General features: G+C 71.8%; 59 protein-coding genes (1 of these 59 running past the window's edge). 25 read left to right on the top strand and 34 right to left on the bottom strand.

The window, feature by feature from the left end:
• Positions 1–65: 65 nt before the first annotated feature.
• The 6 genes from BIV03_RS14465 to BIV03_RS14490 form a co-directional block, all read right to left on the bottom strand.
• A complete protein-coding gene (locus BIV03_RS14465) occupies positions 66–737 on the bottom strand; it encodes a response regulator transcription factor (protein WP_070416359.1) in 672 nt (223 codons plus the stop codon).
• A 114-nt stretch (positions 738–851) separates the two neighbouring features.
• Positions 852–2,174 carry a hypothetical protein gene (locus BIV03_RS14470; RefSeq protein WP_083294960.1) on the bottom strand — a complete coding sequence of 441 codons (1,323 nt, stop codon included), beginning with the start codon at positions 2,172–2,174 and terminating at the stop codon, positions 852–854.
• A complete protein-coding gene (locus BIV03_RS14475) occupies positions 2,171–3,328 on the bottom strand; it encodes a sensor histidine kinase (RefSeq protein ID WP_071296181.1) in 1,158 nt (385 codons plus the stop codon). Before BIV03_RS14475 ends, BIV03_RS14470 begins: the two co-directional genes overlap by 4 nt.
• Positions 3,329–3,476: 148 nt before the next feature.
• On the bottom strand, positions 3,477–4,679 hold the full coding sequence (locus BIV03_RS14480) for a homoserine O-acetyltransferase (RefSeq protein WP_071296182.1): 1,203 nt from the start codon (positions 4,677–4,679) through the stop codon (positions 3,477–3,479).
• A 359-nt stretch (positions 4,680–5,038) separates the two neighbouring features.
• On the bottom strand, positions 5,039–6,370 hold the full coding sequence (locus BIV03_RS14485; RefSeq protein ID WP_071296183.1) for a bifunctional o-acetylhomoserine/o-acetylserine sulfhydrylase: 1,332 nt from the start codon (positions 6,368–6,370) through the stop codon (positions 5,039–5,041).
• A 272-nt stretch (positions 6,371–6,642) separates the two neighbouring features.
• Positions 6,643–7,728, bottom strand: coding sequence for an acyltransferase family protein (locus tag BIV03_RS14490; protein ID WP_071296184.1), 1,086 nt, complete (start codon positions 7,726–7,728; stop codon positions 6,643–6,645).
• An 80-nt stretch (positions 7,729–7,808) separates the two neighbouring features.
• Here BIV03_RS14490 and BIV03_RS14495 point away from each other — a divergent pair, with 80 nt between their 5' ends.
• The 5 genes from BIV03_RS14495 to BIV03_RS14515 all read left to right on the top strand — a co-directional run bounded on the left by BIV03_RS14495 (position 7,809) and on the right by BIV03_RS14515 (position 11,247).
• Positions 7,809–8,585: an SDR family oxidoreductase gene (locus BIV03_RS14495; protein ID WP_071296185.1), complete on the top strand. Its 777-nt coding sequence runs from the start codon at positions 7,809–7,811 to the stop codon at positions 8,583–8,585.
• Positions 8,586–8,696: 111 nt separating this feature from the next.
• Positions 8,697–9,230 carry a phosphoribosyltransferase gene (locus tag BIV03_RS14500; RefSeq protein ID WP_175473674.1) on the top strand — a complete coding sequence of 178 codons (534 nt, stop codon included), beginning with the start codon at positions 8,697–8,699 and terminating at the stop codon, positions 9,228–9,230.
• Positions 9,227–9,946 carry a Type 1 glutamine amidotransferase-like domain-containing protein gene (locus BIV03_RS14505; RefSeq protein WP_071296186.1) on the top strand — a complete coding sequence of 240 codons (720 nt, stop codon included), beginning with the start codon at positions 9,227–9,229 and terminating at the stop codon, positions 9,944–9,946. The genes BIV03_RS14500 and BIV03_RS14505 overlap by 4 nt, the downstream gene beginning before the upstream one ends.
• A 4-nt stretch (positions 9,947–9,950) precedes the next feature.
• Positions 9,951–10,634: a uracil-DNA glycosylase gene (locus BIV03_RS14510; RefSeq protein WP_071296187.1), complete on the top strand. Its 684-nt coding sequence runs from the start codon at positions 9,951–9,953 to the stop codon at positions 10,632–10,634.
• A 10-nt stretch (positions 10,635–10,644) separates the two neighbouring features.
• Positions 10,645–11,247 carry a GNAT family N-acetyltransferase gene (locus BIV03_RS14515; protein ID WP_070416352.1) on the top strand — a complete coding sequence of 201 codons (603 nt, stop codon included), beginning with the start codon at positions 10,645–10,647 and terminating at the stop codon, positions 11,245–11,247.
• A gap of 365 nt (positions 11,248–11,612) precedes the next feature.
• Here BIV03_RS14515 and BIV03_RS14520 read toward each other — a convergent pair whose 3' ends face one another.
• Complete coding sequence (locus BIV03_RS14520) at positions 11,613–12,311, bottom strand: FadR/GntR family transcriptional regulator (protein ID WP_071296188.1); 699 nt, start codon at positions 12,309–12,311, stop codon at positions 11,613–11,615.
• Between the two features lie 206 nt (positions 12,312–12,517).
• Between BIV03_RS14520 and BIV03_RS14525 the strand changes: the two genes are divergently transcribed.
• Complete coding sequence (locus BIV03_RS14525) at positions 12,518–14,080, top strand: GntP family permease (protein WP_229085618.1); 1,563 nt, start codon at positions 12,518–12,520, stop codon at positions 14,078–14,080.
• A 38-nt stretch (positions 14,081–14,118) separates the two neighbouring features.
• Entirely contained in the window at positions 14,119–14,598 is a 480-nt protein-coding gene (locus tag BIV03_RS14530; RefSeq protein WP_083403481.1) for a gluconokinase, read from the top strand.
• On the opposite strand, the gene BIV03_RS14535 is transcribed toward BIV03_RS14530, so the two are convergent.
• From BIV03_RS14535 to BIV03_RS14545, 3 genes are all read right to left on the bottom strand, one after another.
• On the bottom strand, positions 14,570–15,301 hold the full coding sequence (locus BIV03_RS14535) for a 3-keto-5-aminohexanoate cleavage protein (RefSeq protein WP_071296190.1): 732 nt from the start codon (positions 15,299–15,301) through the stop codon (positions 14,570–14,572). The two genes, BIV03_RS14530 and BIV03_RS14535, sit on opposite strands and share 29 nt — an antisense overlap.
• Before the next feature lie 37 nt (positions 15,302–15,338).
• Positions 15,339–17,003 carry an ABC-F family ATP-binding cassette domain-containing protein gene (locus tag BIV03_RS14540; protein ID WP_071296191.1) on the bottom strand — a complete coding sequence of 555 codons (1,665 nt, stop codon included), beginning with the start codon at positions 17,001–17,003 and terminating at the stop codon, positions 15,339–15,341.
• A gap of 65 nt (positions 17,004–17,068) precedes the next feature.
• On the bottom strand, positions 17,069–17,374 hold the full coding sequence (locus BIV03_RS14545) for a putative quinol monooxygenase (RefSeq protein ID WP_071296192.1): 306 nt from the start codon (positions 17,372–17,374) through the stop codon (positions 17,069–17,071).
• A 119-nt stretch (positions 17,375–17,493) separates the two neighbouring features.
• Here BIV03_RS14545 and BIV03_RS14550 point away from each other — a divergent pair, with 119 nt between their 5' ends.
• Positions 17,494–18,054: an RNA polymerase sigma factor gene (locus BIV03_RS14550; protein ID WP_071296193.1), complete on the top strand. Its 561-nt coding sequence runs from the start codon at positions 17,494–17,496 to the stop codon at positions 18,052–18,054.
• Entirely contained in the window at positions 18,051–18,911 is an 861-nt protein-coding gene (locus tag BIV03_RS14555) for a hypothetical protein (protein ID WP_071296194.1), read from the top strand. The genes BIV03_RS14550 and BIV03_RS14555 overlap by 4 nt, the downstream gene beginning before the upstream one ends.
• Position 18,912: 1 nt before the next feature.
• On the opposite strand, the gene BIV03_RS14560 is transcribed toward BIV03_RS14555, so the two are convergent.
• From BIV03_RS14560 to BIV03_RS14580, 5 genes are read right to left on the bottom strand one after another with little or no spacing between them, the layout of a single operon-like run.
• The gene (locus BIV03_RS14560) at positions 18,913–19,782 is read right to left on the bottom strand and encodes a biotin-dependent carboxyltransferase family protein (RefSeq protein ID WP_071296195.1); all 870 of its coding nucleotides are present in this window, start codon (positions 19,780–19,782) and stop codon (positions 18,913–18,915) included.
• A complete protein-coding gene (locus BIV03_RS14565; RefSeq protein ID WP_217637396.1) occupies positions 19,779–20,432 on the bottom strand; it encodes an allophanate hydrolase subunit 1 in 654 nt (217 codons plus the stop codon). The genes BIV03_RS14560 and BIV03_RS14565 overlap by 4 nt, the downstream gene beginning before the upstream one ends.
• Positions 20,429–21,196 (bottom strand): LamB/YcsF family protein, encoded by a 768-nt coding sequence (gene pxpA / locus BIV03_RS14570; protein ID WP_071296196.1) that lies wholly within the window; start codon positions 21,194–21,196, stop codon positions 20,429–20,431. Before pxpA ends, BIV03_RS14565 begins: the two co-directional genes overlap by 4 nt.
• 25 nt (positions 21,197–21,221) lie before the next feature.
• On the bottom strand, positions 21,222–22,112 hold the full coding sequence (locus BIV03_RS14575) for a universal stress protein (protein WP_071296197.1): 891 nt from the start codon (positions 22,110–22,112) through the stop codon (positions 21,222–21,224).
• The gene (locus BIV03_RS14580) at positions 22,109–22,693 is read right to left on the bottom strand and encodes a DUF308 domain-containing protein (protein ID WP_139201996.1); all 585 of its coding nucleotides are present in this window, start codon (positions 22,691–22,693) and stop codon (positions 22,109–22,111) included. The genes BIV03_RS14575 and BIV03_RS14580 overlap by 4 nt, the downstream gene beginning before the upstream one ends.
• A gap of 114 nt (positions 22,694–22,807) precedes the next feature.
• Between BIV03_RS14580 and BIV03_RS14585 the strand changes: the two genes are divergently transcribed.
• The 4 genes from BIV03_RS14585 to BIV03_RS14600 all read left to right on the top strand — a co-directional run bounded on the left by BIV03_RS14585 (position 22,808) and on the right by BIV03_RS14600 (position 25,324).
• Positions 22,808–23,164 (top strand): HIT family protein, encoded by a 357-nt coding sequence (locus tag BIV03_RS14585; RefSeq protein WP_139201997.1) that lies wholly within the window; start codon positions 22,808–22,810, stop codon positions 23,162–23,164.
• Positions 23,165–23,216: 52 nt separating this feature from the next.
• Complete coding sequence (locus tag BIV03_RS14590) at positions 23,217–23,516, top strand: hypothetical protein (RefSeq protein ID WP_254790914.1); 300 nt, start codon at positions 23,217–23,219, stop codon at positions 23,514–23,516.
• Positions 23,517–23,518: 2 nt separating this feature from the next.
• Entirely contained in the window at positions 23,519–24,541 is a 1,023-nt protein-coding gene (locus BIV03_RS14595; RefSeq protein ID WP_071296200.1) for a S66 peptidase family protein, read from the top strand.
• 252 nt (positions 24,542–24,793) lie between these two features.
• Positions 24,794–25,324 carry a glyoxalase superfamily protein gene (locus BIV03_RS14600; RefSeq protein WP_070416337.1) on the top strand — a complete coding sequence of 177 codons (531 nt, stop codon included), beginning with the start codon at positions 24,794–24,796 and terminating at the stop codon, positions 25,322–25,324.
• Positions 25,325–25,447: 123 nt separating this feature from the next.
• On the opposite strand, the gene BIV03_RS14605 is transcribed toward BIV03_RS14600, so the two are convergent.
• Positions 25,448–26,035, bottom strand: a complete 588-nt coding sequence (locus tag BIV03_RS14605) for a hypothetical protein (protein WP_071296201.1) — start codon at positions 26,033–26,035, stop codon at positions 25,448–25,450.
• A gap of 100 nt (positions 26,036–26,135) precedes the next feature.
• Between BIV03_RS14605 and BIV03_RS14610 the strand changes: the two genes are divergently transcribed.
• On the top strand, positions 26,136–26,540 hold the full coding sequence (locus tag BIV03_RS14610; protein ID WP_071296347.1) for a GNAT family N-acetyltransferase: 405 nt from the start codon (positions 26,136–26,138) through the stop codon (positions 26,538–26,540).
• A gap of 121 nt (positions 26,541–26,661) precedes the next feature.
• Here the strand turns inward: BIV03_RS14610 and BIV03_RS14615 are convergent, their stop codons facing one another.
• Complete coding sequence (locus BIV03_RS14615; RefSeq protein WP_071296202.1) at positions 26,662–26,883, bottom strand: hypothetical protein; 222 nt, start codon at positions 26,881–26,883, stop codon at positions 26,662–26,664.
• Between the two features lie 477 nt (positions 26,884–27,360).
• Here BIV03_RS14615 and BIV03_RS14620 point away from each other — a divergent pair, with 477 nt between their 5' ends.
• Both BIV03_RS14620 and BIV03_RS14625 read left to right on the top strand, forming a co-directional pair.
• Positions 27,361–27,585, top strand: coding sequence for a cold-shock protein (locus tag BIV03_RS14620; protein WP_071296203.1), 225 nt, complete (start codon positions 27,361–27,363; stop codon positions 27,583–27,585).
• A 119-nt stretch (positions 27,586–27,704) separates the two neighbouring features.
• Complete coding sequence (locus BIV03_RS14625) at positions 27,705–28,787, top strand: hypothetical protein (protein ID WP_139201998.1); 1,083 nt, start codon at positions 27,705–27,707, stop codon at positions 28,785–28,787.
• Positions 28,788–28,846: 59 nt separating this feature from the next.
• Here BIV03_RS14625 and BIV03_RS19795 read toward each other — a convergent pair whose 3' ends face one another.
• On the bottom strand, positions 28,847–29,275 hold the full coding sequence (locus BIV03_RS19795) for a hypothetical protein (RefSeq protein WP_071296205.1): 429 nt from the start codon (positions 29,273–29,275) through the stop codon (positions 28,847–28,849).
• A gap of 145 nt (positions 29,276–29,420) precedes the next feature.
• Between BIV03_RS19795 and BIV03_RS14635 the strand changes: the two genes are divergently transcribed.
• Positions 29,421–30,332: a phosphotransferase gene (locus BIV03_RS14635; RefSeq protein WP_217637397.1), complete on the top strand. Its 912-nt coding sequence runs from the start codon at positions 29,421–29,423 to the stop codon at positions 30,330–30,332.
• A gap of 8 nt (positions 30,333–30,340) precedes the next feature.
• Here the strand turns inward: BIV03_RS14635 and BIV03_RS14640 are convergent, their stop codons facing one another.
• From BIV03_RS14640 to BIV03_RS19800, 3 genes are all read right to left on the bottom strand, one after another.
• Complete coding sequence (locus tag BIV03_RS14640; RefSeq protein WP_071296348.1) at positions 30,341–30,886, bottom strand: cysteine hydrolase family protein; 546 nt, start codon at positions 30,884–30,886, stop codon at positions 30,341–30,343.
• Positions 30,887–31,000: 114 nt separating this feature from the next.
• On the bottom strand, positions 31,001–31,579 hold the full coding sequence (locus tag BIV03_RS14645) for a hypothetical protein (RefSeq protein WP_139202001.1): 579 nt from the start codon (positions 31,577–31,579) through the stop codon (positions 31,001–31,003).
• A gap of 904 nt (positions 31,580–32,483) precedes the next feature.
• Positions 32,484–32,654, bottom strand: coding sequence for a hypothetical protein (locus tag BIV03_RS19800; RefSeq protein WP_175475883.1), 171 nt, complete (start codon positions 32,652–32,654; stop codon positions 32,484–32,486).
• A gap of 455 nt (positions 32,655–33,109) precedes the next feature.
• On the opposite strand from BIV03_RS19800, the gene BIV03_RS14655 reads away from it, so the two are divergent.
• From BIV03_RS14655 to BIV03_RS14665, 3 genes are read left to right on the top strand one after another with little or no spacing between them, the layout of a single operon-like run.
• The gene (locus tag BIV03_RS14655; RefSeq protein WP_071296209.1) at positions 33,110–33,415 is read left to right on the top strand and encodes a hypothetical protein; all 306 of its coding nucleotides are present in this window, start codon (positions 33,110–33,112) and stop codon (positions 33,413–33,415) included.
• Positions 33,412–34,311, top strand: coding sequence for an NmrA family NAD(P)-binding protein (locus BIV03_RS14660; protein ID WP_071296210.1), 900 nt, complete (start codon positions 33,412–33,414; stop codon positions 34,309–34,311). The genes BIV03_RS14655 and BIV03_RS14660 overlap by 4 nt, the downstream gene beginning before the upstream one ends.
• Positions 34,312–34,352: 41 nt before the next feature.
• Entirely contained in the window at positions 34,353–34,961 is a 609-nt protein-coding gene (locus BIV03_RS14665) for a dihydrofolate reductase family protein (RefSeq protein ID WP_071296211.1), read from the top strand.
• A 59-nt stretch (positions 34,962–35,020) separates the two neighbouring features.
• Here BIV03_RS14665 and BIV03_RS14670 read toward each other — a convergent pair whose 3' ends face one another.
• From BIV03_RS14670 to BIV03_RS14685, 4 genes are all read right to left on the bottom strand, one after another.
• Entirely contained in the window at positions 35,021–35,692 is a 672-nt protein-coding gene (locus BIV03_RS14670) for a response regulator transcription factor (RefSeq protein WP_071296212.1), read from the bottom strand.
• On the bottom strand, positions 35,689–37,095 hold the full coding sequence (locus BIV03_RS14675; protein ID WP_071296213.1) for a sensor histidine kinase: 1,407 nt from the start codon (positions 37,093–37,095) through the stop codon (positions 35,689–35,691). The genes BIV03_RS14670 and BIV03_RS14675 overlap by 4 nt, the downstream gene beginning before the upstream one ends.
• Positions 37,082–38,050, bottom strand: a complete 969-nt coding sequence (locus tag BIV03_RS14680) for a CPBP family intramembrane glutamic endopeptidase (protein WP_071296214.1) — start codon at positions 38,048–38,050, stop codon at positions 37,082–37,084. The genes BIV03_RS14675 and BIV03_RS14680 overlap by 14 nt, the downstream gene beginning before the upstream one ends.
• A 152-nt stretch (positions 38,051–38,202) precedes the next feature.
• On the bottom strand, positions 38,203–38,988 hold the full coding sequence (locus tag BIV03_RS14685) for a glycoside hydrolase family 16 protein (RefSeq protein WP_071296215.1): 786 nt from the start codon (positions 38,986–38,988) through the stop codon (positions 38,203–38,205).
• Between the two features lie 280 nt (positions 38,989–39,268).
• Between BIV03_RS14685 and BIV03_RS14690 the strand changes: the two genes are divergently transcribed.
• The gene (locus BIV03_RS14690) at positions 39,269–40,714 is read left to right on the top strand and encodes an amidase (RefSeq protein WP_071296216.1); all 1,446 of its coding nucleotides are present in this window, start codon (positions 39,269–39,271) and stop codon (positions 40,712–40,714) included.
• 28 nt (positions 40,715–40,742) lie between these two features.
• Here the strand turns inward: BIV03_RS14690 and BIV03_RS14695 are convergent, their stop codons facing one another.
• Genes BIV03_RS14695 through BIV03_RS14705 form a run of 3 tightly spaced genes read right to left on the bottom strand, consistent with a single transcriptional unit; the run spans position 40,743 to position 44,321 of the window.
• On the bottom strand, positions 40,743–42,398 hold the full coding sequence (locus tag BIV03_RS14695; protein ID WP_071296217.1) for an extracellular solute-binding protein: 1,656 nt from the start codon (positions 42,396–42,398) through the stop codon (positions 40,743–40,745).
• 49 nt (positions 42,399–42,447) lie between these two features.
• Positions 42,448–43,341, bottom strand: coding sequence for a carbohydrate ABC transporter permease (locus BIV03_RS14700; RefSeq protein WP_071296218.1), 894 nt, complete (start codon positions 43,339–43,341; stop codon positions 42,448–42,450).
• On the bottom strand, positions 43,338–44,321 hold the full coding sequence (locus BIV03_RS14705) for a sugar ABC transporter permease (protein ID WP_229085653.1): 984 nt from the start codon (positions 44,319–44,321) through the stop codon (positions 43,338–43,340). Before BIV03_RS14705 ends, BIV03_RS14700 begins: the two co-directional genes overlap by 4 nt.
• A 132-nt stretch (positions 44,322–44,453) precedes the next feature.
• Between BIV03_RS14705 and BIV03_RS14710 the strand changes: the two genes are divergently transcribed.
• From BIV03_RS14710 to BIV03_RS14725, 4 genes are all read left to right on the top strand, one after another.
• Positions 44,454–45,563, top strand: coding sequence for a substrate-binding domain-containing protein (locus BIV03_RS14710; protein WP_071296349.1), 1,110 nt, complete (start codon positions 44,454–44,456; stop codon positions 45,561–45,563).
• An 83-nt stretch (positions 45,564–45,646) separates the two neighbouring features.
• Positions 45,647–46,723, top strand: a complete 1,077-nt coding sequence (locus tag BIV03_RS14715) for a hydroxyacid dehydrogenase (RefSeq protein ID WP_217637398.1) — start codon at positions 45,647–45,649, stop codon at positions 46,721–46,723.
• Between the two features lie 14 nt (positions 46,724–46,737).
• Positions 46,738–48,606 carry a heparinase II/III family protein gene (locus tag BIV03_RS14720; RefSeq protein WP_071296219.1) on the top strand — a complete coding sequence of 623 codons (1,869 nt, stop codon included), beginning with the start codon at positions 46,738–46,740 and terminating at the stop codon, positions 48,604–48,606.
• On the top strand, positions 48,603–49,271 hold the full coding sequence (locus BIV03_RS14725; protein ID WP_071296220.1) for a ThuA domain-containing protein: 669 nt from the start codon (positions 48,603–48,605) through the stop codon (positions 49,269–49,271). The genes BIV03_RS14720 and BIV03_RS14725 overlap by 4 nt, the downstream gene beginning before the upstream one ends.
• A gap of 52 nt (positions 49,272–49,323) precedes the next feature.
• On the opposite strand, the gene BIV03_RS14730 is transcribed toward BIV03_RS14725, so the two are convergent.
• The 6 genes from BIV03_RS14730 to BIV03_RS14755 form a co-directional block, all read right to left on the bottom strand.
• Positions 49,324–50,859: a hypothetical protein gene (locus BIV03_RS14730; RefSeq protein ID WP_083294954.1), complete on the bottom strand. Its 1,536-nt coding sequence runs from the start codon at positions 50,857–50,859 to the stop codon at positions 49,324–49,326.
• A gap of 107 nt (positions 50,860–50,966) precedes the next feature.
• A complete protein-coding gene (locus tag BIV03_RS14735; protein ID WP_071296221.1) occupies positions 50,967–51,749 on the bottom strand; it encodes an ABC transporter ATP-binding protein in 783 nt (260 codons plus the stop codon).
• On the bottom strand, positions 51,746–52,564 hold the full coding sequence (locus BIV03_RS14740; protein WP_071296222.1) for an ABC transporter ATP-binding protein: 819 nt from the start codon (positions 52,562–52,564) through the stop codon (positions 51,746–51,748). Before BIV03_RS14740 ends, BIV03_RS14735 begins: the two co-directional genes overlap by 4 nt.
• A complete protein-coding gene (locus BIV03_RS14745; RefSeq protein ID WP_071296223.1) occupies positions 52,561–53,460 on the bottom strand; it encodes an ABC transporter permease in 900 nt (299 codons plus the stop codon). The genes BIV03_RS14740 and BIV03_RS14745 overlap by 4 nt, the downstream gene beginning before the upstream one ends.
• On the bottom strand, positions 53,457–54,410 hold the full coding sequence (locus BIV03_RS14750; RefSeq protein ID WP_071296224.1) for an ABC transporter permease: 954 nt from the start codon (positions 54,408–54,410) through the stop codon (positions 53,457–53,459). Before BIV03_RS14750 ends, BIV03_RS14745 begins: the two co-directional genes overlap by 4 nt.
• A 37-nt stretch (positions 54,411–54,447) precedes the next feature.
• On the bottom strand, positions 54,448–55,550 hold the 3' portion of the coding sequence (locus BIV03_RS14755; RefSeq protein WP_071296225.1) for an ABC transporter substrate-binding protein. 433 nt of this gene lie beyond the right edge of the window; the window shows 1,103 of its 1,536 coding nt (coding positions 434–1,536); the start codon falls outside the window, past its right edge; its stop codon occupies positions 54,448–54,450.

Below are 55,550 nucleotides of genomic sequence, written 5' to 3' on the forward strand. Positions count from 1 at the left end.
GACCTCTTCTGCTCACGAAGCGCACGTGGCGCGCGGAACGCGCGGCGCGCGCGGCGCGCGGGGCGCTACAGACCCAGCGGGCTGCCGTCCTGGACGATGATGCCGTCGGTGATCGCGCGCTTCCGCAGCGCCACCTTCGTGCCGACGTCGAAGCCCGCGACGCGGTACTTCTCGCGGATGCGCTTGAGGTAGCTCTTCGCGGTCTCCTCGGAGATGCCGAGCTGGTACGCGACGCTCTTCACCGGCTCGCCGCCGCCGTACAGCGCCATGACGCGACGCTCCTGGGCGCTGAGCTTCGGCACGCCACCGACGTCACCGCTGTTGATCGCCAGGTCGAGCTCGGCGGAGACGTACTGCTCGCCGCGCTGGGCGGAGCGGATGGCCTCGACGATCATCTCGGCGTCCTCGCTCTTCACGAGGTAGCCGAGGGCGCCGGAGGCGAGGGCCTCGCGGACGACGTTCGGCTCCGAGTAGGTGCTCATCACGACGGTCTTCACACCGGCGGTCTTGAGCGTCGAGATCTTCAACGAGACCGGGATCGAGTCCTTGAGGTCGAGGTCGAGCAGCACGACGTCGACCGGGAACGCCGGGCTCGTGAGGAGCTCGGGCCAGGTGGTGACGGCGGCGACGAGCGTGATGTCGTCGGCTGCGTTCCGGATCCACTCGGTGAGCGCGCCGAGGAGCATCCTGTGGTCGTCGACGAGTGCGAGTCGGATCGGTTCCTCTGGAGTCGCCATGGTGGCGTCCTTTCTCGGGGGCGGTCGTGGGCCGATCCTAGGGGGACGGACCACGGGGCACGGGCAGGCTGGTCAGGGTGTCCGGCAGTCGGGCCAGCCGGTTCCGTGCGACGACTACATCGACGGATGTCGGTCGACGACGCAGTGCGCGACGACGTGCAGCACGCCGTCGCGGACGGAGTCCTGGTACGGGCCGATCCGCTGCAGGGCGCTCCACGCGGTCGGGCCGAGTCGACGCCGGGGGACACCGCGCGACTCGAAGACGACCGGGACGTCCATCGTCTCGTCGGTGACGGGGTGCCCGTCCGAGCCGACGGGGCCGAGCGTCACGGAGACGACCGGTGATCCGGCCTGGGTCTGCTTGCCGTCGCCGACCATCTGCCAGAGCGTCTGCAGCAGCCCGTCGCGCTGCGCGGGAGAGAGGTGGCCCGCGAGCGACTGCGGATCGGCGACGCTGACCGAGCGGCCGAGGTTGTCGGACTCCGTGATCGCGTGGTACAGCCAGGTCTCGCGGCGGCCCTCGATGAGGTGCAGGCGCAGCTCGGTGGCGAGCGACGCGGCGACCGAGGCGGACGCGTCCGAGAGCGGGAGGGGGTCGCTGCCGTTGGCGACGGCGTCGAGGAGCTTCTCGGCGGCGAGGTCGAGCCGGGCGAGTTCGTCGGAGGCGAGCATGCCCACGGCGAACTGCGGTGCCTGCACGTTGCTCTGCACGAGGACGCGGTCGAGTTCACGCTGCACGAGCTGGCGGAACCGGTGCACCACGAAGAGCGCGATCGACGGCGGGACGGTCACGAGCGCCACGGTGGACACGATCGCGGGCAGGGTGTCGCTCGTGATCGGCGTCGAGGCGACCGCCATCCCGACGAACGCGAGGCCGAGGACGGCGATGGCGGCGGCGACCTCGCGGGCCGGGCGCAGGGTCGCGACGGGCAGGAGCGCGAACCCGGCGGCGACGGACGCGGACGCCGAGTGGGCGATGTCGTGCTCAGGCCAGATGCCGATGAAGTCGAGCGTCACGACGCAGCCGAGGACGACGCAGATCAACGCGAAGGCGAGCCCGGTCAGTCGTTCGCCGTAGGTGAGCAGGCTGAGCCCGACCCCGACGGCGGCGACGAGGTAGAGCGCCCAGGCCGCCGCGGGCAGCCACGGGTCGGTGAACTCCGTCCAGCGGATGAGGAAGAAGACGATCCCCGCGACGGCTTCGATGCCGGTGAGGACCGCGGCGCCGAGTCCGAGGTAACCGGCGCCGAGCGAGGCGCCGGGCTTGGCGGCCTGCCGCAGCGAGCGCGCGCCGGTGGAGGTGGAGGGGAGGCCGCGCGCCTGCCGACGTTCGCTGCCCCGGTACCGCTCCCGCGCCTCCCGTCGGGTCCGCGGAGCGGGCTGCACGGTCTCGCCGGGGAGGCCGCGGCTGATGGTGTCCTCGGGGACGCGGCTCATCTGGGTGCCTCCAGGACGACGGTCGTGCCGGATCCCGGCGCGGAGAAGAGCTTCGCGTCGCCGCCGACCTCGCGGAGGCGGTTCACCACGCTCTCCTTGAAGCCGAGCCGTTCGGCACTGACGTGGGTGAGGTCGAAGCCGACGCCGGAGTCGGTGACCATCGCGCGGACCATCTCGTTGTCGTGCACGATCGTGACGTGCGCCTCGCCGACGCCGGCGTGCCGGCGGACGTTCTCGAGGCACTCGCCGAGCGCGAGCAGGAAGGCGTCGAGCACGTTCGACGGCAGGAGGACCTGCCCGGTGCCGTGCCAGCTCACCTCGAGGCCCATGCGGCCGAAGCGCTGCTTGACCGACTCGAGGGTCTGGCCGAGCGGGGACTCTTCCTCGCGGGTGAGCGAGTAGTCGCCGGACTGCTGCGGCTGCGGCGTCGCACCGAGACGGAGGTGGCGGAGGAGTCGGGCGTCCTCGGCGGCCTGCTCACGCATCGCCTGCTCGGAGACGCCCACGCCGGAGTGCGCGAGGAGGGTCAGCGTGGCGAGCACGGTGTCGTGCAGGAGCCGCGCACCCTGTCGTCGCTGCGCCTCGGTCTCGCTCGCCTGGCGTTCGGCGCGGTGCGCGGTGCCGATGCTGTAGATCCGGCGGGCGACGCGCGGGATGCTCCGGGAGATCCAGATCGTCACGACGGCGATGAGCACCCACCCGAGCAGCGCGCCGGTGACCGGGGCGGCGAGGACGCTGCCGCTCGCCCAGACGATCGCGACGACGACGGCCGCCCCGGCGACGATGGTCAGCCCGAGTCCCACGGGCTTCCCGCGCTGGGACATGAGCGGTGCCGAGATGCTGCCGGCGGCGAGGGGCACCACCGCGGAGGCGATGATCGGACGCGCTGTCTCGTCGACGCCGAGCAGCAGGAGTGCGAGCGCGCCGAGGCCCGAGGCGAGGATGAGCGCCGTCCACCACACCGAGCCGTTCCACCCGAAGACCAGGAAGCCGGCGATCATGATCGCGATGCAGGCGAGCCCGCCGAGCAGCGGGACGACCGGGACCGCGAGGGCGCAGATCACCGCGACGACCGACACCAGGGCGCAGACGATGCCGACGACACGGGTCGTCGACCGGAGCAAGCGGTCGCGTTCCTGTGCGATGAAGTCCATCGGTGTCCTGGTCGTGGCGGTGTGGCTGAGGGAAAACCGAGCCTGGTTCAGGCTGGGCACCACGCCATCATTCCACGCGCGACACCCGTTGGGGGGTGTTCGGCGCGCCATCCCGTGTCGGATGGTGCCGCGATCGTCATTGCAAGCGTTATGCGTCCAAGAGCCGCCGGAGGTGCGCCCCCACGGCCTCGTGCTCGATCAGGAACCCGTCGTGCCCGAACTCGCTCTCGATCACGGCCGCACGGTCACCGTCGAGGGTGTCCGGCACGCCGGCCGCGATGCGGTGCTGGTCCTCGATCGGGAACAACCGGTCGCTCGACACCCCGACCACGAGCGTGCGGGCCGTGACCTGCGCCAGCGCCGCCGCGATCCCGCCCCGACCGGCTCCGACGTCGTGCGAGTCCATCGCGTGGGTGAGCGTCACGTAGGAGCTCGCGTCGAACCGACGGGTGAACTTGTTGCCGTGGAAGTCGAGGTAGCTCTCGACCGAGAAGCGGCCGTCGTCGCCGAGCGGTGAGACGTCGCTCTGCCACGAGCGGGCGAACCGGCCGTTCAGCTCGTCGGACGCCCGGTAGGTCATCAACGCCATCCGCCGAGCCAGCGCCAGCCCGCGGTGGGGGCCCTCGCCGGCGTCGGCCTCGTAGTAGTCGCCGCCCGCGAACGCCGGGTCCATCTGGATCGCAGCGCGCTGCAGCGAGTTCGCGGCGATCTGGTCGGCGGTGGTCTGCGCCGTGCTCGCCAGCACCGCGAGCCGGGACACCCGTGCAGGGTGGGTGACGGCGAACTCGAGCGCGTGCATGCCGCCCATCGACCCGCCGACGACGGCCGCGAAGACGTCGATGCCGAGCCGGTCGGCCAGCTGCGCCTGCACCGCCACCTGGTCGCGCACGGTGACGAACGGGAAGCGGGATCCCCACTCGAGGCCGTTCGGCGACACCGACGACGGCCCGGTCGTGCCCTGGCAGCCGCCGAGCATGTTCGGCGCGACGACGAACCACCGGTCGGTGTCGATCGCCCGGCCGGGGCCGACGACGTCGCCCCACCAGCCCGCGGTGCGGTGTCCGGGACCGGGTGCTCCGGCGACGTGCGAGTCGCCGGTCAGCGCGTGGAACACCAGGACCGCGTTGTCGCGGTCGGCGTTGAGCGTGCCCCAGGTCTCGTACGCCACGCGCACGGCGGGGATGCGTCCACCCCGCACCCACTGCTCACCGAGGGACGCGAAGTGCCGGGAGCCGGGGTGGTCGCCCGGGCGCCAGGCGCCGGTCACCGGGGGCTTGCCGAGCGTGCCGAGTTCGGTTCCGGGCACGAGGGTGGACGGCACGGAGTCCTCGGGGGTCGTCTGCCAGTCCATCGGGTCCAGTCTGCCGGGAGGCGCGGCGCGGGCCGCCAGTGTTACGTCACGTCCGGCGCGTCGCGGGTCCACTGCGGCGGGTCGCGGGCGGTCGCGGGCGGTCGCGGGGGCTCGCGTGGCGGGTGCGGCTGCGTGCGTGCGGGTGCGGCGGCGTGCGTGCGCATGTTCCGACATCGCACTCGTCGTTCGACGCGTGGATCGTCGCACCATGCACACGCACCGGATGTGTGCGCAACCAACGACGTCCCACGAGTCGATCGACTCGTGGGACGTCGCATGGTGCACACGCATCGAGCGCGAGGGTCCGCGACAGCGCCCGCGCCCCCCGCGACCGCCCCCGCGCCCCGCGCGCGGGGCCGCTACGCGCGCTGGCCCTCCTGCGCGACCGCACGGGCAGCGGCGAGCCCGGCCTCGAGGTCGGCCTTGAGGTCCTCGACGTTCTCGATCCCCACCGACAGCCGCACGAGCCCCGGCGTGACCCCGGTGGTGAGCTGCTGCTCGGGGGTGAGCTGCGAGTGCGTGGTCGACGCCGGGTGGATGACGAGGGAGCGCACGTCGCCGATGTTCGCGAGGTGCGAGAACAGCTGCAGGTTGTCGACGAACGCCTTGCCGGCGGGCACGCCGCCCTTGAGCTCGAACGACAGCACGGCCCCGACGCCCTTCGGTGCGTAGCGGTTCGCCGCGGCGTACCAGGGGGAGGTCGGCAGCCCGGCGTAGGCGACGGTCGCGACGTCCGGGTGCCGGTCGAGCCACTCGGCGATCTCCTGCGCGTTCGACACGTGCCGCTCGATGCGGAGCGACAGCGTCTCGATGCCCTGCAGCAGCGCGAACGCGGTGTCCGCCGAGTTCGACGCACCGAGGTCGCGGAGCAGCTGCACCCGGGCCTTGACGATGTAGGCGAGCTCGTTGCCGACGGCCTCGGCGAAGACCGCGCCGTGGTACGAGGGGTCCGGCGTGTTGAACTCGGGGAACTTGTCCGGGTGCTGCGACCACGCGAACTTCCCGGAGTCGACGATGATCCCGCCGATCACGGTGCCGTGCCCGCCGAGGAACTTCGTCGCCGAGTGCACGACGATGTCGGCACCGTGCTCGAACGGACGGATGAGGTACGGCGTCGCGATCGTGTTGTCGACGATGAGCGGCACGCCGGACTCGTGGGCGACCTCGCTGACGCCGGTGATGTCGAGCACGTTGATCTTCGGGTTGCCGATCGTCTCGGCGAAGAACAGCTTCGTGTTCGGTCGGACCGCGCGGCGCCACTCGTCGAGGTCGTCCTGGTCCTCGACGAACGTGGTCTCGATGCCGAGCTTCGCGAGCGTGTACTTGAACAGGTTGTACGTGCCGCCGTAGATCGACGACGAGGACACGATGTGGTCCCCGGCGCCCGCGATGTTGAGCACCGCGTAGGTCTCCGCCGCCTGGCCGCTCGACACCAGGAGCGCCCCGGAGCCGCCCTCGAGCGCCGCGATCCGCTGCTCCACGACGTCGTTCGTCGGGTTCATGATGCGCGAGTAGATGTTGCCCGGCTTGGCCAGGGCGAAGAGGTCACGGGCCTCGTCGGAGTTCGCGAAGACGTACGAGGTCGTCTTGTAGATCGGCGTCGCGCGGGCCCCCGTGGTCGGGTCGGGCTGTGCGCCGGCGTGGATCTGCGTGGTCTCGAACCGCCACTGGGCGGCGTCGTTCTGGGTCATCTCGTGCTCCTGTCCGGTGGCGGTCGTCGGGTCGTCGGGTCGCCCAGCGCTCGGCCCAGGAGGCGCGGCGCGGCTGTGCGTCGCCCGTCACGGTACGCAGGTGGTCGCGTCGGCACCAGCGCGCCCGCCTCGGGACGTAACGACCGAGGCGGAGGCGAGCCGCGCCTCCTGGCCCGCGCCGCACTGTGCGAGGTTCCGCGCGCCGTGGGACGCTCGTTCCCTCGCACCGTGGGCGGAGGCTCGCACGGTACGGACGCGCGGGCGCAGTCTCACTATTCGCGGCGGAAGAGCCAGCGCACGTTCGGTTCGAGGAGCCAGCGCATCCCCCGGCGGACGAACGGCTGGGCGAGGAACAGGCTCACCGCGCAGGCGATCGCCACCATGAGCAGCACGTACGGCCACGCCGAGTGCTGCCCGGCGAGCACCCCGGACTCGCGGATCGGGTAGAGCACGAACGTGTGCAGCAGGTACACGTACATCGTCGCCGCGCCGAACTGCGTGATCCAGACGTTCCGACGGGGCACGAGCAGCAGGAACGACGCGGTGAGGAGGGTCGCCAGCAGCATCAGCCCGAAGCGGACCGCACCGGCCCACCAGGCGTCCTCGCCGAGGCCCGAGTACGAGTCGTCGTAGAAGAACCAGTGGTGCAGGTCGAACTGCTTGAACTGCGGGATCCAGATCGCACACGCCACCGCCCACGCCACGAACACGGCACCGGCCGCGATGCGCACCCGGACCACGATCCGCCGCGGAGCCTCGTACCAGCGGTCGAAGACGCCCCACTGCTTCACCTGCCAGCCGAGCAGGAAGAACGGCAGGAGGCTGATCGCCCGCGACAGCGAGAGCGTGGAGTCGACGTTGTCGAAGTAGCCGACGCCGATGCTGAACACGACGGCCCAGAACAGCGGCCACCGGAGCTGCGCGAGGTACGGGAGGATCAGCTTGAAGATCCCCAGCGCGAGCAGGAACCAGAGGGTCCAGGTCGGCTGCGTCGGGTTGAACTTCTTCCCGCCCTCGACCAGGGCCTGCACGACGGTCCAGATCGTCTGCATGATGATGTACGGCACGACGATGTCCGTGATCGTCCGGCGCATGCGCTTCGCGGTCGGGGTGTCGGCGGAGGAGAAGTACCCGCTGATGACACCGAACGCCGGCATGTGGAACGCGTAGATGAAGGTGTACAGCGCGAGGGCGTGCTCGCTCGCCGCCGTCTGGCGCTGGATCGCATGGCCGATCACCACGAGCGTGACCGCCAGGAACCGCGCCGTGTCCCACATCGGGATACGGCGCTTCGCACGTCCGGGCTCGAGCTGCGAGGCGGGCGCCGAGGGCGCGGGAGGGGCGGCGTCCGTCGTCATCGCCCGTCACGTTACCCGATCGTGACCTTGCCGGATCGGTACGGTTGGGACATCCCACCCCGTCCCTCTGGAGGAAGCACATGGCATCTCGTCGCGCAGTCGTCACCGGAGCGAGCTCGGGCATCGGAGCGGCGACCGTCCGACTGTTCCGCGCGCACGGGTGGGACGTGCTCGCCGTCGCCCGCCGTGCCTCGAAGCTGGAGGCGCTCGCCGGGTCGACCGGAGCCGACGTCCTCGTGGCGGACATCACGAGCGCCTCCGACGTCGAGGCGCTGGCCGCCCGTGTCGACGAACTCGGGGGAGCGGACGTGCTCGTGAACAACGCCGGCGGTGCCTTCGGGTCCGCGTCGGTCGAGGAGTCGGACGTCGAGGACTGGCGCGCCATGTTCGAGGTGAACGTGATCGGCACGAAGCGGGTCGTCGCGGCGTTGCTCCCGCACCTCCGTCGGCGCGCGGCGGCCGCCGGGAGCGCCGACATCGTCACGGTGACGAGCACGGCCGGGCACGTCGCGTACGAGAACGGCGGCGGGTACAACGCCGCGAAGTTCGCCGAGCACGCCCTCGTGGCCGCGCTCCGGCTCGAGCTGAACGGCGAGCCGATCCGGGTCGTCGAGATCGCACCGGGCCTCGTGAAGACCGACGAGTTCGCCCTGACCCGGTTCCGTGGCGACGCGGAGAAGGCCGCGGCGGTCTACGACGATGTGCCGGAGCCGCTCGTGGCCGAGGACGTCGCCGAGGCGATCGTGCACGCGGTCGAGCTGCCGGCGCACGTGAACCTCGACCTCGTCACGATCCGCCCGGTGGCGCAGTCGGCCCAGCACAAGCTCGCGCGGGGGAAGCTGACCCCGCGGGTGTGATCCCCGCGGGTGCCGCGCACCCGGCCCGCACCCGGCCCGCACCCGTCCCGCACGCGCCCGGGCCGCACGTGCGGGTCGCGGGCGCGGGGTCCGTGCCGGTACCGTTGTCGGATGCCGATCAGCAGCGAATCCGGGTCACCCGCCCAGGCTCCCTCGACCGTGACCGTGACGAGCGGGCCCGAGGTGCTCGGATGGCTCGAGTTCGGTGACGCAGCACGCCTGCTCGCCAAGGACGTCCTGTCCTCCGGCTTCGAACCCGAGGTCGTCGTCGCCGTGGCCCGCGGCGGGCTCATCATCGCCGGCGCGGTCGCCTACGCCCTCGGCACCAAGGAGTGCGGCTCGATCAACGTCGAGTTCTACACCGACGTCGAGCAGCGCCTCGAGGAGCCGGTCATCCTGTCGCCGGCGCTCGACGCCCCGAGCCTCGCCGGCAAGCGCGTCCTCGTCGTCGACGACGTGTCGGACTCCGGCCGGACCCTGCGCCTGGTGGTCGACATCATCCGGAACGCCGGCGCCGACGTCCGCAGCGCCTGCCTCTACTCCAAGCCCGGCACCGTGCTCGAGCCGGACCACGTCTGGCGTCGCGTCGACGGGTGGATCACCTTCCCGTGGAGCGCCCTCGCCCCGGTGACGGCCGAGTCGTGAGCATCCACCTCGTCGGCGGCGGACCCTTCGCCGCCTCGGACGCCGCCGCGCCCTTCGTCGCCGAGGCCACGGTCCGCTCCGCAGCCGTCGGCCGCACGGTCCCGCGCATCGCCCTGCTCTCCGTCGCCGGCGGGTCCGGTGCGAGCCCGTCCAGCACGGCCGACATCGCCGAGGTGCTCGCCGGTCCGCGCACGGCCGAGGTCCTCGTCGCCGAGATCGCTTCAGGCCAGGTGTTCGACACCACGGTCCTGAGCGACGTCGACGCCCTCGTGGTCGGCGGTGGGGTCACGCCGGACTACCTCGACGCCGTCGCCCCGCTCGTCGACCAGATCCGCCTGCTCGTCTCCGACGGCCTGCCCTACCTCGGCTACTCGGCCGGCGCGATGATCGCCGCCGATCGTGCCCTCGTCGGCGGCTGGCGCATCGGTGGCGTCGAGATCTGCCCCGAGGAAGCCTCCGAGGGCCTCGACGAGGTCGAACTCCGCGAGGGGCTCGGCCTGGTGGACCTGACGATCGACGTGCACGCCGTCCAGGCCGGCACGCTCGCCCGGCTCATCGCGAGCGCCGAGGCCGAGTTCGTCACCGCCGGCCTGGCGATCGACGAGGACACCACGCTGGTCGTGGGCGAGGGCGCGCTCGAGGTCCGCGGCACCGGCAGCGTCTGGCGCGTCGTCGCCGGCGAGGACTCGGTCGCCGTCGCCACGATGGGCGCCTAGCCCCGTGCAGGCCCGACCGCTCGCCGACCTCGTCGACCCCGGCTGGGCCGAGGCACTCGCCCCGGTCGAGGACGACGTCCACCGGATGGGCGACTGGCTCCGCGCCGAGACCGGTGCCGGCCGGCAGTACCTCCCGGCCGGCGAGCACGTCCTCCGCGCCTTCGCCGAGCCGTTCGACGACGTGAAGGTCCTCGTCGTCGGACAGGACCCCTACCCGACGCCCGGGCACCCGATCGGCCTGTCGTTCGCGGTCGACCCGCACGTGCGACCCGTCCCGCGCAGCCTGGCGAACATCTACCGCGAGCTCGAGGCCGACCTCGGCGTGACGCCGCCGGCACACGGGGACCTGCGGGCGTGGTCGGCCCAGGGCGTCCTGCTGCTCAACCGCGTCCTCACCGTCGAGGCCGGAGCCGCCGGCAGCCACCGCGGGAAGGGCTGGGAGGCCGTCACCGACCAGGCCGTCCGTGCCCTCGTCGCTCGCGGGAAGCCCCTCGTCGCCGTGCTCTGGGGTGCGCAGGCAGCGTCGGTCCGGCCGCTCCTCGGGGACACCCCGGTCGTCGCGTCCGCCCACCCGAGCCCGCTCAGCGCCTCGCGCGGGTTCTTCGGCAGCCGCCCCTTCTCGCAGGTGAACGAGCTGCTCGTCGCCCAGGGCGCCGAACCGGTCGACTGGACCCTGCCCGCGGCATAGGCTCGGACCCGTGCTCGAGGAGGAATACCAGCGACGGCGGGTCCTGCCGCGACACCTGCGCGCCCCGGTCCCCGCCGAAGCCGCGTTCACCTACACGATCCGGGCTGCCGAGCCCAGTGACCTCCCCGACGTCCGCGAGATCCACACGCACTACGTCCGGAACTCCTCGGTGACCTTCGACCCGTCGGCGTTCACGTTCGCCGCGTGGAAGCGTCGGTACGACGAGATCCGTCGTCGGGGTCTGCCGTTCCTGGTCGCCGAGAACCCCTCCGGGCAGGTGCTCGGCTACGCGCTCGTCGACCCGTGGAACCCCCGCGACCGTTCGAACCGCGTCGTCGAGGACTCGATCTACCTCGGTGCCGCCTCCGGCGGGAAGGGGCTCGGGCGGGCCCTGATGGAGGCGCTGATCGACGAGTGCCGTTCGGCCGGCGTCCGCGAGGTCGTCGCCGTCATCGCCGACCGCCAGGCCGAGGCGTCGATCCGGCTCCACGAGCGGCTCGGCTTCGAGGAGGTCGGCCGCATGGGGAAGGTCGGGTACAAGTACGACCGCTGGCTCGGCACGGTGACGATGCGGCTGCGCCTGCGCGGGCCGCGCCTCTTCGCGCGCGGGTAGCGCGCCCGGCCGACGTCGAGGTCGCACGATCGGCCGCTTCCGGCGTGCGCGCGCGGCGTGTTGCGCGACCTCGGCGGAGAGCGTGCGGCGTGTCCTGCGACCCGGCCACGGTCGGACGGGAGGCGCGGGTCGGCCCCGCACCGCGCCTCCAGTCCGTCCGTCGGTCGCGTCCCGGGCACGCGAGGTCGCGCGACCTGCCGCTCCCGTCGCGCGCACACGGCGCCACCCGGGCACGCGAGGTCGCGCGATCTGCCGCTCCCGTCGCGCGCGTGCGGCGTGTCGTGCGACCTCGGCGAGCCGCACGTGGCGTGTTGCGCGACCCCGGCGACCCCGGCGACCCCGGCGGCCCTCGCCGCGCCCTCGGGTCAGGACGCCGGCGCCTCCGCGATGAACTCGTCCCGCGTCACCCGCACCAGCTCGCGCGCCGCAGCCGACGCGGCCCCGCCGTCGCCCGCGACGAGCGCCAGCCCGACGGCCTCGTGCCGTGCCGCCGCATCGCGGGTCCAGCGTGTGATGGTGTCCCGCGACTCCGAGGTGCGGGTCCGCAGCAGCGCCTCGACGGTCCCGGCGAAGTGTGCGAAGACGGCGTTGCCGGAACCGGTCAGGAGCGCTCGGTGGAAGCGGACGTCGGCCTCGAGGTAGGCGCGGCTGTCCTCCCGACCGCAGGCGTCGATCATGTCGGTCGCGGCGGCGAGGACCGCTGCGGCGCCCGGTGTCCCCGCGGTGAGCGATGCGGCGACGGGCTCGACTCCGAGGCGCAGCTCGAGCAGTTCCCGCTGCTGGGCGAAGTACCAGGGCGAGGCGCCGCGCCACCGGATCACGGTCGGCGCGAGCAGCTCCCACGACACGATGTCGAGCACCAGCGTGCCGACGCGCTGGCGGGGTTCGACGAGCCCGAGCGACTGCAGGACGCGCAGCGCCTCACGGACGACCGACCTCGACACGCCGAACTCCGCCGCGACGGCCTCGGGCCGGACGACGGTGCCCGGGGCGAGCACGCCGTCGACGATCCGCTGCCCGAGCGTCTCGAGCACCTGGGCGTGCAGTCCGCGGCCGGTCGCCATCGTTCCTCCGTGCAGTACGCGGCACGCACGGCGCGTGACACGGTGTCCATCGAATCGGCAGACTGCCCCGGAGGGCGGATGCCGCGCGGTGGATCGTCGTATAGTCTGATTAATCAGATTATTGACGGTCGACGCGCAGCACGCCAGACCGTCCTCGACACGAAGGCGACGGAGCCGCGCGGCAGCGGCTCCAGGAAGGGGCACCGATGCCTCACGCTCTCCCGGCCGATCCGGCCACGGTCCACGCGACCGCGGCCCACGCGGTCACCGTCCTGGCGGCGGAACCAGCCGGTACCGAAGCCGTCGACCCGTCGGGGCCGGTCGCGCAGCTGATCATCGCGGCGATCATCGGCATCGTCGTGATCATCGCCCTCATCACCTGGCTGAAGGTGCACCCGTTCATCGCGCTCACGATCGGGGCGCTCGGCGTCGGGATCGGCGCGGGCCTCGCTCCGGACAAGGCGGTGACGAGCTTCGGCAACGGCTTCGGTGCGACGATGACGAGCGTCGGCATCCTCGTCGGCCTCGGCTCGATGTTCGGCAAGATGCTCGTCGACTCCGGGGCGGCCGACCGCGTGGTCGACACCCTCGTGCGGAGGTCGTCGAAGGCGGCGCTGCCGTGGACGATGGCCCTGATCGGCGCACTCATCGGCCTGCCGATGTTCTTCGAGGTCGGCCTCGTCCTGCTCATCCCGATCATCGTCCTGGTGGCGAAGCGCAGCTCCGTCCCGATCATGAAGATCGCCGTGCCCGCCCTCGTCGGCCTCTCCACGATGCACGCGTTCGTGCCGCCGCACCCCGGCCCACTCGTCGCCATCTCGACGGTCGGTGCGAACCTCGGCACGACGCTCGCGTTCGGCATCGTGCTCGCGATCCCCGTCATCGTCCTCGCCGGTCCGGTCTTCGCCCGCTTCGCGGCGCGCTGGGTCGACATCCCCGCGCCCGACATGTTCGGGTCGCGCGGTTCCGACGCGGGTCCCGTCGGCGACGACCCGGCACACGCGGGTCGGGAGGCGCGGCGCGGCCCCGCCACGCAGGACACCGCATCCCTGCCCCACGGCAAGAGCGACTTCACCCGCGTCATCAGCGAACCGCGCAGCCCGTCCTTCACGGTCGCACTCGTCGGCATCCTGCTGCCCGTCGTCCTGATGCTCGCGCAGGCCATCCGCGAGGCCACCGTCCCGGACGCCTCGGGCTCGTGGGTCAGCCTGCTCGACTTCCTCGGGTCGCCGATGATCGCGATCGGCATCGCCGCGGTCTACGCGATGATCTTCTTCGCCATCGGCGGCGGCATGGACCGTTCCGCCGTGTCGAAGTCCCTCGAGAGCGCCCTGCCGCCGGTCGCGGGCGTCCTGCTGATCGTCGGCGCCGGCGGTGGCTTCAAGCAGGTGCTCATCGACACCGGGATCGGCGGGGTGATCGCCGACGCCGTGAAGGACTCCGGCATCTCGGTACTGCTCGTCGCATGGGTGGTGTCCGCCCTCGTGCGCGTCGCCACCGGGTCGGCCACGGTCGCCACCGTCACGGCCGCGGGCATCATGGCGCCGATCGCGCACGACCTGTCCTCGCCGATGACCTCGCTGCTCGTGCTCGCGATCGGCGCCGGGTCGGTCTTCCTGTCGCACGTGAACGACGCCGGGTTCTGGCTCGTGAAGGGGTACCTCAACACCACGGTGGGGCAGACCTTCAAGACGTGGACGATGCTCGAGTGCCTCATCTCGGTGTTCGGCCTCGCCGGGGTCATGCTCGCGGGGGTGTTCATCCATTGAGCGACGACACCGCACTCGACGCCCGCGTCCTCGTCGTGATGGGGGTTTCCGGATCGGGCAAGTCGACCGTCGCCGCGATGGTCGCCGAGCAGCTCGGGTGGGACTTCGCCGAGGGCGACGCCATGCACCCGCGGGCGAACGTCGACAAGATGCACGCCGGCACCCCGCTGACCGACGAGGACCGCTGGCCCTGGCTCGACGTGATCGCGGCGTGGATCCGGTCGCACCTCGACGGTGGCACCCCCGGCGTGGTGACCTGCTCGGCGCTGAAGCGCTCCTACCGCGACGTCCTCCGGGCACCCGGTGTGGTGTTCGTGCACGTCGCCGGCGACGGGTCCCTCATCGAGGACCGGATGTCGAAGCGCTCCGGGCACTTCATGCCGACCTCGCTCCTGCAGTCCCAGCTCGCCACCCTCGAGCCGCCGCAGGACGACGAGGCCCACATCACCGTCGCGGCGGACCGGACCCCGCAGGAGGAGAGCGCCGAGGTCATCGAGCGGCTGGCGCTCCGCCGCTGACCATCGCGGCCGCGGCGGCGGCGAGCTGACGGTTCGACGTCGCCGCGGTCCCGTCCTCGAGCACGGAGGTGTCCTCGAGGCCGGTGCGGATCGCGTGCCCGCGGGCGAGGGCACGTCGGCTGATCTGCCATGATGCAGCGCCGATGCCGTGGTGGAGCTGGGGGAGCGTGACACCGGCGGCGTCGAGCATCGACTCCAGCTCGGCGTCGAGCGCGAGGGCGTCGTCGACGTCCTCCACGAGGGGCTCGACGACCACCCGGACGAACCGATCGTGGCGACCGGCCCGGACGAACCGATCCGCGTCGGAGCCACTGAGCAGGCACGCCTCGATGCCGACGCCGCGCCGCGCGAGCACCTCGCTGACGTCGTCGATGCCCGCTTCGCCCTGGTTCGCCGCGACGAGGTCGGGCAGTTCGGTCCACGACGACACGAGGTCGAGGCGTTCGCGCGGGTCCGGCACGATCGCCGCGAACGTCGTGACGTTGACCGGGATGCCCGGACACGCCGCCCGCACCGCGCGCAGCATCCTGCCGACCGGACCGGCGGCGAGCGACTCGTCCCCGTCGTCGTCGAACGCGTGCAGGTGCAGCAGGGTGGCGCCGGCGGCGACGCAGGCCGCGGCGTCCCGGGCGATCTCGTCGGCGGTCCGGGGCATCGCCGGGTGGGTGGTGTCCCCGTTCAGCGCGAGTTGCAGGTCGACCATGGTCCGAGCCTACGGATCACGGTGGAGGCCGGGCGCGTCAGGCCTCGGTGACGCGGCCGGCCTCGACGCGCCACTGCCGGTCGAGGCGGACGGTCTCGAGCATGCGGCGGTCGTGCGTGACGAGGAGCAGGGTGCCGTCGTACGAGTCGAGGGCCTGTTCGAGCTGCTCGATCGCGGCGAGGTCGAGGTGGTTCGTGGGCTCGTCGAGCACGAGCACGTTCACTCCGCGGGCCTGCAGGAGCGCGAGGCCGGCGCGCGTCCGCTCACCGGGGGAGAGCGCGTTCGCCGGACGGCCGACGTGGTCCGCCTTCAGCCCGAACTTCGCGAGCAGGGTCCGGACGTCGGCCGTCGTGTACTCGGGCACGATCGCCTCGAACGCGTCGGCCAGCGGCTGCTCACCCGTGAAGGCCGCGCGTGCCTGGTCGATCTCGCCGACCGCGACGCTGGAGCCGAGCGACGCCGTGCCCGTCGTCGGCGCCTGCTTGCCGAGCAGCGCCCGGAGGAGCGTGGACTTGCCGGCACCGTTCGGACCCGTGATGCCGATGCGGTCACCGCCGTCGACCTGCAGGGAGACCGGCCCGAGCGTGAAGTCGCCCTGGGTGAACGTCGCGTCGGACAGGGTCGCGACGACCGCCGAGGACCGGGGCGCACTGCCGATCGTGAACTCGAGCTGCCACTCCTTGCGCGGTTCCTCGACCTCGTCCAGCCGGGCGATGCGGGACTCCATCTGCCGGACCTTCTGCGCCTGCTTCTCGCTCGACTCGGAGGCGGCACGGCGGCGGATCTTGTCGTTGTCGGGACTCTTCCGCATCGCGTTCCGGACGCCCTGGCTCGACCACTCGCGCTGGGTCCGGGCACGGGACACGAGGTCGGCCTTGGTGGAGGCGTACTCCTCGTAGGCGTCGCGCTTGTGCTGCCGTGCGATCTCGCGCTCCTCGAGGTAGGAGTCGTACCCGCCGCCGAAGAGCCGGTTGGTGGACTGCGCGAGGTCGAGCTCGAGGACGGCGGTCACCGAGCGCGCCAGGAACTCGCGGTCGTGGCTGACGAGCACGGCACCGCCGCGGAGGCCACGGACGAAGCCCTCCAGCCGGTCGAGGCCGTCCAGGTCGAGGTCGTTCGTCGGTTCGTCGAGCAGCACGATGTCGAACCGCGAGAGCAGCAGTGCGGCGAGCCCGACGCGGGCCACCTGCCCGCCGGACAACGCGGTCATGAGCGACTCCGGCCCGACGCCGTCCTCCTCCGACCCGACGGCCAGGCCGAGGTCGGCGAGCACGACGGGGATGCGGTCGTCGAGGTCGGCCGCACCTGCCGCGAGCCAGCGGTCGAGCGCCGCCGAGTAGGCGTCCGCCGCGGCGTCACCGGCGTCGGGGTCGCCGAGCGCGGCGGCTGCGGCGTCCATCGTCGCGGTGGCCTCGGCGCACCCGGTCCGCCGGGCGATGTACGCGGCGACGGTCTCACCCGCGAGGCGTTCGTGCTCCTGCGGCAGGAAGCCGACGAACGCGTCCGTCGGTGCGAGCGACACGGTGCCGGCCAGCGGCTCGTCCACCCCGGCGAGGAGTCGGAGCAGGGTCGACTTGCCGGCGCCGTTCACCCCCACGACGCCGATGACGTCCCCCGGGGCGACGGTGAGGTCGAGGGAGTCGAAGAGCGTGCGTGCGGCGTACCCGCCGGAGAGTCCCTTGGCGACGAGCGTGGCGGTCATGCCCCAATCGTCCCATCCCCGCGGCGGACCATCGACCGGAGCGGGGTCGGGTCAGCGGTGTCGCGTCAGTCGAGCGTGATCGTCCGACCGAACCGACGGGTGACCGGCGGGGCGGCGACGACGGCGGCGAGGGTGTTCGCCGCGCCCTCCGGCGTGCCGCGCCAGGCGACGTAGGCGTCGTGGGCCTCAGGCGTCGTCCAGCGCTCGACGACGACGACCCGTGACGGGTCGGTGTCGTCGACGAGGACCTCGAGCGACTCGTTGCCGGCGAACGCGCCGGTCTGGGCGAGAGTCTCCCGGATCGCGACCTCGGTGGTCTCGGTGGGGAGGTCGCTCCGGAGCTGGACCTCGAGCAGGACGGTCATCGACATGGTGCACCTTTCGTCGTCGTTGCCGGATGCAACCGCACCCGGCAGCGGGGTGTTCCGGACTCGCCGTCGACCGGTGCGGCGGGGTGGAACCGATCCGGTCGTCCCGGACACTGCAGGGTATGGACAGCGGGGACTGGGCGATGGCGCTCGAGGGTGACGGCGAGGCGTTCGGGCGGGTGTTCGACCGGCACCGCCACCGGGTGCAGCGACACTGCATGCGGCTCGTGCCGGTCGACACGGACGCGGCCGACTCGGTCGCGATCGTGTTCCTCGAGGCCTGGCGGAACCGGGCTCGGGTCCGCCTGGTCGACGGGTCGCTCCTGCCGTGGCTGCTCGTCACGGCCACCAACGTCGCCCGCAACCAGACCCGCGCGGCCCGGCGGTACCGGGCTGCGCTCGACCGGTTGCCGCCACCCGAACACGTCCCCGACCACGCGGACCGGGACGATGACGGGGACGCCGTCCGGGCGCTCCGGCAGCTCGGGCACCGCGACCAGGAGATCATCACGCTGTCGGTCCTCGAGGGCTACAGCGAGCGGGAGATCGCCGCCGCACTCGGCATCGCGCCGGGAACGGTGAAGTCGCGCCTCTCCCGCGCACGGACCCGGCTCGCCGCGGCACTCACCGCGAGCAGGCCCACGACACAGCCGGCCGTCGAACGGAACGGAGCACGATCATGAGCACCTCCACGAACAGGGACACCGACGACCGCGACCGGGCACTGCGGGCATTGCTCGTCGACACGGTCGAGCACACACCTCGGCGGCGTCGACGGTGGCGGGCGGCGACGATCGCGGGAGCGGTGGTGTGCGTCCTCGGTGGCGCCGCCGCCGGTGGTGCGATCACCGCGGCGGCGAGTCCGGACCCGGCCGCCCTCGAGGCGCAGAGCCAGGCCGCGACGGTCGTCGGCGGGTCGGGCGCGACGTACCTGCGGGTCGTCGGCAGCCCGGTCGGGCGGGTCGGGTCGTCGGACGAGACGATCTCGGTCGGACGCGCTCCCGCCCGTGCCGACACGTTCACCTGGGTCGCCACGTGTCGCACCGGGAGCGGCGAGATCACCGAGCGCGGGTCCGGGGTCGACGGGGGCAAGGCGTCGTGCGCCGCCGGGTCGCACGTCACGGGCTCGTACGCGGCGTCGGAGATCGCCGGGCACCGGATCCGGCTCAGCGTGGAGGGGGACCTGGGGTGGACGCTGTCGTACGGCTGGCTGCGCACACCCCCGATGCCCGCGGCGAGCGCGGCGCAGGACCAGGCGACCGAGGACGGCGTCGTCACCCGGAGCGAGTACCTCGCGGCCTTCGACCGACTGCAGGGGTGCATGACCGCACGGGGGGAGTCGCTGGGCCGGATCCCGAGGTCGTCGTTGTTCGTGGCGCCGACGGCCCACGACGCGTACGTGCTCGACTGGTGCAGCGCGTCGGAGTGGTCCGCGGTCGACGTCCTCTGGCAGGACGAGCACCCCGCCCCGGCGTCGGACGACGACTCGTGGGGATGGCAGCCGTACGACCCCGCATCCGATCCGCGCTACGCCGGTTGAGTCAGTCGAGCACGCGGAAGCGGACCGCGTCGCCCGGTCGGAGCTGGGCGGCGCGGTCGCCCGACGCGGGGGTGAGCACCGCGACGACGGGGTAGCCGCCCGTGACGGGGTGGTCGGCGAGGAACAGGACGGGGTGGCCCGCCGGCGGGATCTGCAGCGACCCGGTCTCGACGCCCTCGCTCGGCAGCTCGCGGGTCACGGCGCGGACGAGTGGCCGGGCAGCGGTGGTCTGCACACCGACCCGGTCGCTGTCGGGGGTGACGTGGTGGACCTGGCCGGCCAGGACCGTTCGCCACTCCGGGGTGAACCAGTCGTCGCGGGGTCCGGCGGTGACGTCGAGCACGGCCGACCAGCGTGGCGGTGCGACGGCGTCGACGAGCGGCCAGGCATCCGCGGCGTCCCCGATCGGCAGGACGTCCCCGACCGTGACGGGAGGCGGACCGAGGCGCGCGAGGGAGTCCCACGAGCGGCTGCCGAGCACGGGTTCGACGGCGAGGCCTCCGCGGACCGCGAGGTACGTGCGCAGTCCCGCGGTGGCAGTACCCACCCGGAGCACGTCGCCCGGTGCGAGCGTGACGACCTCGAAGCAGGCCGCGCCGCGGACCCGGCCGTCCGCGGACTCGACCGTCACCGGGCAGGGTGCGCCGGTCAGGGACGCGACCACGTGCGCGTCCGAGCGGAGCGTGACGGAGCCGAGCAGCGCCTCCAGGACCGCCGCGTCGGGACGGTTGCCGACCAGCCGGTTGGCGAGTGCTGCTGCCCCGCGGTCGGCGGCACCCGCGGCGCCGAGGCCCGTGTCGCTGAACCCGGGCCGGCCGAGGTCCTGCGTCGACGTGCCGGGGCCGACCTGCAGGACGGTGAGGGTGCTCATGCTCGGCCGGCGTCGACGAACCGGATCCGGGTGCCGGCCGGCGCGAGCGCGGGCGGGTCGCGGTCGAGCGACCACATCGCCACGTCGGTGCGGCCGATGAGCTGCCAGCCGCCGGGCGACGCGCGCGGGTAGACGGCGCTGAACTCGCCGGCGAGCGCGACGCTGCCGGCGGGCACGGACATGCGGGCGCTGGTGCGTCGGGGCAGGTCGAGCGACGGGACGGAGCCGGTGAGGTAGCTGAAGCCGGGTGCGAAGCCGCAGAACGCGCTCGTCCAGGTCTGGCCGGTGTGCCAGGCGACGAGCTGGGCGGCTGTCGTGCCGACCAGTGCGGCGACGGTGTCGAGGTCCTCGCCGTCGTAGGTGACGGGGATTGTGGTCACCTCGCCGACGTCGGCTCCGGTGGGCACGACGGGTTCGACGGCCTGGAGGCGCGGTGCGAGCCGCGTGGGATCGGTGCGTTCCGGGTCGAAGCGGACGAGCAGCGTGCGGGCTCCGGACACGAGTTCGGTCACGCCCGGCACGGGTTCGGCCTCGAGTCCGGCGCGGAACGCGGTGACCTCGGCGAGCGTCCCGAAGGTCACGAGCACCGCGCGGGTACCCGCGCGACGCACGTCGAGGGCGGGTCCGCCCTGCTCGGCCGGCGCGGTCACGGTGTGGGGGCGAACGGGGTGGTCGCGACCCCGTGCCGGTCGAGGAGCGCACGGATCGCCCGGGCCATCGCGACGGCGTCGGGGGAGTCTCCGTGCACGCACACCGAGTCCGCCCGGACCGGGACGACCGAGCCGTCCACCGCGGTCACGGTGCCGTCGGTGACCATCCGGAGGACCCGGTCGGCGACCGCTGTCGGGTCGTGCAGGACGGCGCCCGGACGGCTGCGCGGGACGAGGGCCCCGTCGGGTTCGTACGCCCGGTCGGCGAAGACCTCGGACACGGCGCGGAGCCCGTGGGCGGTCGCTGCGCGGAGGAGCTCCGAGTCCGGCAGCGCGAGGACCGCGAGGGACGGGTCCACGTCGGCCGCGGCGCGGGCGACGACCTCGGCCTGGACCGGATCGGCGCAGGCGGTGTTGTACAGGGCGCCGTGGGGCTTCACGTACGTCACCGCGGTGCCGGCGACCCGGGCCGTGGCGAGCAGGGCGCCGAGCTGGTGGACGACGTCGGCGTAGAGCGTCTCGGGTGTGACCTCGACCGCGCGACGACCGAACCCGACGAGGTCGCGGTAGGCGACGTGCGCCCCGACCGCGACGCCCCGCTCGGCGGCGAGGCGGCAGGTGTCGAGCATGATCGCGGGGTCGCCGGCGTGGAACCCGCAGGCGACGTTCGCCGACGAGACCACGTCGAGCATCGCCCGGTCGTCGCCCATCGTCCAGGCGCCGAAGCCCTCGCCGAGGTCGCTGTTGAGGTCGATCGTCGTCACGCTGTCAACCTACCGGCGGGGTCCGTCACGAACGGTGGACCACCACCGGGCAGGACGCGTGCTGTGCGCACTCCTGGGTGACCGAGCCGACGAGCAGCCCGCGGAACCCACCGAGGCCACGACTGCCGAGCACGAGGAGTGCGGCGTCGCGGCTCGCGTCGAGCAGGGCCTCGGCGGGGCGGCCCTCGACGAGGTCGGACGTGACGTCGACGTCGTCGTCGATGAGGTCCTCGGCGGCGTCGAGCGCGGGGGAGGCGGTCGAGAGGGCGTCCTGCTCGGGGGACCAGTGGTCGAACGGGGGTTCGTCGCGGTTGAGGGCCTCCGGCCACTGCCACGTCGTGATCGTCCGGACGGGGAGCCCGAGGCCGCGGGCCAGGGTGATCGCGAACCGCAGGGCGCGCCCGGACTCGGGGGAGCCGTCAATGCCCACCACGACGGCCCCGCCGGCACCGGACGCACCGCTGTCGTCCGTCCCGGTCGCCGCTCGCCCCCGGTCCACGAGCACGGGGCACGGCGCGTGCTGGATGCAGGCAGCACTCACCGAGCCGAGCAGCAGCCCCCGGAACCCACCACGTCCGCGGCTGCCGACGACGAGCAGCCCGGCGTCGGACGCGGCGTCGAGGAGCACCTCCGGCGTACCGCCCTCCGCCGAGCGGGTCGTGACCTCGACGGGGAGCGGGCCGTGTCGCTCGACGAGGTCGACGGCCTGCTGCCGGATCTCCTCGGCGTCGTGCAGGGGGGACCAGCTGTTCGCGACCGGCAGGGTGCTCCAGGTGATCGGCCACCGCCAGGACGTCACGACCTCGACCGGGCTGCCGAGTCGTGCGGCGAGGCCGAGGCTGCGCTCGAGCGCGGCGTCGGCCGGCTCCGATCCGTCGTACCCGACGACGATGCGTCCGATGGCTGCTGTGCTCATGTGCCCGTGCTCCCTGTGTTCCCGGTGTTCCGTGTGTTCTCGGTGATCCTCGTGTCGGGGGTCTTCCCCCACGTGGTGGCGATGACGAGCTGGACGATGCCGGAGACGATGAGGACGCCGCCGACCACCGCGACGACGAACACCGCGCCGAGTGCCGGCAGCGTGATGAGGACGAGTCCGCTCACGAAGCTCAGTGCGGCCGCGACGACCGTGAGCGCTCGGTGGCCGGTGTCCGGCGCGTAGAGCAGGGTGATGCCCTCGAGCAGCCACGCGAACCCGATGGCGAAGGCCAGCCACCGAGCGCCGACGGGCGGGTGCACGATGGCGAAGACCCCCGCGACGACGACGAGCACGCCGACGACGACCAGCGCAACGCGTCGCCAGACCGGCGCCCCGCCCGGGACGGCGCGCACGAGGAGCGTGCCCCCGGCGACGACCAGGTAGATGCCGAACACCCAGACCACGGCGACGAGCGTCGCGTGCGGGAGCAGCAAGGCCGCGATCCCCGCTGCGAGCGCGACGGCGCCGAGGACGGCGACGGCCGTCCGCAGCCGTCGGTGCGGAGCACGGTTCCCTGACATGATGTCCACAGCGTCCACCGACCTTCCCTGCAAGGTGCTTCCTGGCCTACACCCCTCGACGGTGTGCCGGTCCGGGAACCGGCGACCGCGATCCGTCCCGGTACGGTCGAGGGCATGACCGACGACCACGACTGCGACTTCTGCGCCGCCCTCGCGGACGACTCCTTCGAGGTCGTCGTCCGCGGCGACCTCGCCGCGCTCGACACCCGCGAGGTCACCGAGCTCGCCCTCGTCGCCCAGCGCGCCGACCGTGCACTGCGCCAGGTGCTCGGCGCGGCCGTCGAGGGGACGAACCTGGTGATGTCGAACGGCTCCGTGGCCGACCAGGGCGTCCCCCACGCACACCTGCACGTCATCCCGCGCGCCTCCGGGGACGGGTACGAGTTCCGTGAGGACACGAGCCGGTACCCGGTGGCGCCGCTCGACCCCGCCGACCGCGCGGCGATCGCGGCGCACATGCGCGACGGCTGAGTCCGGACCGACCGGCAGGCTGTCGCGCGCGGCGGCCCCGTATCCTGCGACGGTGGAAACGACACAGCCGTCCGGCACGACCAAGCGTCGCGTGGAACTCGAGATCACCCGCCCGATGCTCACCTGGTTCGCCCGACCGACCGTGACGATCGACGGCGTCGGCCACCCGGCGCAGTGGGGGACCGGCACGTGGGCGGTCCCGGACGACGGCGGCACCCGCATCGGCGTCTACCTCTACAACCGCGTGTGGCGCTTCGGCGCAGCCACCAGGACCGTGACCGCGACCGACGTGTCGCTCTTGTACCGCGCCGGACCGCTGCCGGTCGGCGCCGGTCGGATGGCCCCCGCCTGAGCATGGCGGGCATCACCTACCCGAGGCCCCTGGTCGCCGGCGGGCGCGTCGAGGTCCCCGCACCGTCGATGGGCGTCCCCGAGCACCTGCACGGCCGACTGCAGGACGGCGTGGACGCCCTGACGGCACGCGGACTCAGCGTGCACGTGCGGCCGCACGCCACCACCCCGGGGCTCGTCCCGGCCAGCGTCACCGAACGCGTCGCCGACCTGCACGACGCGTTCCGGAGCGCCGACGTCGTCCTCCCGCCGTGGGGCGGTGAGCTCGCGATCGAACTCGTCCACTCGGTCGACTGGCACGCCCTCGCCGCCTCGCGCGCCTGGTTCGCCGGCTGGTCGGACATCTCGACCCTGCTCCTCCCGCTCACGACGATGACGGGCCTGGCGACCCTGCACGGTGCGAACCTGATGGACGAGCCGTACGAGCTCCCCACCGAGTTCGCCCGGTGGACCGAGGTCGCAGCGCTCCCAGCCGCCGGCACGGTCGAGCAGCGCAGTGCCCCGCGTCGTCGCAGCCGCCCGTGGGGCGCCTGGGCCGACGAGGTCCTCGACCGCGACAGCGCCTACGACACCCCGACCCGCTGGCGCGCCCTCGACGGCGCGTCCCAGGTCGCGATCCGCGGACGCCTCATCGGCGGGTGCCTCGAGACCGTGTCACTGCTCGCCGGAACCCCCTACGGCGACGTCCCCGGCTTCGCCCGGCGGGACGCGCCGGAGGGCACGATCGTGTACCTCGAGGTCGCGGAGTCGAACGCGGTCACCGCGTTGCGGATGCTCACGTCGCTGCGGCTCGCCGGCTGGTTCGACGACGCGAACGGCGTCCTCATCGGGCGCACCGAGGGAGCGGCGGTGCCCCAGCTGGACCAGGACGAGGCCGTCCGGCACGCACTCGGCGACCTCGGCATCCCCGTGGTGCTCGACTTCGACACCGGCCACCAGCCGCCGCAGATGCCGCTGGTGAACGGCGCGCTCGCCGACGTCGTAGTCGACGGACCGGTCGGCAGCATCACCCAGCGGTTGGTCTGAGGGACGGGAGGCACGGTACGGGCCCGACCCGCGCCTCCCGTCCGTCGGTGCGCACGCCGACCGGACGACCGGAGCGCCGTGCGCTCCGCGACCCTCGACCGGTAGCGCGCCCGGAGGTAGGCTGACGTCGGCTCCGGTGGCCAGCCCCTGCATCCGGTGAACACCGACGAACGATCCTCTTCCGGTCGATCTCGATCCTTCCGCGATCCCTGGCAACGCAGGAACCAGGCCCCATCGCGCGATTGGAACATCGTGATCACGATCGAAGAAGCCAAGCGACTCGCCCGCGAGCTCAGCACCGGTACTGACATCCCGCACTCGAAGGTGCTCGAAGCAGCCGCCCACGCAGCAGGCCTCCGTGACTGGAACACCCTGGCCGCGTTGCACCACCGGCAGGACCCGGAGAAGCGCAGCGCGCCGAGGGTCATCCCGGTGTTGCGGGTGTTCGACCACGCGGTCGCCCGAGCCTTCTACTGCGACTACCTCGGGTTCGAGTGGGAATGGCAACACCGGTTCGAACCTGACCTCCCCGTGTACGCGCAGGTGTCGCTCGACGGCAAGGTGCTGCACCTGACCGAGCACCACGGTGACGCCACACCGGGAGGGGCCGTCATGCTCGTCGTGGACGACGTCGCCGCCTACCGGGACGTCCTGCTCGCGCAGCGGCACCCGCGGTCCCGGCCCGGCCTCGACTCCAACGATTGGGGACGGACGATGCTCGTCATCGACCCGTTCGGCAACCGGCTCCAGTTCTGGGAACCGAACGCGTCGTCGCGGAGCTGAGCTGGACCAGGACGAGGCCGTGCTCGACGGACCGGTCGGCAGCATCGCCCAGCGGCTGGTCTGACGGACGTGAGGCGCGGTGCGGGCCCGACCCGCGCCTCCCGTCCGACGGTGCCCACGTCCTCACCGCGGGCGCGGCTCGAGTGTCACCCACTCCTCGTCGCGGACGTAGCCGAGGGCGGCGTTCGCCGCCGTGATCGCGGTGTTCTCCGCGGAACCGCCGGTGCGGAACCGGGTCGTGCCCGCGTCCGCCAAGGCGAGCACCGACGCAGCCTTGACCGCCTGTCCGAGCCCGCGGCCGCGCAGGCCGGGGTGCACGACCGTGAAGTGGGTCTCCGCGTGGGGCCCGCCCGTGTCGACGAACGTCATCGCGACGAGTTCGCCGGCCGGCGTGACCGTGCCGAACGCGGGCCTCGACGTCGTCGGGGTCGCTGCCCCGCGGTCGAGCGGTTCGTGCTGGGTCGCGACGCCGCCGGGGTAGTCGTGGGCCGTCAGCGCGTCGAGCCGCAGGACCGCGTCGACGTCGTCGGGACCGAGCGGCCGCGTCGCACCGATGTCGGCGGTGCGGTCCACGAGCGCCTGCAGCCGCCGCCGGTCGATCCGGTCGGCGTCGAGCTGCGCGCCGAACGACCGAGCGGTGACGCTCCAGCCCTGCGCTTCGAGTTCCGCGACCTCGGGCGCGTCCGCTGGCAACACTCTCGTTTCCCCCACGGCTCCGATCCTCGCACGGCCGCTCCGAGAGTGGTCGGTCGAACGCCGGTCCGCGATGACGCCCCTGGTGCAGCCGACTCTCTCGTGGGAGCTTGGGACGATGCACCACCTGGACGTGACCCTGACCTGGCGTTCGATCATCGGCGACGAGGAGCTCGTGGACCTCACCGCGGCGCACGGGGGGACGCCCGAGCCCGGTTGGTGGGATCGGGTCCGCCCGCACTCGCTCGGCTGGGTCGCGGCCCGGGACACGCACGGGGCCCTGGTCGGATTCGTGAATGTCGCGTGGGACGGTGCCGACCACGCGTTCCTCATCGACACGAAGACACATCCGTCTCGTCAGCACCAGGGCCTCGGGACCGCGGTCGTCCGCTTCGCGGTGGACGCGGTCCGGGCTGCCGGCTGCGAGTGGTTGTTCGTCGACTACGGCGAGGACATGGTGCCGTTCTACGAGGGGGCCTGCGGGTTCTTCCCGACGCGCGCTGGACTCGTGCACCTGCGCTGATCTGGTGTCTCGGTCGTCTTGTGAAGTGCTCGTCGTGGGGCGTCATGGTCATCGCACTCGACAGCTGACTGCTCGGACGACCGACCTGGCTCGGTGGGAACTCCTCCGAAGAGGCGTTCCTTCAACCACGAAGGATGTGCACGAGCAGCGTCACTGCCACCACCACACCGCCGAGCACGAAACCGCACCCGATGAACCTCGACAACTCCGGGGTGAACTGACCTCCCCAGAACTCGCCTTGCACTGTCCGAGAGAACCGTGCGATCGGCTCGGGGAAGGTGAGCAGGACACTGCCCCAAGCAAGGCAGACCACGGCCGCCAGCCCGATCCAGAGAGCACCCACCAGGCCAACGCTACCCGCTGCGTCGTCGCGCAAGCGGATCGGTCGTCGAAAGGGCTGGAGTCAGCTGCTCGGCGCCCCGCTACCGCTCGTCCGCGTGGGCGAGCACAGAGCGCGCCGACGGTCACGACGACCGCTAGTTCGCACAGATGCCCGCCGACAGGACCCAGAACGACTGCTCGCTGAGTGGCTGTAGGCTCCACGCGAGCCCGTCCAAGGCGCATCTACCCGGTACGGGTGCGTCCTGCCCGCAGCACGGCGAGGGTGGCTGCCCGTTCGAGCCGGGCCGGGTCCGTAGGCCTCACTTCGCTGCGGGCGATGTCGGAGGTCACCAGCAGCGTGGTCGCCGACCCGCGCGCCAGCGGACGGGGCAGCGATTGGTCGCCGACAGGCGTGGACGGCCTCGACCGATGATCCCGCTGTGGTTGACCTTCGGTAGCCGTTCGGCAGCCGGACGCCTCCACGCGGTACGTTGCGGTCGTGCAGGTCGTCGAAGGCGTTTGTGTTCGGTGGAGTGACGACGACGGCTGGGGCGCCCTCCGTTCGGAAGCGCTCGAGTCTGACGTCTTCGTGCACTTCTCCGTCCTGGATGGTCCCGGCTTCCTCTCGCTGCGGACCGGCCAGGCCGTGCGGTTCGCGGTGGAGCCCTACCCTGCCGGACAGGACGGATACTTCTTCCGAGCGCACAGCGTCACGGGCATCTGATCACTGACCGATGGTCGAAGGGACGGCCGTGCGCGAACCGAGCGGCCCCCGTTCACGGTGCTGTGCGGACGGTCGAGCGCCGCTAGTGTTCGGGGACATCGACGTGAGGGAGGGCGCGCATGGCGAGTACGGATGTGGTGACGGGCACGATCGACCCACGGTGGGCGCGGGTCCGTCCACTGGTGTTCCGGACGATCATCGGTGCCGTCGTCGCTGCCGGCCTGGTCGGCATCGTCGCGGTGCTCCTCGGGGACTTCGGCCGGGTCGCCGTGCAACTCCTGCTGACCGTCGTCGTGGTCGTCGTGTTCGCGCTCCTGTCCTGGTACGACGCCGACGTGTCGTCGCGGCGGTCCGGGAGGTTTGCGTTCGCGAGCATCGTCGTCTCGCTGTACTTGCTCGTGACCGGCTTGGCCAAGGTCTGGATCGTGCCGGTCGACCCGCTCGGCGGGGACGGGATCTGGCTCGTCGGCGAACGGTTCATGCAGTGGATCGGCATCGTGTTCGTCGCACGCTTCGCGCTGCTGCACGTGCACCTGCTCCTCGTCATCCACCGGCGGTACCCGACCCCGCTGCTGCAGCTCGTCGCGAAGGCGACCGTCGGGGTGATCGCGCTCCTCGCCCTGCTGCTGTCGGTGCCCCTCCTCGCTCCCGACCTCGACCTCGCCAGCGGGTTCTGGCGACTGGTGTGGGTCGTGGTCATCCTCGACCTGCTCGGAACCGTCGTCGTGCCGCTGAGCAACGCGCTGTTCCGACCGCGTGACCACGACCGCGGGGGCCAGGGTGGGTCCTCCGAGCCGTCCGCAGCCGTGTGGCCACGACCGTCCTCGACGCCGGAAGGTGCGGCCTCCACCACGCCACCGGTGGTGGAGCCCACGGGGGTGTCGGGCTCGGAGAAGCACGCTGCAGCCGTTCCGCCCGTCGGCGAGTGGACGAGCGTGCCCGGACCTGCCGTCCCTCCAGCGGCATCCGGGCGGCTCGTCGACCACGAGGTGCCTCCGGCTGAGGCGGCCCGGTCGGCCCGAGCGGACGGCGCTTCGACGACCCATGAAACGGCGCTGACGGTCACGGGCAGCGACGGTCTGCTCTACGAACGTCGACCGGACGGCGCCCGCGCGCTCGCGTGGCCGCGCTACGTCGACGGGACGCCGGTGCCGGCGGCGCCGGACGGCTCCCCGGACTTCAGCGGCGTCGCTCGCCCCTGATCCGCCGGCTCCACACCAGGCGGCGAGAGGCTCTCGGTGGAGCGCGAGCAGCCGACGGGTCAGACCTCCCCGAGCACCTTGCGCCAGACGGCCGTCAGCGTGGCGTACTCGTCGTCCGAGACGAGGTCGCGTACCCCGCTCGCGAGCACCGCGGATCGGACTGCTTCCTCGGCGCCCGCACGATCCCGGAGGTGCGCCTCCGAGTGTCGCACCGCGCGTCCAGCCTCCTGCGCGGCCTCGATCTCCTTGACGCGTCCCGCTGCGCCAGCGGCCTCGAGCGCGTGCTGCCAAGCGGCCACGAGGTCGGCGTTCGTGACCATCCGCCCGTCAGCGCCTCCCTGGATCGCGAGGGAGGCACTCGGTTCCGGCAGCAGGATCGCCTCGTCGGCTTTCCACGCGATGTCGAGCGACTCTGCCTCGTCGGCGGTGATCTGCCCGGCTCGGTCGATCATTGCCTGCAGTCCGGCATCGCTGATGTCGTTCGTCACGGTGTCCTCTCCGACCGCCGCGCTCGCGTGGTCCGATCCATCTTGCTGGCCGTCCGCGTCTCGCGCTCAGCCGCCACCCAGAGGAGTGCGGGCGGACGACCGGTCGGCCCGCAGCTGCGGGCTCCATCCGCATCACAATGGGAGGGTGGACACCACCATGGTCGACGACGCCTGGCTCAACGCGGTGATGCGGAGCATCGGTGGAACGCCCACACGTCTCGAACCGCTCCCGGGCGGCACGGTCAACCACACGTTCCGCGTCGAACGCGCAGGAGGCAACCCCGTCGTTCTGCGGTACCCGGTCGATCCGCTCCGTGCCGATGAGTTCCCAGTCGAGGCCTGGGCGGCGGACGCTGCCGCCCGAACGGGCATCGCCACTGCGGAACCCCTCGCTCACGGAGTGGAGGGTGGGGTTCCGTTCTCGTTGTCGACCTACGTCGCCCCTGACGACCGCGCGGTCCTGCGGCCGTGGTCGTGGCTCGGCGCCTACGCCCGCACGGTCGCTAGGGTGCCCCTGCACGACGCCCCACTGTCCCTCTACTCCCGATTCGGGAAGGACCTCGACACCGCGTGGGCCGCGCACCTCGACTACAACCGCACTTCCCTCGGGCCGGATGATGTGCTCTTCGAAGACGGCGCCTACGAGCAACGAGCAGTCGTCGATCGCATGTTCGCCCACCTGGCCAGCGGGACCTACGAACACGGCCTGGCACACGGCGACCTCGCGCCCCGCAACCTCATCTCACGCGGCCCGGAGACACCGCCCGTCCTGATCGACTGGGGCGGCGCCGAGACCGGACCAACGCCTTGGACCGACGCTCGGCGGGTCTTCGAGTGGTGCTTCATCGACGAATCGGTCGATCGGCAGGACTACGACGACTTCGTGGAAGCCGCCGGTCTCGGCTCGGACCGGGCGCGGGATGAACTCGCGATGACGACCGCTCTGCACCTCGTCGACGTCACCCGCTGGGCGCTCGACAACCGTGCGGATCTGTACGCCGGGTACGTCCAGCGCTGCCGCGACGGCCTCGATGTGATCCAGGAGCTCATCCGGTAGCCGATCCGTCAGGGACCGGGCGCGAATTCCACTCGGTCGTGTCGCTCGGCGGCGTAGTGCCGGCCGGGGTACCTGAGCCCGCCGAAGTACATGTTCGTGTGGGCGATGATCTGCTCCCCACTGATGCGGACACCGTCGTGCTCTGCGTCCGTCGTCGTGTGTGCGTCGGACACGAGCGTCACGTCGAAGCCGCGCGCGGCCGCGGCCTGGGTCGTCGTCCGGATGCAGTAGTCGCTCTGCGCACCCGCGACGACGAGATGCCGCACGCCCAAGCGATCCAGGACCTCGTCGAGGTCCGTGTCCGAGAACGAGTCCCGGTACGCCTTCTTCACCAGTGGCTCGTTCGATCGCCGCTCCAGCGGCGCCGCCAGTTGCCAGTCTGCGGACCCCTCCGCGAAGTCGTCGTGATCCTGCACCCACACGACAGGCACATCGCTTGCTCGGGCACGATCAACGAGTCGGGCGGTCCGCGCGAGCACACCCTCCGCGTCGAAACAGTTCCTCATCACGCCCCGCTGCAGATCGATGACAAGAAGCGCATTCATGGTCGGCATGACCAGCATCCTGTCACCCATGTGCGATCCGGATGACTGGTCGGACAAGCGTCGGGCCCTGAGCAAGGTCTCGACATCTGATCGGCAACCGGTCGCCGCCACAGGCGCGTGGCTTCAGTACTCGAGCCGGGGCCACTCCTGCAATCGCGGGAAGCGCGGGCGCGGAGGCATCGACTCGTCGTCGTCCAAGATGCGGAGCTCGGTGATCACCGTGACCTGATCCACTCCGTACGAGCGGTAGGCGACTCCGTCACGTTCGTCGATGACAAGCGTCGTGCGTTGTGCGGGGTCGAGCTCGTGCTCGAACGTGAAGAGCAGCCAATGACCCCTGACGCGCTGGACGAGCACCGGGGCGTAGCTCGCGGGTGAGCCCCAGAGGAGGAGCAACTCAGGGGTGAGCAGGCGGACGGGAGAGGCAACCGTGCCGCTGCGAGCGAAGCTGACTTCCGAAGACCCGTCAACGGTGTGGAGGACGCCGTCCTGGTAGCGGTCGCGGTGCGCATACCCCTGCTGGTCGAACGTCCAGCTCTTGTTCCGCTCGTCGACGACGGTTTGAAACTGCGAGGGGCCTTTACGCCCGTCGCGTCGCGTGGTCACGCCTCGCGCCAGTCGACGTCCCGGGAGCCGGAGCGCAGCAACCTCAGCTCGGACGGTGGGGACGTCCGCCTCGGTCAGTACGGTATCGAGACGCACCCGACCAGTGTGGCCGATCCTCGTGGCTCTGACCACAGAGGGGCACGTAAGCCGATCCGCTACCGGCCACCTCCGGATAGCTTCACCAACACGACGACTCTTGGGCGATCAGGTCGACGCCTCCCGCTATGGACGTTGGTGCTCGTAGGGGTCGTTCTCCTGGGTGTCGCTGCGCTCCTGTTGTTCCGCGTCGACTCGATGATCGTGTTCCTGGCGATCTCTCCACTCACGATCAGTGGGCTGTACACGCTTGACTACGCTGGCGGCGAGTGGCGACAGCGAAGCGACGAACGGGACGTTCGATAGCCGATCGTTCAACGAGACGTCGGTGCCCCCGTTCCACGGGTCCATGACCGGTCCTCTCTGTCGGACCAGCGCTGCCGATGGCAAAGCGTTAGTTGCTCACAAGCTGTACAACGAGCGAGGTCGCCGCGAGAGCGAGGACGATCCCGAACACGACCCAGGTCCCCGGAGTGATGGGCTTCCGGGCTTTTCCCTCAACTCGATCACGAGCGGCATTGCCCCATCGAGTGGCGCGCACGACGATGAGCGCGAAACAAACCACCACCGCCAGGATCCCGAGAGCAACCGTCATCGGGCGACATTCGCGGTCGTTGCGACGCACGCGCGAGACAGTCGTGTTTGACGCTGAGTCATCGGAGACAATGCAAGCTTCGATCGGGGCACCGTTCCTACGCTACCGAGCAAGGCCGGGAGCAGTCGCGCACATCGCGCCCCGTTAGCCGATCCTCTCCCGCACGCGTGTTCGGTAGGCGGGGCGGGGCGTTCTGGTGATGAGTGTCACGCTGAGTTGCGCTACTCCGACCGGATTCGCATTCGAGGAACGCTGCGGTGTGGAGAAGCGAGAGCCCCAGCACCGATGGGTGTTGGGGCTCTCGTTGTCTCAACGGCGTGCTGACGTCTGCCGCTTGCGTCGAGCGATCAGGGCGTCCCCGGCGATGAGGGCGAGTGCCGAGGCGGCTCCGAGGATGGCGAGCAACCACCAACTGATGTCGGCGAGGAAACCGATCAAGCCGAGGATGATGATCGGGATCGGGATGAACTTCAGCAACATCGGTTGCACCTCAACTGCAGTTGTTCCGGGCGGTCTTCACGAAGGCCGTGCGTCGAAGTGCGTGTGTTCTCGTGTTCACGTTCGATTCCCTCATCGGTACGACGCGGCGCGCCGGTCGGAGCTTGACAGCTGCGCGAGATCCCGCGCATCCACCGAGAGGGGGAGCTGCTCCACCGGTCGGCCAGCCCGCGGTCCGCCTGGGCAGGTGGGCGTCTGACACTCGCCGTGACCAGCCACGGGCCTGCGAGCTCGGCTCGTCAGCCGATCGGCCACCGAGGCGGGCGACCGAGGGCTCGCTCGGGCCAGCCGTACCGCACGAGTCGGCGTCGCATCGCGGACCAGAACCTCCCCGAACCATCCGGTGACCAGTCGAACGCGACGGCGACGAGCGGGCGCGCAGCGACGAGATCCGACCCTTCCGGACGGCGACAGCGACGAGGGAGAACACTGGCCCCATGACGACCAAGATCACCCTCATCATCGACAACCCGGCCGACCCCGCGGCATTCGAGCAGGCGTACCCCGCACTCGAGGAAGCAGCCGGCGCCCTGCCGCAGCTCCGCCGCCTCGAGGCCGGCAAGGTCTGGCCGAAGGAGGACGGCACGCCCACCCCGGCGCACCGGACGCTCGACCTGTACTTCGACTCCTACGACGACGCCTCGGCAGCCGTCGCCGGCGAGGAAGCGGGCACGTTCTTCGGCCAGCTCGGCGCCACCGGAGCGACCTTCACCGGGCTCTTCTCCGACGTCGAGAAGGCGTGACCACCACCGTCCTCGTCGCCGGCGCGACCGGTGACCTCGGCGGACGCATCGTCCGGGCACTCCGCAGGCACGACACCCACGTCCGCGTCCTGACCCGCCCCGGGTCCACGGCGACGGCACCGACCGAGGACGACGACCACGTCGAGGTGGTCCGTGCCGACTACGACGACCACGCAGCGCTGACCTCGGCGCTCGCCGGGGCCGAGGTCGTGGTGTCCGCGGTGAGCGGCACGCGCTCGGTCATCGTCGACGCGCAGCGCGCCCTGCTCCGGGCAGCGGTGGACGCCGGCGTCGAACGGTTCATCCCGTCCGACTACGCCGCCGACTACCGGTCCATCACCCCGGGGACGAACCGGAACTTCGAGCTGCGCCGCGAGTTCGCCGCCGACCTCGACGCCGCACGCATCCGGGCCACGTCGGTGCTGAACGGCGCGTTCACCGACATGCTCACCGGGCAGGCGCCGCTCATCCTGTTCGACCGACAGCGGGTGCTCTACTGGTCCTCGGCCGACCAGGTGCTCGACTTCACCACGAAGGACGACGTCGCCCGCACCACCGCCCTCGTCGCGCTCGACCCGGGTGCACCGCGCTTCGTCGAGGTCGCGGGGGACCGGGTGACCTCGCGGAGCATCGCCGACACGATGTCCCGGCTCACCGGCACCCCCTTCCGACTGCAGTGGGCGGGGACCGCGTCGACGCTCTCGGCGATGGCCCGGGTGGGACGACGCCTGTCGAAGGCCGGCGACGACCAGCCGTTCCCGGCGTGGCAGGGCATGCAGTACTTCGTCAGCATGTTCAGCGGTGAGGCCACGCTGCGCCACGTCGACGACGAGCGGTACGGTGCAGAGGGGTGGACGACGGTGCGGGACGTGCTCGCAGAACACGTCCGAGCCTGAACCCACAACCGAGCCGGAGCCCTCGAACGGAAGCGCACCTGATGACCGACACCACCTGCCACATGTCGATCTCCCTCGACGGCTTCGTCGCCGGGCCCGACCAGCGCCTCGACCAACCCCTCGGACGCCGGGGCGGGGAACTCCACACCTGGCACATGCCCGGCGCCGACGTCGGCGAGGCGGACCGCACGGCAGCGGGCTGGCTCATGCGACCCCGCGGCGCGTACCTGATGGGTCAGAACATGTTCGGGCCGCCCAGCACCGAGCGGCCCGACCACTGGACGGGCTGGTGGGGCGACGAACCGCCGTACCACGCACCCGTCTTCGTGCTCTCGCACACGGCGCACGACCCGATCGAACTCGACGGCGGCACGACCTTCCACTTCGTCACCGACGGCTTCGACGCCGCCTACGCCCGCGCGATCGAGGCGGCCGGAGACGCCGGGGTCGACATCGCCGGCGGCGCCTCGACGGTCCGCCAGGCGCTCGCCGCCGGGGTCGTCGACGAACTCACGCTCGACGTCGCGCCGGTGCTGCTCGGCTCCGGGGAGCGGATCTTCGAGGACGGCGCCGAGTCGTTCGACTTCGAGCCCGTCGAGGTCCTGCACTCGCCGCTGACGACCCACATCCGGTACCGCCGCCGCGCCTGACCATCGGCGCAGAACACGGCCACGAGCACGAACAGACGTACGAGCACGCGCCGAGACCGTCAGGACCCGTCCGGCACCGTCACGATCCGGTTCTGGTACGCCCACACCACGGCCTGCAGCCGCGACCGCACCCCGAGCTTCGGCAGCATCCGGGCGAGGTGCGACTTCACCGTGGAGACCTCGACGACGAGCGCGGCGGCGATCTCCTCGTTCGACATCCCCTGGGCGAGCAGCAGGAGCACGTCCCGCTCGCGACCCGTGAGGACCTCGTCCGCCCGGTCGCCCGACACCGGCTGCAGGCTCCGCCGCGCGACGAACTCGCGCAGCACACGACGGGTGAGCGCCTGGTCGATGGTGCCGTTCCCGGCGGCGACCTGCCGCACGGCCCCGACGATCGCGTCGGGCTCGGCGTCCTTCAGGAGGAAGCCCGACGCACCCGCCTCGAGCGCACCGAACACGAGGTCGTCGAGGTCGAACGTGGTGAGCACGAGCACCGGGACCGCGGGGTCGGCCCCGGGCGCGCAGAGTTCGCGCGTGACCTCGATGCCGTTCCGCACCGGCATCCGGATGTCGAGGCACGCGACGTCGGGCCGGGTGCTCCGGGCGAGTGCGAGGGCTTCGCCGCCGTCGGCGGCGACCCCGACGACCTCGATGTCCGGTTCGGCGGACAGCAGGGCGGAGACACCGGCGCGGACCAGCGGCTGGTCGTCCGCCACCAGCACGCGGATCACCCGGCCACCTCCGGCGCGTGGGCCGACGTGTCGGCGTCGGGTCGCGCCTCCCGAGCCGTCACCAGCTCGACCGTCCAGCCACCGTCACCGGTGGGTCCGACCTGGAGGCGCGCCCCGACCAGTTCTGCCCGCTCGCGCATGCCGCGTAGTCCGTTCCCACCCGACGGCGAGCTGCCGACGGATGGTGCGGTGGGCACCCCGTTCTCGACGCGGACCGTCAGGTGGTCGGGATCGCGGTCGTCGACGGTCACCCGGCACGGTGCGCCGGCGGCGTGGAGCGCGACGTTGGCGAGGGCCTCCTGCACGGTGCGGTAGGCGACGAGCTGGGTGAGCGGACCGATGCCGTCCGCCAGCGGGTGGTCGCCCGGCTGCACGGTGAGCTCGACCGCGCTGCGCGTGCGGGCGGCCTCGACGAGGTCGACGATGCCGGCGACGGTCTCGACCACGGTCTCGGCGGGGGTGTCGTCGCGGAGGAGTCCGACGAGGCGGCGGAGGTCCTCGAGGACGGCCGTGCTCTGCTCGCGAACCTGCCGGACACCCTCGTGCGCGCCGTCCGGGTCGGTGTCGATCTGCCGGTCGACGACGGCCGACATCAGGGCGATCCCGGACAGGTGGTGGGCCGCGATGTCGTGCAGCTCGCGGGCCATCGCGGCGCGTTCGCGGGAGACGGCCGCCTCGACGCGGGCGTCCTGCTCCCGGGCGAGGGCCGCCGCTTCGGCCGTCCGGGCGTCGGCTGCCGCGGTGCGGGCGTCGGCTGCTGCGGTGCGGGCGTCCGACTCGGCCCGGCGTGCGGCCCGGAGCTCGCGGCGGGATCGGACGATGAGCGTCACCACGAGGGGGAGTCCGACTGCACCGACGGCCTGCAGCACGCCCTGCCCGGCCGACGCGCCGAGCCCGGACACGACGCCGCTCCGCATCGCGCCGGAGCCGTGGGCCCACGTGGTCCCCGTGCCGACCGCCACGAGGACCGCCGATCCCGCGACGGCCGGCCAGAGGCGGGGGAGCGGGACCCGGAGCGTGGCGAGCACGACGGCCACGACGACGGGCAGCGCGGTGAGGCCGAACGCGGCGCTCGTCGACACGAGGGCCAGGAGGATCGGCAGCGCACCGACGGCGAGGAGCACGGAGCGGGGTGCCCGGCGGGCGCCGAGCAGCAGGGCCGACTGGGCGACCAGGGTGATCGCGAGGAGGGTCCACGCGGTCCCGCCGACATCGGGGAACCCGGGGCCTGCTCCCATCGTGTCCGTGGTGTCCGGGTCCATGGCGTCGAGTGGCGGCAGGCCGAGCAGGAGTCCGAGCGTGACCACGGCGGTGCCGGCGGCGACGAGCAGGTCGGTCCAACGTCCGTGCGGAGTGGGCACGCCGCGTTCGTCGCGTCGGTCGGGCGCGTCAGCGGGTGCCATCGTTCGATCCTACGAGTCGGGGCGTGCCGCCGGTGCGGCCGCTGCCGCCGCGTCCGCCGCCGGGGTAGCCGAGCCGCCCCCGTGTCACCACGAGCAGGACGAGGGCCGCGACGGTCGACACGATCGCGAGGCCGTGCATCATCGTGCCGGCGGTCATCCCCGGGTGCATGTCGGCCCACAGCGTCGAGATGGTGTTGTTCACGCCGACGTGCAGGAGGAGGGCGACGGGCAGGCTCTCGCCGGTGCGGTTGAACACCCACGTCATCACGACGTTGAAGGTGATGGTGAACACGGCGAACACGACCGGCTCCGTCCAGTGCGCGTCCGGCCACCCGCCCCAGTCGCTGAGGTAGAGCGGCATGTGCCAGAGCGCCCACAGCGGACCGAGGACGGCGGCTGCGCCCAGCGGGCCGAACCGCTCCTGCAGTCGCGGCAGGGCGAAGTCGCGCCAGCCGGGCTCCTCGGACAGCCCGGTGGAGAAGAGCTGCACCACGAGGCCGGGAACGAGGGCGAGCAGCGCGAGCGCACTCGGCGCCTGCACCTGGCCGCCGGCGAAGGGCAGCCCGGTGGCGACGATGATCGCGGGCACGCCGACGAGGGCGAGGGCGTACCAGTACCAGGCGACCCGCCAGCGCCAGAGCCGACCGACCCAGCGGCGGAGTCCGGGGCGGCCGTCGGCGATCGCCGTCACGAGGAAGGCACCGCCGAGGGGGCCGAGCAAGGCTCCCGGCAGGACGCCGGTGAACTGCGCCGTGCCGAGGAACTCGGGGAAGTGGAGGTCCCAGACGCCGAGGCCGTGCGGCGACAGGATGTAGGGGATCCACGCCAGCCAGCTGAGGCCGAGGGCGAGGGTGGCGAAGGAGGCCAGCGGGTGCCGCGTGATGACCCCGCGGACCCCGGTCCGACGGGCGGTGCCGGTGCCGGCGGTGTGCCGGTCTTCGGTGGTGATCGTCATGGCATCGACGCTACGAACGGGGCGTCCGACGGACGACCGGCGAAGGGACGCACTCCGCGGGGTTCCTCCGAAGGATGCAAGGACGTGGACGCGAGGACCACGGACTGGAGGCGCGGTACCAGCTGGCACCGCGCCTCCAGTCCTTCACTCGGTCAGTCCCAGATCGAGACCCAGTCGATGTCGACGTGTCCGCTCGCGGACGCCGGCACGGAGCCGCCGATGGCGGTCTCCGCCTGCAGCGTGACCCGCATCGGGTCCGTCGGGACCGCCTTGCGGGTGACCGACACGAGCGAGTTGTTCCAGTAGAACCGGACCACGCCGTGGTCCCACTCGGTGGTCGCCACGTGGTAGCCGCTGCTCTGGGCCGACTTGGTCGGCTTCTGCACGCTGCCGTCGAACGACATCATCCCGTCCCGCATCGATCCCGGGATCGCCGACGCGGGCCGAGCCGTGCTGCCGAGGTCACCCTCGGGCCAGTCGACCTCGCCCTTGTTCCAGTCGTCGTCCGTCGGCCACAGCATCCCGACGAACTTGTAGCCCGGGGTGTCCGTCGTCTTGTAGCGGATGGACACCCGACCCGTGGTGTGTGCGCGGTAGTTGTCCGGCAGCACCGTGGCGACGAGTGGCTGCCCGTTCTCCGAGTGCACCCAGAAGTCGAGCTTGCCGTCCTTGACGCTCAGCACCTTGTCCGGTGCGTAGAGCCCGCGACCACTCGTGTCGCGGTAGCCGTCGTAGGCCCCGAGGCCCGGGTACTTGCTGAGGACGCTGCCGCGCGGTGCAGCGGTGGAGAAGTCCTCGGCGTACGTCTGCTTCCACGTCCGACCGTTCGACACCACCGTGCCCGTGGGCATCTTGGTCAGCGAGGTGGTCGCCGCTTCGGACGCGCTCGGTTGCTGCGCGAGTCCGATCACGACGGCACCGGCCGCGACGAGTGCCATCCCTGCGGTGACTCGCCTCCTGGTGCTGGTCCTGGTCGTGTGGTTCGTTTCCCTGTTGTCCATGTCCTTCTTCCGGGTGTCCCTGATCACCGTCTGCTCGCGTCCTCCTGCGGGTCGTGAGCGACGCGGAACCGTACCCCGTGCTCACTGCCCGCGCGCCGAGGAGTCCCCAGGGAAATCGGATGAGCAATGCTCTGGGACAGCCGCGGATCCGCCCCCCGAACGGGGGACGCGTCACTGAGTGGATGTTCAGGATTCCGGTCGCACCTAGGCTGAGGCGGTGTTCGAACTCCACCACCTCGCCGCGCAGGAACTCTGGGACTGGATCCGACGCGGTGAGGCGACCGCGCTCGAGGTGACCGACCACTACCTGGCGAGGATCGCCCGGCTCGATCCCGGTCTCGGCGCCTTCGTGACGGTGACCGCGGACGCCGCACGCGACCGAGCCGAGCACCTCGGCCACCGGGTGCCGACGTCGAGGCCGCTGTGGGGCCTCCCGTCCGCCGACAAGGACCTGTACGACCGCGCCGGCGTCGCCACGCGGAACGGAACCACGAGTCTGCCCGACCGCCCCGCGGCAGCCGACCACCCGCTCGTCGCGGCGCTCGACGCCGCCGGTGCGGTGAGCCTCGGGAAGACGGCGTCGCCCGAGTTCGGGATGTCCTCGTCGTCGGAGACCCGGTTCGGCGTGACCCGGAACCCGTACGACACGAGCCGGGCGCCCGGGGGATCGTCGAGCGGTGCGGCGGTCGCGGTCGCGGCCGGACTCCTCCCGGCCGCGGTGGGGTCGGACGGTGGGGGCTCCGTGCGGATCCCGGCGGCGGCGACCGGGTTGGTGGGGCTGAAACCGAGCCGTGGTCGTGTGCCGTCGATGCCCGGGCGCTCGGGCGTCGGCGGGCTGTCGGTCGCGGGGCCGATCACGCGGAACGTCGCGGACGCGGGCATGCTGCTCGACGCGCTCGTGGCGCCGACCGGGCTCCCGGAACCGCACCCGTACGCGCTGGTCACGCCCGACGTCGGCGAGGGGCCGTTCACCGCCGCGGCCGTCCGCGGCGAGGGGCGCTTCGTCGTCGGACTGCTCGAGGGCTCCCCGTGGGACGACACCGTCGACGTGGTGGTCGACCCCGCGGCACGCGCCGCCGTCGAGACCGCCGTCCGGGTACTCGGCGAGGTCGGGCACGGCGTCGAGGACGTCCGGATGCCCCGGGCGCCGTACGCCGACGCGTTCCGGGTGGCGTGGGAGTCGAGCGCCGCCCGGCTGCCGATGGTCCCCGGGATCGACCTGTCCGGGTTGACGCCCCTGGTGTCGTGGCTCGTCGACCGCGGCCGCGCGCTGACCGGCACGCAGGTGCTCGACGCGATGACGGCGCTCGACACCTTCTCAGCGGCGCTCATCGGTGCGTTCGACCGGTTCGACGCCGTCCTCACGCCGACCCTCGCGCTCACGCCGCGGCCGCTCGGCTGGTACGGGTCCGACCCGGAGGAGGACTTCCGCCGCCAGTGCGCCTACTCGCCGTGGACGTCGATGGCGAACGTGGCCGGGCTGCCGGCGATCACACTGCCGGTCGGTGTGACGGACGAGGAGCACCCGGACGGCGCGGGACTGCCGATGGGCGTGCAGCTCATCGGGCGTCCCGGTGGTGAACGGGTGCTCCTCGCGATCGGTGCGCAGCTCGAGCGGCGGCTCCGGTGGCAGCGGCGGCACCCGGCGGCCTGGACCGCCTGACCGGGCGCTCGGTTTCGGAGCCCAGGGCTCAGCCCTGCTTCTCCATCGCCTCGCTGTACTCCTTGCGCATCTTGTCGCCTGCGGCAGCGGTCCACGTCTTCACCCCGGCCTTGACGGCGGCGAGGTTCGTCCGACCGAGCACGTAGTCGTTGCAGACGCTGTTGAACGCCTGGTTCGCCGACTGCGTGGACGTGGCTGAGGGGGAGTAGAAGCCGTCGACCGGGTTCTTCACGAGCATGTCCTGCGTGGCGACCTGCCACGCGTGCGACTGGCGGAGCTGCTCGTCGATCCGGACCGCGGTGTTGAGCACCTGCGGACCCGCCGCGAGCCGGTACAGCGAGCTGGCGTTGATCATCTGCTCGCCGGTCTTCGTGAGCACCGCATCCGGTCCGCTGCCGGTGTGGTGCACGTTCTTCTTGCCGTGGGTGAGCGTGAAGGCCTCGCGCGAGCCGAACGGTGCCGACAGGTAGTCGAGCAGCCGGAGCTGGGAGCGGATCCTCGCCGGGGTGGTCTTCTTCAGTGCGGCGAACGAGAAGCTCGACGTGCCCTGGTAGTTCGCGCCCTTCCCGCCGTCGGCACCGAACGGCACGATGCCGCCGGTCACGATCCCCTTCGGCATGGTGACGTCGAGCAGCGCCGAGATGCCGTCGAGGTGCATGAGCACGGTGCCGTTGTTGATGTACGTCTTCGCCTTGGCGCTCTCGAGGCTCGGGGTGTCCGGGTGGTAGATCCCGAGGTTCCAGAGCTTCTTGATGTACGAGAGCATCTCGAGCCAGGCGCCGGTCTCGTTCTTGTGCGTGAGCGTCCCGCCCGAGGACTGCTTCCACTGGTTCGGGACGCCGAAGGTCGCGCCGATGAAGTCGTACGACCAGTCGACGCCGCTCGACCCGCCGCCGCCGGCGATCGCGTACCGGCCGGCCTTGGTGTCCGTGACCGCCCTGCAGAGCTCGGTGAACTCGTCCTTGTCCTTCGGCGCGGGTGCTGCGCCGGTGAGCTGTTCGATGAGGTCGGGGCGGCAGACCATGACCGACCCGAACGGCGGACGGTGCTCCGGGACGCCGTAGATCTTCCCGTTGATGCGGGCACTCCGCCACGACGCGGTGGGGATGTTCGCGAGGTTCGGGTAGTCCTTCACGGCGTCGCCGGACAGGTACTCCGACAGGTCCGAGAACTTCGCGTCGAGCAGCTGCGGGAACCGTGGTGGCATCGCGAAGGTCAGGAACTCGACGATGTCCGGGATGTCGTTGCCCGCCGTCATCGTGGCGAACTTCGTGTCGAACGAGTCGCCGGGGACGAACGTCAGGTCGTACTCGGTGTTCGTCAGACCACCGATGTAGTCGAGGAACGAGTTGTCGGCGGGCGGTGGTGCCGTGTACGTGACGACGAACCCGGACGTCTTCGACCCGTCGGCGACCTTCCCGCTCACCGAGGTGAAGAGTTCGCTGTCCTGGGGGTACGAGTAGTACACGGGCTGCACGACGTCGTTGCCGGGCAGGTCCGGCTTCGGACCCTTCGTGATCGGCACGTACGTCGGCAGCGCGGCGACCGTGTCGGAGATGGTCGCGGCGGTGCCGCCGGAGGAGCAGCCGGCGAGGCCGCCCGCCGCGCTGAACGCGACGAGGCCGAAGGCGGCGCCGGAGAGGAGGGTCCGTCGGCTGAGGCCGGCGGTGGTCGTGTCGGTCATGGCTTCTCCCTTGAAGCGTTCGGGTGGAGGGTGGTTCGGCGGGGCCGCGTCAGCCCTTGACGGCGCCGGTCAGGACGCCCTTGGTGAGGTGGCGCTGGACGAGCGGGTAGGCGGCGAGGATCGGGATGATCGCGATCATCACCACCGCCATCTGGATCGACTCCGCCGGCGGCTGCATCGTCGCGTCCGACCCGGCGCCGGACACCAGGCTCGATCCCTGCAGCACGTACGTCCGGAGCACCAGCTGGAGCGTCCACTTCGTCGAGTCCGACAGGTAGAGCAGGGCGTTGAAGAACGCGTTCCAGTACCCGACCGCGTAGAACAGCCCGACGACGGCGATCACCGCGCGCGACAGCGGCAGCACCATCTGCCAGAGGATGCGGAACTCGCCGGCGCCGTCGATCTTCGCGCTGTCGATGAGCTCCTGCGGGATGCTCATCATGAAGCCGCGGACGACGACCATGTTGAACACGCTGAACGCGCTCGGCAGGATCAGCGCCCAGTAGTTGTCGAGGAGCCCGAGCTGCTTCACCATCAGGTAGAGCGGGATCATCCCCGGCGCGAACAGGAACGTGATGAGGACGAACGTCAGCAGCGGCCGCTGGAAGAGCGATCCCTGCCGGCTGAGCGCCCAGGCGGCGAGGACGGTCGACGCGAGGCTGATCGCCGTGCCGACGATCGTCACCAGGAGCGTGACCACCACGGCGCGGGTGACGACCCCGCCGGACAGGATCTGCACGTAGGCGGAGAGGTCGAAGGACCGCGGCCAGACGACGTAGCCGCCGGCGGCCGTGACGTCGGCCTGGCTCGACACGCTCGTCGAGAAGACGATGAGGAACGGGAACAGCACCACCGCGAGGATCAGGACGATCGCGACGGCCTTCAGTGCGAGGACGACGGGCTTGGGCTTCCCGGCCCAGACCGGACGGACGATGGTGCTCATGATCGCGAATACACTCCCTGCTCACCGAGCATGTGGGCGGCCTTGTTCGCCGCCATGATGAGGACGAACCCGACGAGGCCCTTGATCAGGCCGACGGCGATGCCCGTGGACCAGTTCCCGTCGACGACGCCGTGGTAGTAGACGTAGGTGTCGAGCACTTCGGCGGCATCGGCCCCCACGGCGTTCCGTTGCAGGATGATCTGCTCGAAGCCGACGGACAGCGCCTCGCCGAGCCGCAGGATGAGCAGCAGCACGATGATCGGCCGGATGCCGGGCAGCGTCACGTGCCAGAACCGGCTCCACGCACCCGAGCCGTCGATCGCGGCGGCCTCGTACAGGTTGTCGTCGATCGCCGCGAGGGCCGCGAGGAAGATGATCGTCCCCCAGCCGGCGTCCTTCCAGATCACCTGGCTCGTCAGCAACAGCTTGAACGTCGACGGGTCGCTCATCACGCTGATCGTGCCGGCGTCGAGTTGCCGGAGCGCGTGATTCACGACACCGCCCGATCCGAGCGACTGCTGGAAGAACCCGACGACGATGACCCAGGACAGGAAGTGCGGCAGGTAGAGGACGGACTGCACGGTCGCCCGCAGCCACGGCCACACCAGCGAGTGGATGAGCAGCGCGAGGGCGATCGGCACCGGGAAGAACAGCACCAGCTGGATGAACGTGATCTCCAGCGTGTTGAGCGTCGCGCGCCAGAAGTCCGGGTCCGCGAAGAGCACCTGGAAGTTCGACAACCCGACCCACGGGCTCTGGGCGATCGGGATGTACGGCTGGTAGTCCATGAACGCGATCACGTTCCCGAGCATCGGGACGTACACGAACAGCAGGAGCAGGACCACCGCCGGCGCGACCATGATCAGCAGCGGGTAGTCCCGTCGCAACCTCGCGGTGAACGGGACCTTGCGGGCCACCGGGACGCCGTCGGACCGTGGGGTCCGCGTCTCGGTGGCCGGGTCGACCATCGTCGCGCTCATGTGGCTCCTTTGCTCACGTGGCTGGGGTCCGCGGCCGGACCTCCGGTGGCGGTTTCGTCATCCTGGGACGTCCGTATGATGACGGTCAAGCGGGCGTATTCACCCGCACACGAAACGAACATGGGAGCGACGATGCACCCGACCAGACGGCAGGAACGGATCCTGGCCGAACTCCGTGTCCACGGCAGCCTGTCCGCCTCGGACTTCGCAGCGCGCGAAGGGATCTCGGCGATGACGGTGCGCCGCGACCTGTCCGAACTCGCCGACCGCGGACTCGTGCGACGTGTGCACGGCGGCGCGGTGTCGGTCGAGACACTGCCCACCGCCGGCGCACCGCACCGTCCGGCACCGCGACCCGAGCCGACCACGCGGACCGCGACCGAACCCGGCGCGCTGTTCACCCTCGGACTCGTCGTCCCCGACCCGGGCTACTACTTCCCGAAGATCGTCGCGGGCGTCGCCGAGCGCACCGAGGCCCTCGGCGGACGGGTCGTCCTCGGGGTGTCCCGCTACGACCCGGACCGCGAACGACAGCAGGTCGAACGGCTCATCGCCGCCGGGGTCGACGGGCTCCTCGTGACGACCACCGTCGCGGACGCCGTCGACACCCTCGAGCTCCTCGACCGGGCACCGATGCCCGTGGTCGTCGTCGAGCGCTCCCTCACCGAGGCACCCGTCGGCACGCAGCTCGAGTCCGTCCGGAGCGACCACGAGGCCGGGGCCGGGATCGCCCTCCGCCACCTCGCCTCGCTCGGGCACCGGAAGATCGGCATGGCCGTGTTCGAGACCCCGACGACCCCGCAGCTCCGTACCGGCTACGAGCGCAGCGTCCGCCAGCTCGGCCTCGGCACCGACGCACCCGTCGAGGTGATCGACGAGACGCACGCGGTCGGCGAGGCCACACGGGCGTTCATCCGACGCTGCATCGACACGGGCACCACCGCGGTGTTCGTGCACTCGGACCACTACGCCGTGGAGTTCGTCGAGACCGTCACCGAGATGGGCCTGACGATCCCGGGCGACCTCTCCGTGGTGGCCTACGACGACGAGGTCGCCGCGCTCGCCGGGGTCCCGCTCACCGCGGTGGCGCCACCGAAGAACGACGTCGGCCGGTTCGCGGCGACGATGTGCTTCGAGCGGATCTCGGCCACGGCGCAGACCGGGTTCGCCCGACGGCACATGACCCTGACGCCGACGCTGAGCGTGCGCGGGTCCTCGGTCGCGCCGGTGTTCGCTTCGTGATCGTTTGCGCGGCTGTTCTTGACATCGAACACCGCGCGGCGCTGGCATGGTGATCGCCGACCGCCTACGAGGAGCCGCCGACGATGACGTCACACCCCCGCACGCACCGCGCCGCACCGCGGGTGTCCGAACCCGTGCCCCCGCCCGGAACAGGCCGCGTACCCGTCGCGTTCGTGATGCCGGAGACGACCTTCGCGCGGGTGTTCGACCACGGGGACCTCGCCGCACTCCACGCCTCCGAGGCGGTCCGGCTCATCGCCGACCGCCCGCTCGACCCGGACGACCCGCGTGACGCCGTGCTCCTCACCGAGGTCGAGGTCCTCGTGACCGGGTGGGGGAGTCCGGAGCTCGACGCGGGCCGCCTCGACCGGATGCCGCGGCTGCGCGCCGTGGCGCACTCCGCCGGGTCGGTGAAACCCGTGGTGGACGACGACGTCTGGTCCCGGGGCATCGCGGTGACCTCGAGCGCCGCTGCGAACGCCGTGCCGGTCGCCGAGTTCACGGTCGCGATGATCGTCCTCGCCGCCAAGCGCGCCTTCGCGACCGCCGCCGCCCTCGGGTCCGCCACCGGGCCCGTCGATGTCGAGGGGTCCTGGCCGGTCGTCGGTATGCACGGCATCACCGTCGGCGTGGTCGGTGCCTCCCGCGTCGGCCGTGCGGTGATCGAGCGTCTCCGGGCACACGACGTCCGAGTGCTCGTCAGCGACCCGTACCTCGACGACGACGAGGCCACGCTGCTCGGTGTCACCGTGGTCGACCTCGACACGCTCGCCGTCACGAGCGACATCGTCACGCTGCACGCGCCATTGCTGCCGTCCACCCGGGGCATGATCGACCGGCACGTCATCGGCCTGCTCCGGCCGGGGACCACCGTCGTGAACACCGCCCGTGGCGCGATCCTCGACCAGGACGCCCTCGCCGACCGACTGGACCGCGGTGACCTCGCCGCCGTGCTCGACGTCACCGAACCCGAGCTCCTGCCGCCGGACGCGCGCCTCCGCTCGACGCCGAACACCTTCATCACGCCCCACATCGCGGGCTCACTCGGCAACGAGCTTCGCCGGCTCGCCGAGAACGCGGTGCGCGAGACCATCGCCTTCGCCGCGACCGGCGCCTTCACCGACCCCATCGTCCCCGACGGCTTCGCCGTCCAGGCCTGACCGCTGGAACCCCCATGACCGTCACCGTCGACGCCCAGACCCTCACCGACCGCTTCACCGCGACCGCCCGCCGGGCGCTCCGACCGAGGACGTGGCGACCCGCGCCTCCCGTCACCGACCGCGCCGCGTGGGCCGACGTGGCGACGGCGGACCAGGAGGCGCTGCTCGCGCTGGCGAGGGACCGTCGCGACGCCGCCGCGGTCGCCTTCCCGACCCTCTCGCTCTGGGCGCGCTACAGCCGGGACGGCGACCGGCAGCCGTACGAGCGCGCGCAGCGGAACCTGCTCGAGTCGGCCGCTTCGGCCGCGCTCGCGCTCGCGGTGACCGACGAGGACGAGTGGGCGACGGTCCTCGCCGACCAGGTCTGGCGGATCTGCGAACTGCGCGCGTGGTGCCTGCCGTCGCACTACGCGCTGCCGGAGAGCGGCGAGCGGCCGTTCCTGCCGGTGCCGGGCCGGGACGTGCTCGACCTGTCGGACGCGTACGTCGGCGGCATGCTGGCGGCGATCGACGCGATCGCCGGTGAGCGGCTCGAACGCGACGCGCCGGGCATCCGCGCCCACGTGCACCACGAGGTCCGCCGCCGCGTCCTGGACCCGTGGGAACGCGAGGAGTACTTCTGGCACGGGGTCGACGGGCCGCCCAACAACTGGGCGCCGTGGATCGTGTCGAACGTGCTCGTCTGTGCTGCCGTGGTGGAGCCCGACGCCGAGCGACTCGGAGCGACGATCGACCGCGCGCTCGTCATCCTCGACCGGTTCCGGGCCGGGTACGACGCCGACGGCAGCTGCGACGAGGGCGCGACCTACTGGTGGTGGGCCGGTGCGACGCTGTTCGAGGCCCTCGACCTCGTCGAGCAGCTCACCGACGGGGCCTTCGACGGCTTCGTGGTGGAACCGGTGGCCGCCACGGCACGGTTCCCGATGGGCATGCAGATCGACGCCCACCGCCAGGTCAACCACTCCGACGGGTCGCCGGTGCTGCCCGAGAACGCGAACTGGCACCTGTTGGCCCGGTTCGGTGCACGCGTCGGGGACGACGAGGTCGTGCAGCACGCCCGGTGGATGGGGCGCCGGCACGCGTTGCGGTTCGACGGGCAGCTCGCAGCGCTCTTCCGCCGCACCCTCGCCGAGCTCCGGGCACCGGGGTGGCAGGACGCCGGACCCGCAGCGCCGGGCATGCCCACGTCGCTGTACCTGCCCGGCACCGAGGTGGCCGTTGCCCGCTCCGACGCCTTCTTCCTGTCGGCGAAGGGCGGCCACAACGCCGTCAGCCACAACCACAACGACGCGGGGTCCGTCATCGTCTCGCTCGATGGCGAACCCGTCGTCGTGGACGCCGGTGTCGGGGTGTACCGCCGTGAGACGTTCATGCCCGAGCACCGGTACGGCATCTGGACCATGCGGTCGAGCTGGCACAGCGTGCCGTGGCCGAACGGGGTCGAGCAGCACGTGGGGGAGTCGTTCCGGGCCACGGGCACCGAGTTCGCCGACGACGGCGACCGAGCGACGCTGTCCACGGACCTGACCGCGGCGTACCCCGCGTCGTCCGGGCTGGTGCGAGCGGTGCGGATCGCCTCGCTCGACCGGGCCGCCGAGGTCGTCGAGCTGCAGGACGAGTGGGCGTTCGCGGAACCGGGTGTCATGACGCTCGTGCTGTTGACGCTCCACGAACCGGTGGTGACCCCCGGCGGTCTGGACGTCGGGCCGGCACACGTGGCGGTCGACGGCGCGCGCTTCGAGGTGCGCACGGAGCGACGCGAGCTCGACGACGAGAAGCTGCGGGCGGCCTGGGGCGCGGCGCTGCACCGGGTCCTGCTCGTCGAACGCGAGCCCGCCCGCGCGGGGTCGCACACCGTCCGCATCACGAGGGCCACCGCGTGAGTGCGGTGCTGCTCGGCGGGGTCGGACGGTGGACGGACCCCTGGCACCCCTTCGACGAGACGACCGCGGCGCTGACGGCGATCGCGGCCCAGGTGGGGATCGGGCTGTCATCGTCGTCGGACGTCGACCGGACGCTCGAGTCCTTCGGGGTCGGCCCGCTGCCGTCGCTCGTGGTCGTGGACCTCGGCCTGCCGCGGGACGGCCTGCCGGTGCCGTTGCCCGCAGCGGACCCGGGGTTCCGTCGGCTGCTCGCGAGCCGCGTGCCGATGCTCGTCGTGCACGTGTCGTCGACGTCCTTCGCCGGAGACGACGACTGGGAACGGGCCCTCGGTGGCGTGTGGGTGCGCGGCACGACGATGCACCCGCCGTCCGGACCGTGCACCGTGCACGTGGTCGACGACCAGCACCCGGTCACGGCGGGCATCGGCGACTTCTCGCTCGACGACGAGCGGTACTCCCACCAGCGCGTCTCGGGGGCGGTCCGGGTCCTGGTCGACCACGAGCACGACGGTGTCCGACACCCGCTGGTCTGGGTGCACGAGCGTCCGGGCGGCGGCGTCACGGTCTACGACGGCCTCGGTCACGCCGGGGCGTCGTTCGCCTCGCCGGATCACCGCCGGCTGGTAGCACAGGCGCTGGGATTCCTGACCGAGTCCGGCTCGTGACCGTTCCGGTTCGCGATCGCGGGGGATCGCGAACCGGAACGGTCACGACGGCTCAGGAGACCGTGACGTCCCCGACGACGAGCCAGCCGTTCGTCGTCGTCCCCTGCGCCGCGAGCGCGATCGCCGGGGTGTCCGACCGGGTCGTGTCCACGATCGCGACGCCCCAGCGGTAGGAGCCGCGGGCGACGCCGGCGACCGACGGCGTGTACGAGTACGCGGTGGGCGTGCCCCGCAGCCAGTCCGAGGGCTCGGACGCCGCGTCCACGACGACCCGGACGGGCGTTCCGTCCGCCCCGAGCAGCGCGAGCGCGGCCTTGTACTTGTGCTTCCAGACCGGGAGGTTCGTCGGCAGGAAGCCCCACCCGAGGTTCGTCCACTCGTGGGTGATCGCAGCGGTACCGCCGGCACGGAGCGCGTCCGGGGCGACGACCTTCGACGGGTAGAGCCGGTACCCGCCCTCGGCGTCGAAACGCTGCGTGAGCGGGGCGGTCTCGGCGGCGAACCACGAGAGTGTCTCGCCGTTCCGGAAGTCCATCATGTTGACGTGGGCCTCGACGGAGTCGTCGAACTCGCCCTGCCGCACGTCGGCGACCGTCTCGTAGCCGCGGGGGTCCTGCGTGACGTCGTGCTGGGCGGTGACCCACCCGCCCTCCATGATGATCGGGCGCCGGTACCGCCACTTCGCGGCCATCGACCTCTCCCAGTCGGAGTAGTAGGTGGTCATCCCGAAGGCGTCGTGGCGGAGGACGTACCCCTTCTCGTACGCGCCGTCGAGCATCCGTTCGCTCTCGGGGTCCGGCGCACCCCAGTCCTTCCCGCCGCCGATCATCCGGTGGTAGTTCAGCGCCAGCGGCACCGTGGTGAAGTGCCGCTGGTACAGGTCGATGATCCAGTCGAACACGGGCTCGCGGTTCGCGGCGTCCCGGTAGAGCATCGAGTGTCCCTCGCCCCACTTGCCGAGGCCGTACCCGTCGATGAAGTCCGTCGTCTCCGGGTCGTCGTACTGCGCGGCGAAGGCGGCGACGAACGCCGCGTACTTCGCCTGGAACACCGGGTCGTCCGGGTAGGGCGACCAGACCGTCTTGCTGCCGGTCTGCGTCTCGTACCCGGAGGCACCCGCGGCCCGCACCCAGTCGGGCGTGAAGTTCGACGCCTTGTCGCGGCTGTCGACCACCACGCGGAACGCCAGCCGGAGTCCCCGACGGCGGGCCTCGGCGAGGATGCCCGCGAAGGCAGCGTTCGTGTCCCATCCGTAGACGCCCTCTGACGGTTCGAGGATCGTCCACGACACCCGCATGTACAGCACCGAGGCGTGGTCGGACACGGTGATCGTGGTGCCGTCGGGCAGCGGGACGTCGTCGTACTGCGTCCAGTAGTCCGCCGCCGGGGTGGACGAGCCGTACAGCGCCCAGCCGTTGAGCGGGTTCTTCAGCAGCGTCGTCGTGTCGGCCGCGAACTCCTTCGTGACCGTGGCGGCGAGGTGTGGTCGGCCGTGCCCTGGTCCGAGGACCCCGCTCGCGGCCGATGCGGTGGCGACGATGCCGAGACCGAGTGCCGTCCGTCTGGTGATGTCGTTCGACGTGCTCATGCGTTCTCCCCTTCGAGAAGCGATCGATGCACGTCGATGCTCCCGAGGGTCCCGCACAGTGGGCAAGGAATCCCGCCCAGTCGAACAGGAGTCGCACATCGCCGGCGCTACGGCAGCGTCGGCGCAGCCTCCACCAGGGTCCGGGTCACCGGGTGCTCGGGCGCATCGAGCAGGGACACCGACCCGTGCTCGACGATCCGCCCCGCGGACATCACCGCCACCGTGTCGCACAGCCGCTGCACCACGCCGATGTCGTGCGACACCAGCACCAGCGTCAGCCCGAGGTCGTCCGCGAGCGACCGGAACAGCTCGATCACGCGGGCCCGGACCACCACGTCGAGGGCGCTCATCGGCTCGTCCCCGAACAGGATCCGCGGCGAGTGCACGACGGCCCGAGCGATCGCGATGCGCTGCCGTTGGCCGCCGGAGAACTCGTGCGGGTACCGGTCGACGACGTCGGCGGGGAGGTCGACGCGCGCGAGGACGTCCCGGACGAGCGCGTCGTGCGAACCGTCGATCCGGAGCGCCCGCAGCGGTTCCGCGACGATCGCGCCCACGCGCATCCGCGGGTCGAGCGAGGCGTACGGGTCCTGGAAGACCACCCCGGTCTCGCGACGGAACCAGCGCATCGCGGCCGCGGACCCGGACGCCACCACCGGACGACCGGAGGCGGTCACGGTGCCTGCGGAAGGCGCCTCCAGGCCGGCGAGCAGCCGCACCAGCGTCGACTTGCCCGATCCGGACTCGCCGACGATCCCCAGGCGTGCGCCGGACGCGACCGTCAGGTCGACGCCGTCCACCGCGGTCCGGACGGGCCCGGGTTCGAACGGGCCGCGGCGGGGGAGTCGGTAGGTGCGGTGCAGGTCGCGGGCGTGCAGGACGTCGGTCATGCGGAGCCTCCGGTCCGAGGGGCACGCCGGGCGGTGGCGCGGGCGGCGTCGACGAGGGCGGCCGTCGCGGGGTGCTGCGGTGCCGCGAGGAGTCCTGCGACCGACCCGTGTTCGACGACCCGGCCGGCGTCGAGCACGACGGCCGTGTCCGCGATCCGGGCGAGCACCGCGAGGTCGTGCGTGACGAAGACCATGCCCGCGGTGAGGCCCTCGAACAGCTCGAGGATCCGGGCCTCGGTCGTGACGTCGAGTGCCGTGGTGGGTTCGTCGGCCACGAGGTAGGACGGCTGACCGGCCATCGCCATCGCGATGCAGATCCGCTGGCGCTGCCCACCCGAGAGCTGGTGCGGGTACTGCCGCAGCATCGACTCGGGGTCCGGCAGGCCCACGCTGACGGCGAGGTCGAGCGCGGCAGCCGCTGCGGCACGCCGGTCGAGTCCGCGGTGCAGCCGCAGCGGTTCGGCGATCTGCGCGCCGACCCGGCGGAGCGGGTCGAGCGCGGTGCCGGGTTCCTGGAAGACCATCCCGATGCCGGCGCCGCGGTGGCGGGCGCGCTCGCGGTCGGGCAGGCCGACGAGCTCGGTGCCGTCCAACCGGACGCTGCCGGTGACGGTCGCGCCGGTCGGCTCGAGTCCCATCAGGGCCAGCGAGGTCATCGACTTGCCAGACCCGGACGCGCCGATCACGCCGACGCGGCGGCCAGGAGGCACGGTGAACGTCACGTCGTCGAGGATCGTCCGACGGTCGATGCGGACCGTCAACCCACGCACCTCGAGCCCGGAGGCTGCGGTACCCGGAGTGGTCGCGTCGCTCATGCGGTCACCCCCGTGCTCGTCGTGGCCGGGTCGTCCGGCGTGCGGGGCGCGGGTCCGCCACCGGCCGCGCGGTCGTTCGTGGTCAGGCGCGGGTCCGTCGCGTCGCGGACGGCGTCGCCGAGCAGCGACAGCGCCGCGACGACCAGGGCGATGGCCGCGCCGGGCCAGGTGGCACTCCACGGGTGCACGCCGATGTACGTCTGCAGGTCGGCGAGCATGCTGCCCCACGAGGCCGTGTTCGAGCCGGCGCCGTACCCGAGGTACGAGAGCCCGGCCTCGGCGAGGACTGCGGTGGCCATCGCGAGCGAGAGCTGCACGGTGAACAGCGGCGCCGCGTTCGGCACGAGGTGGCGGAACAGCACCCCGGCACCGCCCACCCCCGACGCCCGCGCGGCGGTGACGTAGTCGCTGCGGGCGATGCGGCGGATCTCCCCGCGGGCCACCCGGGCGATCGTGACGCCGAAGGACAGGCCGACGCTGACGATCACGACGCCGAGCGACCCGCCGGCGATCGCGGTGAGCAGCATCGCGGTGAGGAGGGTCGGGAACGCCACGAGGATGTCGAGCAGGACGGCCGTGCCCTCGCGGACCCAGCGCGCGGTGAGCGAGCCGATCGCGGTGAGGACCATGCCGACGACGCTCGCGATGACGCCGGAGCCCACCGCGACGAGCACGGTCGTGCGGGTACCGGCGAGCAGGTAGCTCGCGATGTCCCGGCCGGAGGCGTCGGTGCCGAACCAGTGCGCTGGGCTCGGCGGCTCCCACTGGTGGAAGGGGTCGGCGCGGAAGGGGTCCTGCGGCGTCCACACGAGCGACACCACGGCGAGGACGACGAGCAGGCCGAGGACGACCACGGCGAAGACCCCGGTCGGCCGGGCGAGGAGACGGCGGATCACTCGGACACCTCGCGCTGTCGGGGGTCCAGCGTGCGGTGCACGACGTCGACCGCGAAGCCCACGAGCAGCACGAGTCCGGTGAGCACGAGCAGCTCGGACTGCACCTTCGTGATGTCGCGGCGCCCGACGTCGGTGACGAGCATGCGTCCGACGCCGGGGAGCGAGAAGAGCTGTTCCACGACGACGGCCCCGACCAGGAGCCCGGCGATCTGCACGCCGAGCACGGCCAGCACGGTCAGCGCCACCGACGGGAGCCCGTGCTTGACGAGCGCCTGCGTCCGGGTGAGCCCGATCGCCGCCGCCGTGCGGACGTGGTCGGCGTCGAGCACCCCGAGCGTCGCCGAGCGGGTGAAGCGCAGGATCACCGCACCCTCGACGGCGCCGATCGTCAGCGCGGGCAGCACGAGCGCGGCGAACGCCCGACCGGGTTCGTCCCACCCGTCGAGCGGGAAGCCCTGCGTCGGCAGCCAGTGCAGCGTGACGGCGAACAGCGCCACGAGGAGCATGCCCGCCCAGACGATCGGGATCGCCGCGACCGCCTGCGCCACGAAGGCGATGACGGCCCCGCCCGGGCGACGCCGCAGCACCGCCGCGAGCACGCCGAGCGGCACCCCGATGACGAGCGCGGCGACGAGCGACATGGCCGCGAGCGGCAGCGTGACGCTGAGCTTCTGGGCGATCTCGGGTGCGACCCGTCCGTCGGTGACGAGGGACCGCCCGAGGTCGCCGCGGAACAGCCCGCCGATCCAGTCGAGGTACTGCACGACGACCGGTCGGTCGAGCCCGAGCTGTTGGCGCAGTTCGGCCACCTGCGCCGGCGACGCCTGGGTGCCCGCGACGATCTGCGCCACGTCGCCGGGCAGCACCCGGAGCGTCGCGAAGATGATCACGCTGGCCACGAGCAGGCCGACGACGAGCAGGAGTACCCGCCCGATGAGGAACCGGGTCACGACACCGATGCTACGGGAGCCGTGGTCCGTGCCCGCCTCACTTGACGGCGAGCTTCGACAGGTCGAGGCGCGAGTTCGTGCCGTCGTACGGGAAGCCCGTGACGCCCTTCCGTACCGCCGTGATCGACGTGGCCGTGTAGAGCCACTCGCCGGCAGCGTCCTCGCTGACGATCCGCGCCGCCTTCTGCAGGTCGGCGACCTTGGCGACTTCGTCCGTCGCGGCGACCGAGTCGGCGTAGAGCGACTGCACCTCGGCGTTGTCGTAGCCGAAGTAGTACTCCGGGTTCGCCCAGTTGCCGAAGTCGCGCGCCTCGACGTGGTTCACCATCGACAGGTCGAAGTCGCGCGTGCCGCTCTTCGGCGCCTCGAACACCTGCGACAGCCAGGTGGCGAAGTCGACACGCTTGACCGTCAGGGTGATGCCGACGTCGGCGAGCTGCGACTTCAGCACGTCGCCGATCGTCGCTGAGTAGATGTTCGCGTAGGTCAGCGTGAGGTCGAGCTTCGGGTGACCGGCCTCGGCGAGGAGCTTCTTCGCGTTCGCGGGGTCGTACGCGTCGATGTCGGTGAGGTCCTGGTAGCCGGGGTCGAGCTCGGGGATCGGGCCGCCCTGCTCGACGCCGGTGCCGCCGATCGCCTTGATGATCGCCTTGGCGTCGATCGCCTGCCGGATCGCCTGGCGCACCCGCTTGTCGGTGAACGGCGCCTTCTGGTCGTTGAACGCGAGCGTGTACTTGTCGGTCGTCTTGCCGGTGTGCAGCGAGATGTCCGAGCTGTTCTGCAGCTGGCTCTTGAGCGTGCCGTCGACGGCGGTCTGCACGTCGAGGTCGCCGTTCGCCATGGCGTTCACCGCGGTGGACGGCTGCGTGATGTAGCGGAAGACGACCTTGGCGACCTTCGCCTTCGTGCCCCAGTAGTCGGCGTTCCGCTCGAAGGTGAGCGAATCGCCCTGCTTCCAGCTCGACACCTCGTACGGGCCTGTGCCGTTGGCGGTGTCCGACAGGTCGTTCTTCGCGGCCTTCTCGAGTACCAGACCTGCGCGCCCCGTGAGGTTCCAGAGCAGGTCGGAGTCGGGCTTGGCGAGCTTGAGCTCCACCACACCGGAGGACGGCGAGGTGATCGACGTCACGTTCGCGAGCT

It is taken from the genome of Curtobacterium sp. MCBA15_016, from assembly GCF_001865105.1.
Lineage (GTDB): Bacteria > Actinomycetota > Actinomycetes > Actinomycetales > Microbacteriaceae > Curtobacterium.

Coding starts and splice junctions, on each gene's coding strand:
- BIV03_RS14680 (WP_071296214.1), bottom strand. CDS start 38,050: ATGACGATCACCACCGAAGACCGGCACACCGCCGGCACCGGCACCGCC.
- BIV03_RS14625 (WP_139201998.1), top strand. CDS start 27,705: ATGGCGAGTACGGATGTGGTGACGGGCACGATCGACCCACGGTGGGCG.
- BIV03_RS14555 (WP_071296194.1), top strand. CDS start 18,051: ATGAGCACCTCCACGAACAGGGACACCGACGACCGCGACCGGGCACTG.
- BIV03_RS14720 (WP_071296219.1), top strand. CDS start 46,738: ATGACCGTCACCGTCGACGCCCAGACCCTCACCGACCGCTTCACCGCG.
- BIV03_RS14695 (WP_071296217.1), bottom strand. CDS start 42,398: ATGACCGACACGACCACCGCCGGCCTCAGCCGACGGACCCTCCTCTCC.
- BIV03_RS14560 (WP_071296195.1), bottom strand. CDS start 19,782: ATGAGCACCCTCACCGTCCTGCAGGTCGGCCCCGGCACGTCGACGCAG.
- BIV03_RS14545 (WP_071296192.1), bottom strand. CDS start 17,374: ATGTCGATGACCGTCCTGCTCGAGGTCCAGCTCCGGAGCGACCTCCCC.
- BIV03_RS14580 (WP_139201996.1), bottom strand. CDS start 22,693: ATGTCAGGGAACCGTGCTCCGCACCGACGGCTGCGGACGGCCGTCGCC.
- BIV03_RS14530 (WP_083403481.1), top strand. CDS start 14,119: ATGGGGGTTTCCGGATCGGGCAAGTCGACCGTCGCCGCGATGGTCGCC.
- BIV03_RS14640 (WP_071296348.1), bottom strand. CDS start 30,886: ATGCCGACCATGAATGCGCTTCTTGTCATCGATCTGCAGCGGGGCGTG.
- BIV03_RS14705 (WP_229085653.1), bottom strand. CDS start 44,321: ATGAGCGCGACGATGGTCGACCCGGCCACCGAGACGCGGACCCCACGG.
- BIV03_RS14520 (WP_071296188.1), bottom strand. CDS start 12,311: ATGGCGACCGGCCGCGGACTGCACGCCCAGGTGCTCGAGACGCTCGGG.
- BIV03_RS14585 (WP_139201997.1), top strand. CDS start 22,808: ATGACCGACGACCACGACTGCGACTTCTGCGCCGCCCTCGCGGACGAC.
- BIV03_RS14475 (WP_071296181.1), bottom strand. CDS start 3,328: ATGGACTTCATCGCACAGGAACGCGACCGCTTGCTCCGGTCGACGACC.
- BIV03_RS14685 (WP_071296215.1), bottom strand. CDS start 38,988: ATGGCACTCGTCGCGGCCGGTGCCGTCGTGATCGGACTCGCGCAGCAA.
- BIV03_RS14465 (WP_070416359.1), bottom strand. CDS start 737: ATGGCGACTCCAGAGGAACCGATCCGACTCGCACTCGTCGACGACCAC.
- BIV03_RS19800 (WP_175475883.1), bottom strand. CDS start 32,654: ATGTTGCTGAAGTTCATCCCGATCCCGATCATCATCCTCGGCTTGATC.
- BIV03_RS14485 (WP_071296183.1), bottom strand. CDS start 6,370: ATGACCCAGAACGACGCCGCCCAGTGGCGGTTCGAGACCACGCAGATC.
- BIV03_RS14610 (WP_071296347.1), top strand. CDS start 26,136: ATGCACCACCTGGACGTGACCCTGACCTGGCGTTCGATCATCGGCGAC.
- BIV03_RS14665 (WP_071296211.1), top strand. CDS start 34,353: ATGACCGACACCACCTGCCACATGTCGATCTCCCTCGACGGCTTCGTC.
- BIV03_RS14540 (WP_071296191.1), bottom strand. CDS start 17,003: ATGACCGCCACGCTCGTCGCCAAGGGACTCTCCGGCGGGTACGCCGCA.
- BIV03_RS14595 (WP_071296200.1), top strand. CDS start 23,519: ATGGCGGGCATCACCTACCCGAGGCCCCTGGTCGCCGGCGGGCGCGTC.
- BIV03_RS14740 (WP_071296222.1), bottom strand. CDS start 52,564: ATGAGCGACGCGACCACTCCGGGTACCGCAGCCTCCGGGCTCGAGGTG.
- BIV03_RS14710 (WP_071296349.1), top strand. CDS start 44,454: ATGCACCCGACCAGACGGCAGGAACGGATCCTGGCCGAACTCCGTGTC.
- BIV03_RS14525 (WP_229085618.1), top strand. CDS start 12,518: ATGCCTCACGCTCTCCCGGCCGATCCGGCCACGGTCCACGCGACCGCG.
- BIV03_RS14470 (WP_083294960.1), bottom strand. CDS start 2,174: ATGAGCCGCGTCCCCGAGGACACCATCAGCCGCGGCCTCCCCGGCGAG.
- BIV03_RS14715 (WP_217637398.1), top strand. CDS start 45,647: ATGACGTCACACCCCCGCACGCACCGCGCCGCACCGCGGGTGTCCGAA.
- BIV03_RS14655 (WP_071296209.1), top strand. CDS start 33,110: ATGACGACCAAGATCACCCTCATCATCGACAACCCGGCCGACCCCGCG.
- BIV03_RS14675 (WP_071296213.1), bottom strand. CDS start 37,095: ATGGCACCCGCTGACGCGCCCGACCGACGCGACGAACGCGGCGTGCCC.
- BIV03_RS14500 (WP_175473674.1), top strand. CDS start 8,697: ATGCCGATCAGCAGCGAATCCGGGTCACCCGCCCAGGCTCCCTCGACC.
- BIV03_RS14575 (WP_071296197.1), bottom strand. CDS start 22,112: ATGAGCACAGCAGCCATCGGACGCATCGTCGTCGGGTACGACGGATCG.
- BIV03_RS14550 (WP_071296193.1), top strand. CDS start 17,494: ATGGACAGCGGGGACTGGGCGATGGCGCTCGAGGGTGACGGCGAGGCG.
- BIV03_RS14495 (WP_071296185.1), top strand. CDS start 7,809: ATGGCATCTCGTCGCGCAGTCGTCACCGGAGCGAGCTCGGGCATCGGA.
- BIV03_RS14490 (WP_071296184.1), bottom strand. CDS start 7,728: ATGACGACGGACGCCGCCCCTCCCGCGCCCTCGGCGCCCGCCTCGCAG.
- BIV03_RS14480 (WP_071296182.1), bottom strand. CDS start 4,679: ATGGACTGGCAGACGACCCCCGAGGACTCCGTGCCGTCCACCCTCGTG.
- BIV03_RS14700 (WP_071296218.1), bottom strand. CDS start 43,341: ATGAGCACCATCGTCCGTCCGGTCTGGGCCGGGAAGCCCAAGCCCGTC.
- BIV03_RS14730 (WP_083294954.1), bottom strand. CDS start 50,859: ATGAGCACGTCGAACGACATCACCAGACGGACGGCACTCGGTCTCGGC.
- BIV03_RS14535 (WP_071296190.1), bottom strand. CDS start 15,301: ATGGTCGACCTGCAACTCGCGCTGAACGGGGACACCACCCACCCGGCG.
- BIV03_RS14735 (WP_071296221.1), bottom strand. CDS start 51,749: ATGACCGACGTCCTGCACGCCCGCGACCTGCACCGCACCTACCGACTC.